Consider the following 56656-nt stretch of genomic DNA (forward strand, 5'->3'; position numbering starts at 1 on the left):
TCGCCTGGCCGACGCGAAGATCGCGTTGGAGTTCGCGCGGCCGGTTCTCCTCGGCGCAGCGTCGACCCTCGCACCCGCCGACATCGCCGCCGCCAAGGTCACCGCGTGCGAGGCGGCGTACGCCACGGCCCGTGCCGCGCTGCAGCTGCACGGCGCGATCGGGTACACCGCCGAGTACGACCTGTCCCTGTGGCTGACCAAGGCCCGCGCTCTGCGCAGCGCCTGGGGCGCGCCCCAGGAGTGCCGGGACGTCGTGGTCAGTGGTGGTGATCGCCGCTGGTGAGCTCGCGGTACTCCTCCGCCGTCGGCTTCGGGATGCGCGAGTCCGAGCCGAACATGGCCCGGGCCAGCTGCGCCCGCACCCGCTGGGAGATCGCGACCGGCCGCCGCACGCCGTTGGCATCGACCCGCGGACCGATCTCGTACGGCGGATTCTGCTCGTGCTGGGTGAGCGTGAACAGCTCGTCCTGCGCGAGGGGTTCGTGGACCTCGACGAACTCGCCGTGCGGCAGCCGCCTGATCGTGCCGCTCTCCCTGCCGTGCAGCACCTTGTCCCGGTCCCGGCGCTGAAGACCCATGCAGACCCGCTTGGTGATCACGAACGCGGCCACCGGCCCCAGGAAGAACGCGATCCGCACGAACCAGGTGATCGCGTTGATGGACAGATGCAGCTGCGTGGCCACGATGTCGTTGCCGCCGCCGATCAGCAGCACCGCGTACAGGGTCAGCCAGGCCACGCCCAGGCCGGTGCGGACGGGCACGTTGCGCGGCCGGTCCAGGATGTGCTGCTCACGCCTGTCGCCGGTGATCCACGCCTCGACGAAGGGATACAGCCCGAGGGCGAGCAGGATCAGCGGGAAGAGGGAGAACGGGATGAGGACGCCGGGCACCAGCGTGTGGCCCCAGATGTTGATCTCCCATCCCGGCATCACCCGGATCAGGCCCTCGGAGAAGCCGAGGTACCAGTCGGGCTGGGCTCCGGTGGTGACCAGGTCGGGCCGGTACGGCCCGAAGGCCCACACCGGGTTGATGCTCGCGATGCCACCCATGATCGCCAGTACGCCGAAGACGAGGAAGAAGAAGCCGCCCGCCTTCGCCATGTACACCGGCAGGAAGGGCATGCCGACCACGGTCTTCTGGTCCCGTCCGGGCCCCGGGTACTGCGTGTGCTTGTGGTAGAAGACCAGGATCAGATGGGCGACCACCAGGCCCAGCATGATCCCGGGAAGCAGCAGGACGTGGACCGGGAACAGCCGCGAGATGATGTCGTGCCCGGGGAACTCGCCGCCGAACATGAACATCGACAGATACGTCCCGACGATCGGGATCGACAGGATCGCGCCGTCGGCGAAGCGGATGCCCGTGCCGGACAGCAGGTCGTCGGGGAGCGAGTAGCCGGTCAGGCCGGTGATGATGCCGAGCATCAGCAGGGTCCAGCCGAAGAGCCAGTTGATCTCGCGCGGCTTGCGGAACGCGCCGGTGAAGAACACCCGCATCATGTGCACCAGCATGCCGGTGACGAAGACCAGCGCCGCCCAGTGGTGGATCTGCCGGATCAGCAGCCCGCCGCGCACGTCGAAGCTGATGTCGAGCGTGGACTCGTAGGCCCGCGTCATCGAGATGCCGTTGAGCGGGGTGTACGAGCCGTGGTAGATCACCTCGACGCCGCTCGGCTCGAAGAACAGGGTGAGATAGATGCCGGTGAGGATCAGGATGATGAAGCTGTAGAGGCAGATCTCCCCGAGCATGAAGGACCAGTGGTCCGGGAAGACCTTGCGCATGTTGGCCCTGGCCAGCCCGTAGAGCCCCAGCCGCCCGTCGGCCCAGTCGGCGACCCGCTCACCCGCGCCGGCCGGCTCCCTCCGTGCGGAGCTCGCCGTTTCGTTCCCCGATCGTGCGCCGTCCATACGTTCGTCGCCTCCCCGTCGGATCATCCTCAGGGTGGCACGAGGGACTGGCCCAGGCCAACGGTGCGGTCAGGACGGCGGCAGGATCCCCTGTGCCCGCGCCGCCACCAGCCATTTCGGGAACTCCCCGACCAGCCGGTCGTACAGCTCCCCGTCGGGCACCCCGGCGAGGTCCGGACCGGCGTGGAAGAACCCGGCGTTGTCCACCACCCGCCGGTCCGGCACCGCCAGTTCGTCGAGCCTGCGCAGGAAGTCGAACTGCTTGCTGCCCGGGTCCCCGAAGCCCACGAACTGCCAGAACAACGGCAGCTTCGCGGCCTTGCACAGATACCGTTCGGCGGCGGGCTTGTTGATCGGTCCGCCGTCGGTCTGGAAGACGACGAGGGCGGGGGCCGTGGAGCCGCTGTCGAGGTAGTGGTCGATCACGGCGTCCATCGCCAGGTGGTAGCTGGTCCTGCCCATGTGCCCGAGCCCGGCCACGATCCGCTCGATACGGCCCTCGTGGCCGGCCAGCGCGATGTCGGTCTCGGCGTCGACGTCCGTCGAGAAGAAGACCACCGGCACGCGTCCGTCGTCGTCGAGATGCGCGGACAGCCCGAGCACCCGGTCGGCGAGCGCCTGCACACTGCCGTCGTCGTAGTACGGCTTCATGGAGCCGGAGTAGTCGACCACGAGGTAGACCGCGGCCCGCACGCCCTCCATGCCGTTCCGGTGCAGTGAGACCCCCGCGCTCTTGTACAGGCTGACCAGCGCGGGCGCGGTCTCCTCGACCTTCTTGAGACTGATCGCAACCATGGCCCCTACTCTCCCATCCGTCACCGGTGTTCGTTATTTTGTTCGCCGCCGTCCCCACCGGCTCACCGTCCGTCCCACACCTTCCGAGGAGCCGGCTGTGGAACCCGAGTCCGCCGTCACCACCTGCTACCGCCATCCCAAGGTCGAGTCCCACGTACGCTGCACCCGCTGCGACCGCTTCATCTGCCCGGACTGCATGCGTGAGGCGGCCGTCGGCCACCAGTGCGTGGAGTGCGTGCAGGAGGGCGCGCGGTCGGTGCGCCAGGCGCGCACGGTCTTCGGCGGCCGGATCTCGGCCGTGCCCGTGGTGACGTACATCCTGATCGGGCTCAACGTGCTCGCGTACCTGGGCGAGTTGGTGCGTCCGGCGATCGTGGACCGCTTCGAGATGCTGGGCCGCGGTCTCGCCGGGCCGGACGGCGGACACTACGTGTGGCAGGCCAACTACCCCTCGGACTACCACGCGGAAGGTCTCGTCGACGGCGAGTGGTACCGGCTGCTGACCGGCGCCTTCCTCCATCTCCCGGTCGCCGAGGGGACGTTCGGGATCCTGCACATCGTGATGAACATGGTGTCGCTGTGGAACATCGGCCGGGTGGTGGAGAGCCAGCTGGGCCGGGTCCGCTACGTCACGCTGTATCTGCTGTCCGCCCTCGGCGGCTCGGTCCTGGTCCTGCTGATCGCGCCCGACACCCCCACGCTCGGCGCCTCCGGCGCGATCTTCGGGCTCGGGGCGGCGTACTACGTGATGGCCCGCCGTCTCGGCGCCGACATGAGCACCGTCAACCGCTTCATGGCGGGCCTGCTGCTGTGGCTGCTGATCTCCGCCGGCCTCACCTCCTGGCAGGGCCACCTCGGCGGCCTGCTGGCGGGCGGCGTGGTGACACTGGCGTACGCCTACGCGCCCCGGGACCAGCGCCGCAACCTCGTCCAGGCCGGTACCTGCGTCGCCCTGCTGGCGCTGCTGGTGGTGCTGAGCATGGCGAAGGTCGCGGAGCTGACCGTGTGATCGAATCATGAAAGATGTGCACGTAATGTGTGCTTCATGAAACGTGCCGGCTGTCTGCTGCTCGCGGCCCTCCCCGTGGTCATCACGGCGGGCGTCTACGTCCTCACACCCGCGCACTCCGACGACGGCACCCCGAAGACGTCCGTGTCCGCGGCGCAGCACGGCGCCGCGGACGCCAAGAGCCGGGCCGAGAAGGAGCGGGCGCAGGACGACGAGGTGATCGCCGACCTGCCGCCCGGCCTCGCCGCCCCGGCCAAGAAGGAGCTGGCCCAGAAGCTGGTCGCGAGCGCCGAGAACTCGACGCTGAACTGGCGCAGCGCGTACGGCTACATCGAGGACATCGGCGACGGCCAGGGCTACACGGCCGGCATCATCGGCTTCTGCACCGGCACGCACGACCTGCGCACCCTGGTCGAGCGCTACACCAGGGCCCACCCCGGCAACGGCCTCGCCAGGTACCTCCCCGCCCTGCGCGAGGTCGACGGCACCGACTCCCACAAGGGCCTCGACCCGGGCTTCACGGCCGCGTGGAAGGCGGAGGCCGGGCTGCCGGCCTTCCGCGAGGCGCAGGACGAGGAACGCGACCGCGTCTACTTCGACCCGGCCGTCCGCCTCGCCAAGCTCGACGGCCTCGGCACACTCGGCCAGTTCATCTACTACGACGCCATGGTCTTCCACGGCCCCGGCACCGGCCCCACCAGCTTCTACGGCCTGCGCGAGCGCGCCATGCGCGAGGCGGACACCCCGTCCCAGGGCGGCTCCGAGAAGAACTACCTCGACATCTTCCTGGACATCCGCGTCAAGGCCATGAAGGCCAAGAAGGCCGGCATCGACACCTCCCGCGTCGACACGGCCCAGCGGCAGTTCCTCTACGACGGGAACCTGAGCCTGCGCACGCCGCTGACGTGGCGGGTGTACGGGGAGACGTACAAGGTGCCGTAGCCGTCCGCGCATATGCGACGGCGCCCGCCCATAGTCCGGTCGGGGACTTGTGGGGCGGGCGCCGTCGGTGTTCCGTACGCCGTTGTACGGGACGTCTGTTGGTGCTTCCTGAGAGGCCGTCAGGCCATCAGGGAGCGGTCCGTCGGGCGGATCGGGGCCGGCAGGTCGCTGGTGCCGGTCAGGAAGCGGTCGGCTCCCTTGGCGGCCGAGCGGCCCTCGGCGATCGCCCACACGATGAGCGACTGGCCGCGGCCCGCGTCACCGGCGACGAAGACACCGGGGACGTTGGTCCCGAAGTCGGCGTCGCGGGCGATGTTGCCGCGCTCGTCGAGCTCCAGGCCGAACTGCTCGACCAGGCCGTTCTCCCGGTCGGTACCGGTGAAGCCCATGGCGAGGGTGACCAGCTGGGCGGGGATCTTGCGCTCCGTGCCCGGCTTCGGGGTCAGCCTGCCGTCGACGAACTCGACCTCGGTGAGGTGCAGCCACTGGACGTTGCCGTCCTCGTCGCCCTCGAAGTGGGTGGTGGAGACGGAGTAGACCCGCTCGCCGCCCTCCTCGTGCGCCGAGGTGACCTTGTAGAGCATCGGGAAGGTCGGCCAGGGCTGGCCCGGGTTCCGCTCCTCGCCCGGGCGGGGCATGATCTCCAGCTGCGTGACGGAGGCCGCGCCCTGGCGGTGGGCGGTGCCCACGCAGTCCGCGCCGGTGTCGCCGCCGCCGATGACCACGACGTGCTTGCCCTCGGCCGAGATCGGCGAGGTGACGTAGTCGCCCTCCTGGACCTTGTTGGACAGGGGCAGGTACTCCATGGCCTGGTAGATGCCCTTGAGCTCGCGGCCGGGGACCGGGAGGTCACGGGCGGTCGTCGCACCGGCGGCGATGACGACCGCGTCGTAGCGCTTCTTCAGGTCGGTCGCCTTGAGGTCGCGGCCGATCTCGATGCCCGTACGGAAGCGGGTGCCCTCCGCGCGCATCTGCTCGATACGGCGGTTGATGTGCCGCTTCTCCATCTTGAACTCGGGGATGCCGTAGCGCAGCAGGCCGCCGATGCGGTCGGCGCGCTCGTAGACGGCGACGGTGTGGCCGGCCCGGGTCAGCTGCTGGGCGGCGGCCAGGCCCGCCGGGCCCGAGCCGATGACGGCGACGGTCTTGCCGGACAGGCGCTCGGGGATCTGCGGGGCGACGTCCCCGGTCTCCCACGCCTTGTCGATGATCGAGACCTCGACGTTCTTGATGGTGACCGGCGGCTGGTTGATGCCGAGCACGCACGCCGACTCGCAGGGGGCCGGGCAGAGGCGACCGGTGAACTCCGGGAAGTTGTTGGTCGCGTGCAGGCGCTCGGAGGCGGCCGCCCAGTCCTCGCGGTAGGCGTAGTCGTTCCACTCGGGGATCAGGTTCCCCAGCGGACAGCCGTTGTGGCAGAACGGGATGCCGCAGTCCATGCAGCGGCTGGCCTGCTTGCTGATGATCGGCAGCAGGGAGCCGGGGACGTAGACCTCGTTCCAGTCCTTGACGCGCTCGGTGACGGGGCGGGTCTTGGCGACCTCACGGCCGTGGTTCAGGAAGCCCTTCGGGTCAGCCATTGATCGCCGCCTCCATCATCTTCTCGGTGATCTCGGTCTCGGTGAGACCGGCTCGCTCGGCGGCGTCCTTGGCGGCGAGCACTGCCTTGTACGTGCTGGGGATGATCTTGCTGAAGCGCTCCACGGCGGTGTCCCACTCGGCGAGCAGCTTCTCCGCGACCGTGGACCCCGTCTCCTCCTGGTGCCGGCGCACGACGTCGTGCAGCCACTGCTTGTCGGAGTCGTCGAGGGCCTCGACGGCGCCCACGTTGCCGGCGTTGACGTTGTCGGCGTCCAGGTCGATCACGTACGCGATGCCACCGGACATGCCGGCCGCGAAGTTGCGGCCCGTCTCGCCGAGCACCACCGCGTGACCGCCGGTCATGTACTCGCAGCCGTGGTCGCCCACGCCCTCGGAGACGACCAGCGCACCGGAGTTGCGGACGCAGAACCGCTCGCCCGTACGACCGCGCAGGAACAGCTCGCCGCCGGTCGCGCCGTAGGCGATGGTGTTGCCCGCGATCGTCGAGAACTCGGCGAGGTGGTCGGCGCCCCGGTCCGGGCGGACGATCACGCGGCCGCCGGACAGGCCCTTGCCGACGTAGTCGTTGGCGTCGCCCTCCAGGCGCAGCGTGACACCGCGCGGCAGGAAGGCGCCGAAGGACTGGCCCGCCGAGCCGGTGAAGGTGATGTCGACGGTGTCGTCGGGCAGGCCCGCGCCGCCGAACTTCTTCGTCACCTCGTGGCCGAGCATGGTGCCGACCGTGCGGTTGATGTTGCGGATCTGGACCTGGGCGCGCACCGGCTGGGCGTCGGTCGCGGAGTCCGCGGCCAGGGCGTCGGCGGCGAGCTTGATCAGCTCGTTGTCGAGCGCCTTCGTGAGGCCGTGGTCCTGCTCGATCAGCTGGTGGCGCACCGCGCCCTCGGGCAGCTCGGGCACGTGGAACAGCGGCTCGAGGTTCAGGCCCTGGGCCTTCCAGTGGTCGACCGCGCGGGTCACGTCGAGCGTCTCGGCGTGTCCGACGGCCTCCTCGATGGTGCGGAAGCCCAGCTCGGCGAGGATCTCGCGGACCTCTTCGGCGATGTACTGGAAGAAGTTGACGATGTACTCGGCCTTGCCGGTGAAGCGGTCGCGCAGGGTCGGGTTCTGCGTGGCGATGCCGACCGGGCAGGTGTCCAGGTGGCAGACGCGCATCATGACGCAGCCGGAGACGACGAGCGGCGCGGTCGCGAAACCGAACTCCTCGGCGCCGAGCAGCGCGGCGATGACGACGTCACGGCCGGTCTTGAGCTGGCCGTCCGTCTGGACCACGATGCGGTCGCGCAGGCCGTTGAGCAGCAGGGTCTGCTGGGTCTCGGCGAGGCCCAGCTCCCACGGGCCGCCGGCGTGCTTGAGCGACGTCAGCGGGGACGCGCCCGTACCGCCGTCGTGACCCGAGATCAGCACGACGTCCGCGTGCGCCTTCGACACACCCGCGGCGACCGTGCCGACGCCGACCTCCGAGACCAGCTTGACGTGAATCCGCGCCTGCGGGTTCGCGTTCTTCAGGTCGTGGATCAGCTGGGCCAGGTCCTCGATGGAGTAGATGTCGTGGTGCGGCGGCGGGGAGATCAGACCGACACCCGGCGTCGAGTGACGGGTCTTCGCGACCCACGGGTAGACCTTGTGGCCGGGCAGCTGGCCGCCCTCGCCGGGCTTGGCGCCCTGGGCCATCTTGATCTGGATGTCGTCCGCGTTGACCAGGTACTCGGAGGTCACGCCGAAGCGGCCGGAGGCGACCTGCTTGATGGCGGACCGGCGGGCCGGGTCGTACAGCCGGTCCGGGTCCTCGCCGCCCTCACCGGTGTTGGACTTGCCGCCCAGCTGGTTCATGGCGATGGCGAGCGTCTCGTGCGCCTCGCGCGAGATGGAGCCGTAGGACATGGCGCCGGTGGAGAACCGCTTGACGATCTCGGTGACCGGCTCGACCTCGTCGATGGAGATCGGCTCGCGGTCCGACTTGAAGCCGAACAGGCCGCGCAGCGTCATCAGGCGCTCGGACTGCTCGTTGACGCGCTCGGTGTACTTCTTGAAGACGTCGTAGCGGCCGGTGCGCGTGGAGTGCTGGAGGCGGAAGACCGTCTCCGGGTCGAACAGGTGCGGCTCGCCCTCGCGGCGCCACTGGTACTCGCCGCCGATGTCGAGGGCGCGGTGGGCCGGCGCGATGCCGGAGGCCGGGTACGCCTTCGCGTGGCGGGCGGCGACCTCCTTGGCGATGACGTCGAGGCCGACACCGCCGATCTTGGTGGCCGTGCCGTTGAAGTACTTCTCGACGAAGGTCTCGTCGAGACCGACGGCCTCGAAGACCTGGGCGCCGCGGTAGGAGGCGACGGTCGAGATGCCCATCTTGGACATGACCTTCAGCACGCCCTTGCCGAGGGCGTAGATCAGGTTGCGGATCGCCTGCTCGGCCTCTATGTCCGTCAGGAAGGTGCCGGCGCGGACCAGGTCCTCGACGGACTCCATGGCCAGGTACGGGTTGACCGCCGCGGCGCCGAAGCCGATGAGCAGGGCGACGTGGTGGACCTCGCGGACGTCACCGGCCTCGACCAGCAGGCCCACCTGCGTGCGCTGCTTGGTGCGGATGAGGTGGTGGTGGACGGCCGCGGTGAGCAGCAGCGACGGGATCGGCGCGTGCTCGGCGTCCGAGTGGCGGTCCGACAGCACGATCAGCCGGGCGCCGTTCTCGATGGCGGCGTCGGCCTCGGCGCAGATCTCGTCGATGCGCGCGGCGAGGGAGTCACCGCCGCCGGAGACCCGGAACAGGCCGGAGAGGGTCGCGGCCTTGAAGCCGGGCATGTCGCCGTCGGCGTTGATGTGGATGAGCTTGGCCAGCTCGTCGTTGTCGATCACCGGGAAGGGCAGCAGGACCGAGCGGCAGGAGGCGGCCGACGGGTCGAGCAGGTTGCCCGAGGGACCCAGCGACGAACGCAGCGAGGTGACGAGCTCCTCGCGGATGGCGTCCAGCGGCGGGTTGGTGACCTGCGCGAACAGCTGGGTGAAGTAGTCGAAGAGCAGCCGCGGACGGTCGCTCAGCGCGGCGATCGGCGAGTCCGTGCCCATCGAGCCGATCGGCTCGGCCCCGGCCTTGGCCATCGGCGCGAGGATGACGCGCAGCTCCTCCTCGGTGTAACCGAAGGTCTGCTGGCGGCGGGTGACCGAGGCGTGGGTGTGGACGATGTGCTCGCGCTCGGGCAGGTCGCCCAGCTCGATCTCGCCGGCCTCGATCCACTCGGCGTACGGCTGCTCGTCGGCGAGGGTCGCCTTGATCTCGTCGTCCTCGATGATGCGGTGCTCGACCGTGTCGACGAGGAACATGCGGCCGGGCTGCAGCCGGCCCTTGCGCACGACCTTGGCGGGGTCGATGTCGAGGACGCCGACCTCGGAGCCGAGGACGACCAGGCCGTCGTCGGTGACCCAGTAGCGGCCGGGGCGCAGACCGTTGCGGTCGAGGACCGCGCCGACCTGCTTGCCGTCGGTGAAGGTGACACAGGCCGGGCCGTCCCAGGGCTCCATCATCGTGGAGTGGAACTGGTAGAAGGCGCGCCGGGCCGGGTCCATGGAGTCGTGGTTCTCCCACGCCTCCGGGATCATCATCAGCACGGAGTGCGGCAGCGAACGGCCGCCCAGGTGCAGCAGTTCGAGCACCTCGTCGAAGGACGCCGAGTCGGAGGCGTCCGGCGTGCAGATCGGGAAGAGGCGGTCCATGCCCTTGTCCCCGAACAGCTCGGAGACGAGCTGCGACTCGCGGGCGACCATCCAGTTGCGGTTGCCCTTGACGGTGTTGATCTCACCGTTGTGCGCGACGAAGCGGTAGGGGTGCGCGAGCGGCCACGACGGGAAGGTGTTCGTGGAGAAGCGCGAGTGGACCAGCGCGATGGCCGAGGCGAAGCGCCGGTCGGACAGGTCCGGGAAGAACGGCTCCAGCTGGCCGGTCGTCAGCATGCCCTTGTAGACGATCGTGCGGGCCGAGAGCGACGGGAAGTAGACACCGGCCTCGCGCTCGGCGCGCTTGCGCAGCGCGAAGGCCTTGCGGTCGAGGGCGATGCCCTCGCTCGCGCCGTCCGCCACGAAGATCTGCCGGAAGGCGGGCATCGTCGAACGGGCGGTGGCGCCGAGCAGTTCCGGGGCGACCGGAACCTCGCGCCAGCCGAGCACCGTGAGGCCCTCCTCGGCGGCGATCGTCTCGATGCGTGAGACGGAGGCCTCGGTGCCCTCCTCGGGCAGGAAGGCGATACCGACGGCGTACGCACCGGCCTCGGGCAGCTCGAAATCAGCCACCTCACGGAAGAAGGCGTCGGGCACCTGCGAGAGCAGGCCGGCGCCGTCGCCGGAGTCGGGCTCGGAGCCCGTGGCGCCGCGGTGCTCGAGGTTGCGCAGCACCGTCAGGGCCTGTTCGACCAGGGTGTGGGACGCCTCGCCGGTGAGGGTGGCCACGAAGCCGACGCCGCACGCGTCTCGTTCGTTGCGGGGGTCGTACATACCCTGCGCAGCAGGGCGAGCATCCATGAAGGACCAGTTCTGGCCATTCGCGGAATGCTGGGACGGCTGGCGCGGCGTACGCATCGGCTCTCCCGTCGTCGTCTCAAGTGGCATGTTCAAGGTGCCGAGGGACGACGTTGGCCCTTAGCTCAGTGCAAAATTTCGTGCAGGTTACATGATGGAGCGGTTCTCGAGAAGCGGATGCCTCGTTCCAACATGCGGACACCACGGGGCGGCGGGGGTACCACGCCTGCGGTGGAAACTATGGGGACCGAACGGGACAGATCGATGTCCGTCAGTCCGAGGCGGGAGGAGCGGCGTCGCCCGCCCCGCGGATGCGCGACAGGCGTCATTGCCCACAGCGCTTACGGCTCATGCCCCGTGGTCATGCATCCGAAACCAGCGAGTAACGGCTACCTATGCGGCCCAACGCATAATGTGCAACCGGCCTTATCCTACGGCCGTTCCGAACAGGATGCCCAGGGCGTACGTCACACCGGCCGCCGCACCACCGAGGGCGAGCTGCCGGAGTCCGCTGTACCACCAGCTGCGCGCCGTCACCCGGGCCACCACCGCACCGCAGCCGAACAGCCCGAAGAGCGCGAGCAGCACGGCCGGCCAGAGCACGGTCGCACCGAGCAGATACGGCAGCAGGGGCAGCAGGGCGCCCAGCGCGAAGGACCCGAACGACGACACGGCCGCGACCAGGGGGGACGGCAGGTCGCCGGGGTCGATGCCGAGCTCCTCGCGGGCGTGGATCTCCAGGGCCTGCTCGGGGTCCTGCGACAGCTGCCGGGCCACTTCCCGCGCCAGCTCGGGCTCGACCCCGCGGGCCTCGTAGAGCGCCGCGAGCTCGGCCTCCTCGTCCTTCGGGTGCTTGCGCAGCTCCCTGCGCTCCACGTCCAGCTCGGCCTCGACGAGCTCGCGCTGCGAGGCGACGGAGGTGTACTCGCCGGCGGCCATCGAGAAGGCACCGGCCGCGAGACCCGCGAGCCCGGTCAGCACGATGGTCTGCTGACCGACGGAACCACCGGCGACACCGGTCATCAGGGCGAGGTTGGAGACGAGGCCGTCCATCGCGCCGAAGACGGCGGGGCGCAGCCAGCCGCCGTTCACATCCCGGTGCGTGTGGTTGTCGCGATGCGCCACATGCAGCGCGGCTTCGGTCTCGATGATGGCCACGGGTCTCCCCCAGGAAAGCTAAGCCAAAGCTAACTTTGGACACGTTCTATGTTTCGACAACGCAGAACGTACGCCTCACATTCCATCCCCGCCAGCAAGGAAAGGCTGAGCTAACCTGCGGCTTTGCGCGCAACCGCTCATCCGCTGCGACCTCTGCACACATGTCGACCGGGTGACGATGACGCCCGGCGGGCTCGGCGAAACCGCTCCGGTGGGACACATCGGCATATGGCTCCCCGGAGCCCCGCAGGAGAGGCCGCGCGCGTATGACATCGATCGCCTGCATTCCCTCGGTCCCGTCGCACGGCAACGCCGCCGAACTCCGTGAACGGGCACGCGGCTCGCTGCTCGGCCTCGCCGTCGGTGACGCCCTCGGGGCCCCGGCGGAGAACATGAAGCCCTCGGAGATCCGCGCCCGTTGGGGCCGTATCACCGGCTACGTCGCCGACCGCCCCTGCGGCACCGACGACACCGAGTACGCGATCTTCTCGGGCCTGCTCCTCGCCCGGCACGGCTCGGAGCTCACTCCGGTCCATGTGGAGGCGGCCTGGCACGAGTGGATCGCGGACCGGGAGGAGGGACCGTTCCGGGGCGCGGGCTTCAGCGAGCGCGGCACCCTGGAGAACCTCCGCCGGGGTCTCGCCGCCCCCATCTCGGCCCAGCACCGGCACGCCTGGAGCGACGGCCTGGCCATGCGCGCGGCCCCCTTCGGCGTCTTCGCCGCGGGTCGCCCCGCCGAGGCGGCCCGGCTGGCCGCGATCGACGGCTCGGTGAGCCACGACGGCGAGGGCATCTACGGCGGCCAGGCGGTGGCGGCGGGCGTCGCGGCGGCGATGGCGGGCGCGCCGGCCATCGCGGTCGTGGCCTCCGCCCTGGCCGTCGTCCCCGACGACTCCTGGACGGCCCGTTCCCTGCGCCGTGCCGCGGCGGTCGCCCATCGCGGCGAACGAGCGGTCCGCTCGGCAGTCGTCGTCGGCGGCTACCCCTGGACCGACCTGGCCCCGGAGGCGGTGGCCCTGGCCTTCGGCGCCTACGCCGCAGCCGACGGCGACTTCCGCGACGCGGTCCTGACGGCGGTCAACATGGGCCGCGACGCGGACACGACCGCGGCGGTGGCGGGAGCGCTGGCGGGCGCGGCACAGGGTGCTTCCGCGATCCCGGAGGAGTGGGCGTCGGCGATCGGCCCGGCACGGGGCAGTTGCCTGCCGGCGATGGCGGGGCACCATGTGCTGGAGGTCGCGGACCTTCTGGTACCGGAAGCGACACGGTGACCCCGCCCGCCCCCTGGACGGCGGCAGCCGCCCAGACGCATGAACTGGCGGCCGCGGACGGCGAATTCGCCCCACAGGGGCCACCCGCACCTGACGACGAAAGGGAAACGGGTGGTGCGGCTGGGCACGAATCGGCCGAGGGCGAAGCCGAGGCGTTCCACGGCGCCCGCCACCCCCGCCGCACCGAAGGCCTCCTGCTGGGCCTGGCCGCAGGCGACGCCGCCGGCTGGCCCGCCGCCCGCCACAGAGCAGCCCGGATGCCCGAGTGGACCCGCCGCCTCACCCGCGAACTCGACACCTTCGCCGAGCACAACGCCACCACCACCCTCCCCGTCCCGATCGCCCTCAACCAGCCTCCCGAGCCCCTGCGCCTCGGCCCCTCCGACGACGCCGAATGGGCAGCCTTCGCCGCGGAGGCGCTCCTGCGCGCCGGCGACAGCCACGCCCTCGGCGACCTCGGCCAGGAACGCCGTACCAGAGCCGCCATCGACCTGACCTGGAACGCCGTGGCCGCCGAGGTCGCCGCGGCGGCGGATCGCGCCCCGGAGGTCGAGTCCGCCGTCCTCCCCCTGCGCGCCCGTATCTCCGTGCGGGCCGGACTCGGCAACCTCGCCGCCGGCCTCCGCCCGCCCGCCACCGGCCACGACAACCCCCACTACTTCGACGACGCGGCCTGCGTACGCGCCTGCGTCCTGGCCGTGGCCCACCCGGGCGACCCCCGGCCGGCCGCGGACCTCGCCGAGTTCGACGCCCGCTACACCCAGGACGGCGACGGTGTGCGCGGCGCCCGTGCCATGGCGGCGGCCGTGTCGCTCGCCCTCATCGGCGCGGACGTACACACCTGTGTGACGGCCGCCCTGGCCGAACTCCCCGAGGCCACCGAGATCGGCCGCAACGCCCGCCACGCCCTGGAACTGGCCGCGCGGGCCGAGTCAGCCTTCGCCCTGATCCCCCTCCTGGAACACCGGATCGTCGACCACGTCTACAGCTACGGCATCGCCGCCGCCGAGACGGTCCCGGTGGCCCTCGCCCTGACCACCGCCGCCCAGGGCCGTATCGCGGAGGCGGTACCCGCCGCGGCCTGTCTGTCCCGGGTGGCCGACTCGGCCCCGGCCCTCGCGGGCGCCCTCACCGGCGCGCTCGGCGGCGGCGAGGCGATCCCGGCGTCCTGGCGCGAGGCGTGCCGCACCCTCTCCGGCTGCGCACTCCCCCGCCTCACCGGCACCGACCTGGTGGAACTCGCCGAACTCCTGGAAGCCACGCAACCGGCCTCACCAGGAGGATGATTCCGACCATGACGCCCAAAGAGTCAGAAACCAGCCTGGAGGACCGGATCGCCGGAGCCCTCGTGGGCGCGGCGGTGGGCGACGCCCTCGGCGGCCCCGTCGAGGGCTACTCACCCGACCAGATCCTCGAGCGCCACGGCGGCCGCGTCCACGGCATCGTCGGCCCCTGGAACGGCGACGCCTGGCGCACGGCCCGCCCCCTCGCGCCGTACCACAAGGGCGACGGGCACGTCACCGACGACACCTTGATGACGCACGCGCTGATCCGGGTGTACGCGCGGGTCCGCGACCACTTGGACGCGTACGCGATCGCGGACCACCTGGTGCCGGACCTGATGACCAGCCCGCGCTGGATCCCGGAGCTGGAGACGGAGGCCGTCCCGCTGCACCGGATCTTCCTCGCGGAGAAGTGGCTGGTGGCCCGCCTCCACTACGGCCATGTCGACCCGCGTGAGGCCGGCGTCGGCAACATCGTCAACTGCGGTGCCGCGATGTACATGGCGCCGGTCGGCCTGGTCAACGCGGCCAACCCGGCAGGCGCGTACGCCGAGGCGCTCGACGTCGCGGGCTCCCACCAGTCGTCGTACGGCCGTGAGGCGGCGGGCGTCTTCGCGGCGGCGGTGGCCGCGGCAGCCACCCCCGGGGCGACGCCGGACTCGGTCGTCGCCGCCGCGCTCCGGCTGGCCAGGGACGGCACGCGCACCGCGATCGAGCAGGTCTGCGAAGTGGCCTCCCGGCACACGGACTTCGAGTCCGCGCTGGTCCCGCTGCGGGAGGCGGTGACCCCGTACGACACGGTCGGCCCCGACTACCGCGTTCCCTCCCTCGGCGCCCGCCGCCCGTCCCGCCTGCACGCGATCGAGGAACTCCCCGTCGCCCTCGGCATGTTGCTGGTGGCGCGCGGCGACTACCGCCATGCCGTGCTGGGTTCGGTGAACTACGGTCGCGACTGCGACTCGATCGCCACGATGGCGGGCGCGCTGGCCGGGGCTCTCGGCCGCGAGGTCCCGGAGGACTGGTCGAAGCGGATCGCGGAGGCGAGCCGCCTGGACCTGTGGGAGCCCGCGGCGACGCTCACCCAGGTGACGCGGGAGATCTTCGAGCGGGACGTCCACCGGCGCAGGGCCCACGAGGCGGCGTTCACCCGGATGGGAGGCCCGAGTTGCTCCGAGTGACCTGGGTCCAGCCGGAGGACCTGATCGGCCACGAGCTGCGGCAGGCGGCACTGGACGGCCGCGAACCCTCGGCGATCGCCGCGCGGTGGCGTGCCGCGGGCGGCCCCGAGGCACCGCTGCGGGCGGGCGCGTCACCCGAACCGGCCTCGCGCTATCTGCGGCAGCTGGCCAAGGACCTGCTGGACGAACTGGCCGACCTGCCCAGCGCGTTGAGCGACCGCGAGCCGACGGACCTGCGGCGGATCAGGGCCCTGTGCCCGGACCGGCCCGCGCCCGCCCCCGCCTCGTCCGTCACGCAGGACCGCCTCGAAGCCGCCTGGCTGGGCCGCGCCGTCGGCTGCCTGCTCGGCAAACCCGTGGAGAAACTTCCCCTCGACGGCATCCGCCAACTGGCGCGGGCCACCGGCAACTGGCCGCTGAACACCTACTTCACCGCCCGCGGCGTCCCCGGGGAACTGCTGTCGCAGCACCCCTGGAACCGCCGCTCGGCGGCCACCTCCCTCGCCGAGAACATCGACGGCATGCCCGAGGACGACGACCTCAATTGCCCTCTCCTCAACCTTCTGCTGCTGCAGCGCCACGGCAGAGGGTTCACCACCACCGACCTCGCGGGCCTGTGGCTGTCCGAACTCCCGGCGGGCCGCACCTTCACCGCCGAGCGGGTCGCCTACCGCAATCTCCTCCTCGGCCTCGAACCGCCGCACACGGCCCGCCACCGCAACCCCTTCCGCGAGTGGATCGGCGCCGTCATCCGCGCCGACGTCCACGGCTGGACCAACCCCGGCGACCCGGCCGCCGCGGCCGAGCAGGCGCACCGCGACGCGACGCTCACCCACACCGCGAACGGCGTCTACGCCGCGATGTTCACGGCCGCGGTCATCGCCACCGCCGCGACCGGCACCCACGACGTCCACGCCTGCCTCCGCACCGGCCTGACGGTCGTCCCGCCCCACTCCAGGCTGGCCCATGCCGTCCGCCACGCAGTCGAACTCGCCACGGAACACAGCGACTTCGACACCGTCGTCGACCGGCTCCACGCCACCCACGCCGCCACCCACCACTGGGTGCACGCCGTCCCCAACACCGCCCTCGTCGCCGCCGCCCTCACCCACGCGGACGGCGACTTCACCGGCTCCATCTGCCGTGCGGTGTCCGGGGGTTGGGACACCGACTCCAACGGCGCCACCGCGGGCGGCATCGCCGGCCTGCTCGCCGGCTCCCCCACCGCCCTGCCGGACCGCTGGACGGCACCCCTGAAGAACCGGCTCGCCACCTCCGTGGGCGACTTCAACGGCATCGGCTTCGACACCCTGGCCCAGCTCACCCACCGGGAGGCATCCCGCCCATGACCGACACCGCCGTGGACGCCCCGCTCTCCGGTCTGCGCGTCCTCGACCTCGCCACCCTCTTCGCCGGCCCGCTCGCCGCCACCCTGCTCGGCGACTTCGGCGCGGAGGTCATCAAGGTGGAACATCCCGCCAAGCCGGACCCCTCCCGCGGCCACGGCCCGTCGAAGAACGGCGTCGGCCTGTGGTGGAAGCTCCTCGGCCGCAACAAGCGGACCATCACCCTCGACCTGTCGAAGCCGGGCGGCCGCTCCACCCTCCTGCGCCTCGCCGCCACCGCGGACGTCGTCGTCGAGAACTTCCGCCCCGGCACCCTGGAGAAGTGGGACCTCGGCTGGGCGGAGCTGTCCGCCGCCAACCCCCGCCTGATCCTCACCAGGGTCACCGCCTTCGGCCAGTTCGGCCCCTACGCGCACCGCCCCGGCTTCGGCACCCTCGCCGAGGCGATGAGCGGCTTCGCCGCGATCACCGGCGAACCGCACGCGCCCCCGACGCTTCCGCCCTTCGGCCTCGCCGACTCCATCGCGGGCCTGGCCACGGCCTACGCCGTCATGGCCGCACTCACCGCCCGCGAGCGCACCGGCGAGGGCCAGGTCGTCGACATGGCGATCATCGAGCCGATCCTGACCGTCCTCGGCCCCCAGCCCATCTGGTACGACCAGCTCGGCCACGTCCAGCCGCGCACCGGCAACCGCTCCCAGAACAACGCCCCGCGTGGCACCTATCTCACCGCCGACGGCGCCTGGGTCGCCGTCTCCACCTCCGCGCAGTCCGTCGCGGAACGCGTGATGCACCTGGTGGGCCGCCCGGAGCTGATCGACGAGCCGTGGTTCGCGACGGGCGCCGAGCGCGCCCGGCACGCCGACGTCCTGGACGAGGCGGTCGCCGGCTGGATCGCCGGGCGCAGCCGCACCGACGTCCTGGCGGCCTTCGAGAAGGCGGAGGCGGCGGTCGCCCCGGTGCAGGACGTACGCGAGGTGATGACGGACCCGCAGTACGCGGCCCTCGACACGATCACCACCCTCGACGACCCCGAACTGGGCCCCCTGCGGATGCAGAACGTCCTGTTCCGCCTCTCCGCCACGCCCGGCGCGATCCGCTGGGCGGGCCGCCCGCACGGCGCGGACACGGAGGCGGTGCTGACCGCGCTCGGTCTCACCCCGGCCGAGCTGACCGCCCTGCGCGAGGAGGGCGCCGTATGACAGCGCCCCCGCTGACCTGGCTCTACGTCCCCGGCGACCGCCCGCACGTCGTCGCCAAGGCGCTGGCGGCCGGCGCCGACGTGGTCGTCGTGGACCTGGAGGACGCGGTCGCCCCGGACCGCAAGGACTACGCCCGCTCGGCCACCGCCGAACTGCTCTCCTCGCCGCAGCCGGTCCCGGTCCACGTCCGCGTGAACGCCCTGGACGGCCCGCTGGCCGCCGGCGACCTCGCGGCGGTGGCCGCACTGCCCGGCCTCTCGGGCCTGCGGCTGGCGAAGGTGACGTCTCCCGAGCAGATCGTCCGCACCGCGGAAAGCTCCGTCCCCTGTGCCCGTGACGCCCCCGGCGTGTACGCGCTCCTGGAGTCGGCGCTGGCCGTCGAGCGCGCCCATGCCATCGCCTCGGCCCATCCCGCGCTGCGGGGCATCGCCCTCGGCGAGGCCGATCTACGGGCCGACCTGGGCGTACGCGAGGACGCGGGCCTGGACTGGTGCCGCTCCCGCGTCGTCGTCGCCGCGCGGGCGGCGGGGCTGCCCCCGCCCCCGCAGTCGGTCCACCCGGACATCCGCGACCTGGAGGGGCTGGCGGCCTCGTGCGCTCGCGGCCGCACCCTGGGCTTCCTCGGCCGGGCGGCCATCCACCCGCGCCAACTGCCCATCATCGAACGGGCCTACCTGCCCACGGCACGGGAGATCGAGGAGGCCGAGACGATCGTCAAGGCGGCGACGACCCAGCAGGGCGCGCAGGCCCTGCCGAGCGGACGGTTCATCGACGCGGCGGTGGTGGCGACAGCGCACCGCACGCTGTCGCTCGCCCACCGCCGCTAGGCGTTTCTGCGATCAGCCCTTCTTGGCCGACTCGGCGCCGTCCGTCGCCTCATCCTTGACGCCGGCGTCGTCATCGACGGCGTCGGCGTCCTTCACCTCGGCGTCCTCGACGGTGCCGTCCTTCTCGGCCGGGCCGTCACCGTCGGCCTCACCGTCGGCGGCACCCGGTTCGACCACGGCCTCACGGCCCGGCCGGATCCTCGACGAGAAGATCATGTAGGCCACCGCGAGCAGGAACACGAGCAGCGCGGTCCAGTCGTTCAGCCGCAGGCCCAGGAAGTGGTGGGCGTCGTCGACGCGCATGTACTCGATCCACGCCCGGCCCACGCAGTAGGCGGCGACGTAGAGCGCGAACGCCCGTCCGTGCCCGAGCTTGAAGCGGCGGTCGGCCCACATGACCAGGACGGCGACGCCGATGCACCACAGGGACTCGTAGAGGAACGTCGGGTGGTAGTACCCGGGCACGCGGCCGTCCGTCGAGGACGTGATGTGCAGCGCCCAGGGGACGTGGGTCTGTCTGCCGTACAGCTCCTGGTTGAACCAGTTGCCCCAGCGGCCGATCGCCTGGGCGAAGGCGATGCCGGGCGCGACGGCGTCGGCGTACGCGGGCAGCGGGATGCCCCGGCGGCGGCAGCCGATCCAGGCGCCCAGGGCGCCGAGAGCGATCGCGCCCCAGATGCCGAGCCCGCCCTCCCACACCTTGAAGGCGTCCACCCAGTCACGGCCCTGGCTGAAGTACAGCTCGTAGTCCGTGATGACGTGGTACAGCCGGCCGCCGACGAGGCCGAAGGGCACCGCCCAGACAGCGATGTCGGCCACCGTGCCGGTCCGTCCGCCACGGGCGACCCAGCGTTTGTTGCCGAGCCAGACCGCGATGAAGACGCCGATGATGATGCAGAACGCGTAGCCGCGCAGCGGGATGGGGCCGAGGTACAGCACCCCACGCGACGGGCTCGGAATGTAGGCAAGTTCTTCCATGGCAAGGTCGACGCTACCGTGCCGGGCGGGCCGGACGGCAGGCGGACCGGCTACGGCTCCATAACGGGCGGGCGTGAATCTCTTACCGCTTGTTCGCCTGCTGCACCAGTTGCTTCAGCTTCGCCGGGGTCATCGTCTGGTCCTGGTAGATGTTCTTGCCGTTGAGCAGGACCGTCGGCGTACCGCCGAAACCGCCCGCCTTGAAGGCGTCGTTGGACTTGTTCACCCAGCTGTCGTGCTTGCCGTCGTTGACGCACGCGCGGAAGGCGGCCGTGTCGAGGCCCTTCACCTTGCCCGCCAGAGCGATCAGCTTGCCGTTGTCACCGAAGGCGTCGACGGTCTCCTTCGGCTGGTTCCCGTACAGGACGTCGTGGTAGTCGCGGAACTTCCCGGCGTCCTGGGCGCACGCGGCGGCGTTGCCCGCGCGCAGCGAGCCGGTGCCGCCGAGGTTGCCGTCGATCAGCCTGACCAGGTGGTACTCGATCCGCATCTGCCCGGAGTCGGTCAGCTCGTGGAGCGTGGGGCGGTACGCCGTCTCGAAGGCCATGCAGGCCGGGCAGCGGAAGTCCTCCCAGATCGTGAGCGTCGACTTGGCGCCGTCCTTGCCCACCGGGATCGCGAGGCTGTCCTTGCCCTGCGCCCCGGAGGGCGCCACGGCCGGGCCGGACGCCTTGGCCTTGTCCTTGCCCGAGTTCGCGGCGACCACGCCGATCACCGCGGCAAGGCCCAGGACACAGACGACGCTCGCGCCCACGATCAGCGTCCGCCGTCGCTTGTCAGCGGCCTTCTGCTTGTCGCGCTCGTCCGCCAGCCGCTCCCGGGCGGTGCGCTTTCCCTCACGGTTCTTCTCGCTCACACCCCCAGAACGAACCGGGGAGGCGCTATGCGCCTCCCCGGTCCCAGATCCACTCGTAAGGGGGATCTCCATGACATGAGATGCCCGGCTACGCCTGTCCGCGCACGCCCTTCGCGAGGTCGGCGGCGAGTGAGCGGACGCCTTCGATGCCGGCCGCGTGGTCCGGCGCGTCCAGCATCCGCTTGACGAAGGCCGAGCCGACGATCACGCCGTCGGCGAAGCCGGCCACCTCGGCGGCCTGCTCGGCGTTGGAGACGCCGAGCCCGACGCAGACGGGCAGGCCCGTGCCGGTGGCCCGGGTGCGCTCGACCAGGTCGTGCGCCTGCGCGCCGACCGACGCGCGGGTGCCCGTGACGCCCATCAGCGAGGCGGCGTAGACGAAGCCGCTGCCCGCGCCGGTGATCTGGGCGAGCCGCTCGTCCTTGCTGCTGGGCGCAACCACGAAGACCGTGGCCAGCCCGTGCTTCTCGGCGTGCTCCCGCCACAGCGCCGACTCCTGCACCGGCAGGTCGGGCAGGATGCAGCCCGCGCCGCCCGCCTCGGCGAGTTCGGCGGTGAAGCGCTCGACGCCATAGCGGTCGATGGGGTTCCAGTACGTCATGACCAGGATCGGCTTCCCGGTGGCCGCGTACGTCTCCTTGACCGTGAGCATGACATGCGCGATCTTGACACCGCCGCGCAGGGCGATGTCGTCGGCGGTCTGGATGACGGGACCGTCGAGGACGGGGTCGCTGTGCGGCAGGCCGACCTCGACGACGTCCGCGCCGCCGTCCAGGGCCGCCTTGATCGCCTCGATGCCGCCGTCCACGGTCGGGAAGCCGGCCGGGAGGTAGGCGATGAGCGCGGAGCGGCCCTCGGCCTTGGCGCCGGCGAGGGTGTCCGTCAACAGCTGGATGTTGCCGCTCACTTGGCGTCCCCCTCGATCTCGGCGGTGTCGGCCTCGTTGGCGGCGACCTCCGCGTCGGTGTCGTACAGGCCGAAGTAGCGGGCGGCCGTGTCCATGTCCTTGTCGCCGCGGCCGGACAGGTTGATGACGATCAGGCCGTCCCTGCCCAGCTCCTTGCCGACCTCGAGGGCGCCCGCGAGGGCGTGCGCGCTCTCGATCGCCGGGATGATGCCCTCGGTGCGCGACAGCAGGCGCAGGGCCTGCATCGCCGCGTCGTCGGTGACCGCGCGGTACTCGCCGCGGCCGCTGTCCTTCAGATAGGAGTGCTCCGGGCCGATGCCCGGGTAGTCCAGACCGGCCGAGATGGAGTACGGCTCGGTGATCTGGCCCTCGTCGTCCTGGAGGACGTAGGAGCGGGAGCCGTGCAGGATGCCGGGCTCGCCCGCGGTCAGCGTGGCCGCGTGCTCGCCCGTCTCCACGCCGTGCCCGGCCGGCTCGCAGCCGATCAGGCGGACGGAGGCGTCCGGGATGAAGGCGTGGAAGAGGCCGATGGCGTTGGAGCCGCCACCGACGCAGGCGACGGCGGCGTCCGGGAGACGGCCGGCGCGCTCCAGGAGCTGGCGCCTGGCCTCCACGCCGATGACGCGGTGGAAGTCGCGGACCATGGCCGGGAAGGGGTGCGGGCCGGCGACCGTACCGAAGAGGTAGTGGGTGTGGTCGACGTTGGCGACCCAGTCGCGGAAGGCCTCGTTGATGGCGTCCTTGAGCGTACGGCTGCCGGACTTCACCGCGACGACCTCGGCGCCGAGCATGCGCATACGGGCCACGTTCAGGGCCTGGCGCTCGGTGTCGATCTCGCCCATGTAGATGGTGCACTCGAGGCCGAACAGCGCGCAGGCCGTGGCGGTCGCGACGCCGTGCTGGCCGGCTCCGGTCTCGGCGATGACGCGGGTCTTGCCCATGCGCCTGGTGAGCAGGGCCTGGCCGAGGACGTTGTTGATCTTGTGGGAGCCGGTGTGGTTGAGGTCTTCCCGCTTCAGGAAGATCCGGGCGCCGCCGGCGTGCTCGGCGAACCGGGGCACCTCGGTGAGGGCGCTGGGCCGGCCGGTGTAGTTGACCAGCAGGTCGTCGAGTTCGCGGGCGAACTCGGGGTCGTGCTTGGCCTTGTCGTACTCGACGGCCACCTCGTCCACGGCGGCGACGAGGGCCTCCGGGATGAACTTGCCGCCGAATGCCCCGAAGTAGCCTTCGGGGGTGGGGACTTGACCCTCGGGGTCGGGAATGAAGAACTCGCTGGGCATGCGGATACCTCACGGTGAGTTGGCAGTGAAACGCACTGGTCGCCGTGGGGCGGGGGGGTGTTCGTCGACTGCGGGCCGTCAGTGGCTTGTCGTGCCCGCGCGGCGGTAGCCGCAGATCAATGGCGCCCCGCGCCCCTGGAGGGGCGCTGCCATCGCCGGCCGTTCACCTGGCCCGGTTCGTCTCCGATGACGTACCTGACCCTGCGGCCGTGCACGCGGCGTGCCGGGGCGCGGCAGCCGCGAGGGCGGCAGCCGCGCGCGAGGCGGGCGTGCCGGTCCATGGTGGTCACGGTGAGGGTCATCGGGACAAGCCTAGCCGGGAATCAGCCCCGGCCGTGCCGCAGTGCGGGGTGTTCGCCCGCCGCGACCAGGTCGGAGACCGCGGACTTCGGGTCCTTGCCGGTGACCAGGGACTCGCCGACCAGGACCGCGTCGGCGCCGGCGTTGGCGTACGCGATGAGGTCGTGCGGACCGCGGACGCCGGACTCGGCCACCCGGACGACGTGGGCGGGGATCTCGGGGGCGACGCGCTCGAACGTGCCCCGGTCGACCTCGAGCGTCCTGAGGTTGCGCGCGTTGACGCCGATCACCTTCGCGCCCGCGTCGACGGCCCGCTCGACCTCGTCCTCGTCGTGGACCTCGACGAGCGGGGTGAGCCCGATGGACTCGGCGCGCTCGATCAGCGACTCCAGGGCCGACTGCTCCAGGGCGGCGACGATGAGCAGCGCGAGGTCGGCGCCGTAGGCGCGGGCCTCCCACAGCTGGTACGAGGTGACGATGAAGTCCTTGCGCAGCACCGGGATGTCGACCCGGGCCCGCACGGCCTCCAGGTCGGCCAGCGAGCCGCCGAAGCGGCGCTGCTCGGTCAGGACGGAGATGACGGCGGCGCCGCCCGCCTCGTAGTCGGCGGCGAGTCCCGCCGGGTCGGCGATCGCCGCCAGCGCGCCCTTGGAGGGGCTGGAGCGCTTGACCTCACAGATGACCTTGACACCCTCGCCGCGCAGCGCGGCCAGCCCGTCCTTGGCCGCGGGAGCCTTCGCCGCGCGCTCCTTGAGCTCGTCGAGGCTGACGCGCGCCTGCCGCTCCGCGAGGTCGGCACGGACTCCGTCGATGATCTCGTCGAGCACACTCACGCGAGCGGCCCCCTTTCAGACGGTTGACTGTTCAGAGGTTGACCCGAGGGGAAAACCGGTGGTCACTGCGATGGTATCCGGAGGAAGGCGTAGGCCTCGCATCCGGTTGACGCCGGTCCCACTACCTGGACGTTCCCCAGTTGATCAAGGGTGGAGCCAGCCACCGACCGGCAGGTTCCGGACAACCGTGAAGACCAGCAGCAACGTCCCCAGGGTCCACAGGTGGACCGGCCCGAGGTCGAGGCGCGGCGGCCGGCCGCGGGCCGCGCGCACCACCCATACGGTCCACAGCACGGCGAAGCCCAGATAGCCGACGACCGCGAGGGCGTTGTCCTGGAGGGCCGCCAGGAAGTCGCCGTGGATGAAGGAGTACGCGCTGCGCAGACCGCCGCAGCCCGGGCAGTAGACGCCGGTGAACCGGTAGAGCGGGCAGACGGGGTAGTGGCCGGGCTGGTTCGGGTCCACGGTGCCGACGTAGGCGAAGGCCCCGGCGACGGCCGCGAGCAGTCCGGCGGGCACGGCGAGCCGGGACACCACCGTGGGTGCGGGGGCCGCCGGCGTCGGGAGCGGGCTCTCGGCGTTCACGTCCAGCATTGTCCCCCCGGTGGGGCCGCCACGCGCGCGTGAGGGGCGATCCGGTACCGGATCGCCCCTCAGCTGTACGCGCGGAAGTCGTACGGGGTCAGCTCTTCGTCGCGCTCGCGGCGGCCTGGCTCTGCGCCAGCGCGTCCTGGAAGTCCTTGTGCGCGTCCTTCGGCTGGCCCATGCCCATCGCGCTCATGACCCAGCCGACGACACCGCCGACCACCACGATGCCCATGCCGGCCCAGAAGCCCACGGGCTGAGCCATCACCATGAAGGCACCCGCGACGCAGAAACCGACGAAGGCGATCATGACACCGGTCCAGGCGGCCGGAGTGTGACCGTGGCTGCTGCCCGCCATTGCTTGCTCCTCATTGCTGTTTTCGTGTCTGAGCCGGACGCTCAGGGGTCATTGTCCCGCACGCGCGCGGGCGCGCCGCTCGGGGGTGGCCCATCGCGCGTCGGCTCCGGTGGCGGACCGGACTCGGTCCGCCCCGCGGAGAGGCTACGCGCCGGTGGGGTCCTCGCCCCGGTCCAGCGCCTTCCAGATGTCCTCGGGGCGGTCAGGGTCGACGACGGCGGGCTTCCGGCGGGGCTTGGGCGCGCCGGTGCGTTCGTAGCGGCCGGACATCGCGGGCCACTGACGGCCGTAGCGCAGGGCGAGCAGACCGGCCACGAGGAGCAGGGCGCCGCCCACGGCCGCGACGTACGGCCAGGCGGTGTGGGAGAGGGCGCCCACCGTGGCCGAGGTGTCGCCGGCGGCCTTCGCCGCCTCCTCGTCGAGCGCGGAGCTGTCGGAGACGCCGAGCAGGGCCGCGGCGATGATGCCGGCGCCGGAGAGCGCGAGCAGGGCCGAGACCAGCAGGCGGCCGGCCCTGCGGACGGCGAAGACGGCGACGAGCGCGGCGAGGCCCACTATGGCGAGTGCCGCGGGGACTCCCGTGACGTCGCTGCCCTTGGCGGTCAGGGAGAAGGCGCCGCCGGCCACCGTCGTGGTGCCCTCCGACCAGCGCTGCCGGGTGGACAGCAGCGCGACGGCCGCGCCGAGCGCACCGCACAGCAGGGCAATGGCGAGACTCCGGCGGCCGGCCCGTGCGGGTCCATCGGCTTCGGAACGGGGGTGAGGAACAGCAGTCACGTACTCCACTATCACCCGAACCCCCCGCGAACCGTCACCCGGGGTTCACGTGAGAAGCGCCCCACTGCCCGCAAACGCCCTACAGGCCGAGCCTGTTCGCCGTGTGCACGGCGCGCAGGACCGCCGCCGCCTTGTTGCGGCACTCCTGGTCCTCGGCGACCGGGTCGGAGTCGGCGACGATGCCGGCGCCCGCCTGGACGTACGCCGTGCCGCCGCGCAGCAGGGCCGTGCGGATGGCGATGGCGGTGTCGGAGTCGCCCGCGAAGTCGAGGTAGCCCACGCAGCCGCCGTACAACCCCCGGCGGGACGGCTCGAGTTCGTCGATGATCTGCATCGCGCGGGGCTTGGGGGCGCCGGAGAGGGTGCCGGCCGGGAAGCAGGCCGTGAGGACGTCGAAGGCGGTGCGGCCCCCGGCGACCTTGCCGGTGACGGTCGAGACGATGTGCATCACGTGCGAGTACCGCTCGACGGACATGAAGTCGACCACCTCGACCGAGCCCGGCTCGCAGACCCGTCCCAGGTCGTTGCGGCCGAGGTCGACGAGCATCAGGTGCTCGGCGCGCTCCTTGGGGTCGGCCATCAGCTCGTCGGCGAGGGCCTGGTCCTCCTGCGGGGTCGCCCCGCGCGGCCGGGTGCCGGCGATGGGGTGCACCATGGCCTGCCCGTCCTCGACCTTCACCAGGGCTTCCGGGCTGGATCCCACGACGTCGAAGCCGTCGAAGCGGAACAGGTACATGTACGGCGACGGGTTCGTGGCCCGCAGCACCCGGTAGACGTCCAGCGCGCTTGCCGTGCACGGCGTTTCGAAGCGCTGCGAGGGGACGACCTGGAAGGCCTCGCCCGCGCGGATGCGCTCCTTGATGTCCTCGACGGCCACCCGGAAGTCGGGGCCGCCCCACAGGGCCGTGTACTCGGGGAGCTCGGACGGCGGGAGCACGGCGGGCGGCTGGGCGACCGCGCGCGTGAGGTCCGCCTCCATGGCGTCGAGACGGGCGACGGCGTCGGCGTAGGCCTCGTCGACGCCCGTGTCGAGGTCGTTGTGGTTGATCGCGTTGGCGATCAGCAGGACCGAGCCCTCCCAGTGGTCCATCACGGCGAGGTCGCTGGTCAGGAGCATGGTCAGTTCGGGCAGCCGCAGGTCGTCCCGCTCGCCGGGGCCGATCTTCTCCAGGCGGCGCACGATGTCGTAGCCGAGATAGCCGACCATGCCGCCGGTGAAGGGCGGCAGGCCCTCCTGGTGCGGGGTGTGCAGGGCCTCGATGGTGGCGCGCAGGGCGGCGAGCGGGTCGCCGTCCGTGGGGACGCCGACGGGCGGGACGCCGAGCCAGTGCGCCTGGCCGTCGCGCGCGGTCAGGGTCGCTGCCGACCGCACGCCCACGAAGGAGTACCGGGACCAGGAGCGGCCGTTCTCCGCGGACTCCAGCAGGAAGGTCCCCGGGCGCTCGGCGGCGAGCTTGCGGTAGAGCGCGACCGGGGTGTCGCCGTCGGCGAGGAGCTTGCGGGTGACCGGGATGACACGGCGGTCGGTGGCCAGCTTGCGGAACGTCTCGAGGTCCATGGCGGCTGACCTTACTGATCCGCGCCGGACGGGCCGGAATCGGCGTCCTTGAGGAGCACGTCGGCGTCGAAGCAGGTGCGCGCGCCGGTGTGGCAGGCGGCGCCGACCTGGTCGACCTTGACCAGCACGGTGTCCGCGTCGCAGTCCAGCGCGACGGACTTGACCCACTGGAAGTGGCCGGAGGTGTCGCCCTTGACCCAGTACTCCTGGCGGCTGCGCGACCAGTAGGTGCAGCGGCCGGTGGTCAGGGTGCGGTGCAGCGCCTCGTCGTCCATCCAGCCGAGCATGAGCACCTCACCGGTGTCGTACTGCTGGGCGATGGCGGGGACGAGCCCGTCGGCACTGCGCTTCAGGCGCGATGCGATCTCCGGGTCGAGGCTGCTGACTGGGGGCTTGCTGGTCATGGGTGCCATTGTGCCGCGCGACACCGACAGTCACGGGACCGCGTCCACTGGGCGGACCCCCGACACGGTCGTAGGCTGACTGCATGTCGACTTTCGCCAAGCGTGAACGACTTCTTCTGGCCGACCTGTTGGAGGCCGCGGGCCCGGATGCCGCGACCCTCTGCGAGGGCTGGCAGACCCGCGACCTCGCCGCGCACGTGGTGGTGCGCGAGCGCCGCCCCGATGCCGCCGGCGGCATCCTGATCAAGCAGCTCGCGTCCCGCCTGGAGCGGGTGATGGCGGAGTTCGCCGCGAAGCCGTACGAGGAGCTGATCCAGCTCATCCGCACCGGCCCGCCGCGCTTCTCGCCGTTCCAGCTCAAGCAGGTCGACGAGATGTCGAACACGGTGGAGTTCTACGTCCACGCCGAGGACGTCCGCCGCGCGCAGTCCGACTGGACGCCGCGCGAACTCGACGCGGTCTTCCAGGACGCCCTGTGGTCCCGTCTCGAGCGCACGGCCCGCCTGATGGGCCGCGGCGCCCCCACAGGACTCGTCCTGCGCCGCCCGGACGGCCAGACGGCGGTCGCCCACCGCGGCGCCCCCGTGGTCACGGTCACCGGCGAGCCCTCGGAACTCCTCCTGTTCTCCTACGGCCGCCAGAACGCGGCCCACGTGGAGCTGGAGGGCGACAAGGAAGCGGTGGCCAGGCTCCACGAGGCGAAGCAGCTGGGGATCTAGGGCCCGGGCTCAGCGGGGCAGCTCGGCGCGGCGCAGTGCGGGCACGCACAGGGCGGCCACGCCGCCGAGCCCGCACACGGCGGCGCTGACCACGAAGACCGGGCCGGTGCCCCAGGCGCCGATCGCGGCGGCGGACAGCGGCATGCTGAGCGGGGTGAGACCGAGGCTGACCAGGCTGGAGACGGCGGTCACCCGGCCGAGGCAGGCCGGGTCGGCCTGGGTCTGCAGCAAGGCCCCGCACATGGCGCCGCTGAGCCCGGTCAGCAGGCCGATCAGCAGGGCCGTACCGACGGCGAGGGCGACGGTCGGCGCGAACGCGAGCGCGCCGACCGCCACCGAACCCGCCAGGATCGACCAGCCGGCGACCCGCCCGGCGTGCGGCAGCCGGCCCCGCACGGTCAGCAGCAGGGAGGCGGCACCCGCGCCGACGCCGAAGCCCGCGAGCACCCAGCCCATGCCGGCCGCGCCCCAGCCGCGCTCGTCGCAGAGCAGGGTCAGGCCGACGTTGAGCGGTCCGACGAAGCCGAGGTCGCCGAGGGCTATGACCAGCATCAGCGGTGCGAGCACGCGGTGCCGGCGGATGTGACGCAGGCCGGCCACGAGGTCCTCCCGGGCGCTCGCCCTCCGCGCGCCGGCCGTGTCGTCGGGCGGCAGCTCGCGCATCCGCACGCAGACCAGCAGCGGCACCGACACGGCGATCAGCAGCCCCGCGAACCCGAACGCGGCCGTCGCCCCGCCCAGCGCCACACCGAGCCCGCCGAGCGGGCCGCCGACCACGCTCGCGAACCGGATCGCGAGCCCCCGCATCCCCTGCACGCGCGCGAGTTGGCCGCGGTGCGTCACGCGCGCGGGCAGGGCGCCCACGGCCGGCAGGAACACGGCGTCGACGGTGCCGAAGACCAGGGCGAGCAGCGCCAGCGGCCACAGACCGGGACCGGTGAGGAACAGCAGCGCGGCCATCGCGAGCACTGCCGCGCAGCGCACCGCGTCGCTGCCGATCACCACCCGCCGCGGCCCCAGCCGGTCGGCGATCACTCCGCCGCCCAGCATCAGCACCGCCCGCGGCAGCGCGCTCGCCGTCATCACCAGCCCCGCCTGCGCGGCCGTGCCGGCCTGTACGGCGGCCCAGGACAGCGCGATGTAGCAGACGCTGTCGCCGACCATCGAGAACGTGAAGGCGGCGAGCCAGCGCAGGACGTTGGCGTCGCGGTGGGCGGGGAGCCCGGCGGCTGTCGCGGGGGCGCCGTCGAGCGCGGCCTCAGACACGGAACGGGAAGCCGTAGGTGTGCACCGCGACGTGCTCGCGGCCCTCGGTGTCGCCCGCCGCGACGGCAGCGCGGCCGCGCTCCTCGTAGCGGCGCACGACGTCGTACATCTCCCTGGACAGCGCGGCCAGTTCGTCCGGAGTGAGGCGCAGCAGCCACTCGGCGGATTCGGAGGCCGTCGTCCACGCGTCGCTCCAGTGCGCGCGCTCGTCGAGGTAGCGCCGGAACATGTCGGCGCGCTGCTCGAAGAAGAGCCGGCTGGCCGCGGTGTGCGCGGCGGCCTTCTCCGGGGCGTCCCTGAAGTCCTCGTCGCGGATGCTCACCCCCTCGGAGGCGGGCTGCCACCACCGCTCCCGGCCGTCCTCGCTCCGCGCCTCGGCCTCCTCGATCAGCCCGTGCTCGGCCAGCTTGCGCAGGTGGTAACTGACCAGCGAGACGGCCTCGTCGACCTGCTCGGCGAGCTGGGAGGCGGTCGCCGTCCGCGCGATGGTCAGTAGCCGGTACAACTGCGCGCGCAACGGGTGGGCGAGGGCCTTGAGGGTGCCCACGTCCTTGATGCGGCGGTCTCGCTCCGTCTCGGACATGACCTTGACGCTAGATGCGAAAGAATAATTGCACAATATTTTTTGCGAAACTTCTCTTGCGTATCTGCGCGTGCGTAAGCCCCGGCCTCCAGGAGACCGGGGCTCACAACGCCTCTAGGGGGACGTCACCGCGCGGGGTGCCCGGCTTCTCGCAGTGCCTCCTTCACCTCGCCGATCCGCAGGTCGCCGAAGTGGAAGACGGACGCTGCCAGGACCGCGTCCGCGCCTGCCGCGATGGCCGGGGAGAAGTCGGCGAGCTTTCCGGCGCCGCCCGAGGCGATCACCGGGACCGTGACGTGCTTGCGCACGGCCGCGATCATCTCCAGGTCGTAGCCGTCCTTCGTGCCGTCCGCGTCCATCGAGTTCAGGAGGATCTCGCCGGCTCCGAGTTCGGCGGCCCGGTGCGCCCACTCCACCGCGTCGATGCCCGTGCCCTGGCGGCCGCCGTGGGTGGTCACCTCGAAGGTGCCCTCAGGGGTGCGGCGCGCGTCCACCGAGAGGACCAGCACCTGCCGGCCGAAGCGCTCGGCGATCTCGCGGATCAGGTCGGGCCGGGCGATGGCCGCCGTGTTGACGCCGACCTTGTCGGCGCCGGCCCGCAGCAGCTTGTCGACGTCCTCGGCCGTGCGGACGCCGCCGCCGACGGTGAGCGGGATGAACACCTGCTCCGCGGTGCGGCGCACCACGTCGTACGTCGTCTCACGGTTGCCCGAGGACGCGGTGATGTCCAGGAACGTCAGCTCGTCGGCGCCCTCGGCGTCGTACACCTTGGCCATCTCGACGGGGTCGCCCGCGTCGCGCAGGTTCTGGAAGTTGACGCCCTTGACGACCCGGCCGTTGTCCACGTCCAGGCAGGGGATGACTCGGACCGCCAGGGTCATGAATCCACGGCTCCTCGATAAACGGTTGCTCTAGCCCCGGAAGGCTTCCAGTTCCACTTCGACCAGGATGCGCGGGTCGACGAAGCCCTCCACGACCAGCAGGGTCGAGACGGGCCGCACGGAGTCGAAGAACTCCTTGTGGGCCCGCCCCGCCTCGTCGACGTCCCTGCTGTGGGTCAGATACATCCTCGTACGGATCACGGACTCGACGCCGAGCCCGAACTCGCCGATCGCCTCCAGCGCGCCGGTGAAGGCCACCTTGGCCTGCTCGTACGGGTCGCCCTCGCCGTACAGCACGCTGCCCTTGAAGGACGTCGTGCCCGCCACCAGCACGCGGTCGCCCGCCGCCACGGCGCGTGCGAAACCGAAGGACTCTTCCCAGGGACTTCCGCTCTGCACACGCCGTACGGCTTCGGACGTCATGACGACACAGCCTCCAAGGCTTCTTCCAGGGTGAACGCCTTCGCGTACAGGGCCTTCCCGACGATGGCCCCCTCGACACCGAGCGGTACCAGCTCGGCGATGGCCCGCAGGTCGTCCAGGGACGACACGCCGCCGGAGGCGACCACCGGGCGGTCGGTCGCCGCGCACACATTGCGCAGCAGCTCCAGGTTGGGGCCCTGCAGGGTGCCGTCCTTGGCGATGTCGGTGACCACGTACCGGGCGCAGCCCTCCTTGTCGAGGCGCTCCAGCGTCTCGTAGAGGTCGCCGCCGTCGCGGGTCCAGCCGCGGCCGCGCAGCGTCGTGCCGCGCACGTCCAGGCCCACCGCGATCTTGTCGCCGTGCTCGGTGATGACCTTGGCGACCCACTCCGGGGACTCCAGGGCGGCCGTGCCCAGGTTCACCCGGGTGCAGCCGGTGGCGAGGGCGGCCGCCAGCGAGGCGTCGTCGCGGATGCCGCCGGACAGCTCCACCTTGATGTCCATGGCCCGGGCGACCTCGGCGATCAGCTCGCGGTTGTCACCCGTGCCGAACGCGGCGTCCAGGTCGACCAGGTGCAGCCACTCGGCGCCCGAGCGCTGCCAGGCGAGGGCCGCCTCCAGCGGCGAGCCGTACGAGGTCTCCGTGCCGGACTCGCCGTGCACGAGCCGCACGGCCTGGCCGTCGCGGACGTCGACGGCGGGGAGGAGTTCGAGCTTGCTCACAGTGTTCCGATCCAGTTGGTGAGGAGCTGGGCTCCGGCGTCGCCGGACTTCTCGGGGTGGAACTGCGTGGCCCACAGCGCGCCGTTCTCGACGGCCGCCACGAAGGGCTTGCCGTGCGTCGACCAGGTCACCTTGGGGGCGCGCATCGTCGCGTTGCGCGTCTCCAGGGACCAGTCGTGGACGGCGTAGGAGTGCACGAAGTAGAAGCGCGCGTCCGCGTCCAGGCCGGCGAACAGTTCGGTGTCGGCCGGTGCCTCGACGGTGTTCCAGCCCATGTGGGGCACGACCTCGGCCTGCAGCGGCTCGACCGTGCCGGGCCACTCGTCGAGGCCCTCGGTCTCCACGCCGTGCTCGATGCCGCGCGCGAAGAGGATCTGCATGCCGACGCAGATGCCCATGACCGGGCGCCCACCGGACAGCCGGCGGTCCACGACCCAGTCGCCGCGCGCCTCCTTCAGGCCCCGCATGCAGGCGGCGAAGGCGCCGACGCCCGGCACCAGCAGACCGTCGGCGTTCATGGCCGCGTCGTAGTCACGCGTCGTCTCGACGTCCGCGCCCGCGCGCACCAGGGCACGCTCCGCCGAGCGGATGTTCCCGAAGCCGTAGTCGAAGACGACGACCTTCTTGCGGGCGCTCAATTCCACACCTCCAGCCGCAGCACACCGGCGACCAGGCACATCGCGGCACCGATCGACAGCAGCACGATCAGCTGCTTCGGCATCTGCTGCTTGGCGAAGGAGATGATGCCGCCGACCAGGAAGAGGCCGACGACGATCAGGAGGGTCGACAGGCCGTTCACAGCGCGCCCTTCGTGGACGGGAGGATGCCGGCCGCGCGCGGGTCGCGCTCGGAGGCGTAGCGAAGGGCCCGCGCCAGCGCCTTGAACTGGCACTCCACGATGTGGTGCGCGTTGCGCCCGTAGGGCACGTGCACGTGCAGCGCGATCTGGGCCTGGGCGACGAAGGACTCCAGGATGTGCCGGGTCATCGTGGTGTCGTACTCGCCGATCATCGGCGCCATGTTCTCGGGCTCGGTGTGCACGAGGTAGGGGCGGCCGGAGAGGTCGACGGTGACCTGGGCGAGGGACTCGTCCAGCGGGACCGTGCAGTTGCCGAAGCGGTAGATGCCGACCTTGTCGCCGAGCGCCTGCTTGAAGGCGGCGCCCAGCGCGAGGGCGGTGTCCTCGATGGTGTGGTGGGAGTCGATGTGCAGGTCGCCCTCGGTCTTCACGGTGAGGTCGAACAGGCCGTGCCGGCCGAGCTGGTCGAGCATGTGGTCGTAGAAGCCGACACCCGTCGACACCTCGACCTTGCCGCTGCCGTCGAGGTCGATCTCGACGAGCACCGACGTCTCCTTGGTCACCCGCTCCACGCGTCCTACGCGGCTCATGCGCTCTGCTCCTTCTTCAGTTCACGTACCGCGTCGAGGAACGCGTCGTTCTCTTCGGGGGTTCCGGCGGACACCCGCAGCCAGCCGGGGATGCCGTTGTCCCGGACCAGCACGCCGCGGTCGAGGATCTGCTGCCAGACCCTGTGCGAGCCGCCCTCGCCGTCGAACCGGCCGAACTGCACGAAGTTCGCGTCGGACTCGACCACGTCGTAGCCGGCCGCGCGCAGCTCGCCCACCAGCCGGTCCCGTTCCGACTTCAGCTGCTCGACGTACTTCAGCAGGGTGTCGGTGTGCTCCAGGGCGGCCAGCGCGGTCGCCTGGGTGACCGCCGAGAGGTGGTACGGCAGCCGTACCAGCTGGACGGCGTCCACGACCGCCGGGTGCGCCGCGAGATAGCCGAGGCGCAGGCCCGCGGCGCCGAACGCCTTGGACATCGTCCGGGAGACCACGAGGTTCGGCCGGCCCTCGATCAGCGGCAGCAGCGAGTCGCCGTGGCTGAACTCGATGTACGCCTCGTCCACGATCACCATCGACGGCTTGGCCGCCTGTGCGGCCTCGTACAGTGCGAGGACCGTCTCGCGCGGGACCGCGTTGCCCGTGGGGTTGTTGGGGGTCGTGATGAACACGACGTCGGGCTTGTTCTCGGCGATCCACTTCTCGGCCGCCGGGAGGTCGATGGTGAAGTCCTCGTCCCGCGGGCCGGAGATCCAGCCCGTGCCGGTACCGCGCGCGATGAGCGCGTGCATCGAGTACGACGGCTCGAAGCCGATCGCGGTACGGCCCGGTCCGCCGAAGGTCTGCAGCAGCTGCTGGATGACCTCGTTGGAGCCGTTGGCCGCCCAGACGTTGGCGAGGCCGACCTGGTGACCGGAGGTGTCCGTCAGGTACTTCGCGAGCTGCGTGCGCAGCTCCACCGCGTCCCGGTCCGGGTAGCGGTTGAGGTCGCGGGCGGCCTCGCGCACGCGCTCGGCGATCCGCTCGACCAGCGGCCCGGGCAGCGGGTAGGGGTTCTCGTTCGTGTTCAGCCGTACGGGCACGTCCAACTGGGGCGCGCCGTAGGGCGACTTGCCGCGCAGCTCGTCCCGTACGGGGAGATCGTCGATGCCTGTCACTTGCCTTCCGGAACCTTCCACCCGAACCGTGCCTTGATCGCCGCGCCGTGCGCCGGCAGGTCCTCCGCCTCCGCCAGCGTGACCACGTGGTGCGCGACCTCGGCCAGCGCGTCCTTCGTGTAGTCGACGATGTGGATGCCGCGCAGGAAGGACTGCACGGACAGGCCCGAGGAGTGGCAGGCGCAACCGCCGGTCGGGAGCACGTGGTTGGAGCCGGCCGCGTAGTCGCCGAGCGAGACGGGCGCCCACGGGCCGATGAAGATCGCGCCCGCGTTCTGCACGCGGTCGGCGACCGCCGTGGCGTCGGCGGTCTGGATCTCCAGGTGCTCGGCGCCGTAGGCGTCGACCACCCGCAGGCCCTCGTCGACGCCGTCGACCAGGACGATCGCGGACTGCCGGCCCGCGAGCGCCGGACGGATCCGGTCCTCGATGTGCTTGGTGGCCGCGACCTGGGGCTCCAGCTCCTTCTCGACCGCGTCCGCGAGCGCCACGGAGTCGGTGACCAGGACGGCGGCGGCGAGCGGGTCGTGCTCGGCCTGGCTGATCAGGTCGGAGGCGACGTGCACCGGGTCGGCCGTGTCGTCCGCGAGGATCGCGATCTCGGTCGGGCCGGCCTCGGCGTCGATGCCGATCTTGCCGGTGAAGTAGCGCTTGGCCGCGGCGACCCAGATGTTGCCGGGGCCGGTGACCATGTTGGCGGGCGGGCAGGACTCCGTGCCGTGCGCGAACATCGCGACCGCGGTCGCGCCACCGGCGGCGTACACCTCGTCGACGCCGAGCAGCGCGCAGGCGGCGAGGATGGTCGGGTGCGGGAGGCCGCCGGCTGGATCATTTTCAAAAGCGGGGGCCTGCGCGGGCGAGGCCAGGGCGATCGACCGGACCCCGGCCTCCTGGGCGGGCACCACGTTCATGATCACGGAGGACGGGTAGACCGACCGGCCGCCGGGAGCGTACAGCCCGACCCGCTCGACCGGCACCCACTTCTCGGTGACGGAGCCGCCGGGCACGACCTGGGTCGTGCGGGTCGTACGGCGCTGCTCGCGGTGGACGAGCCGGGCGCGCCGGATGGACTCCTCCAGGGCCGCGCGCACGGCCGGGTCGAGCTCGTCGAGTGCCTTCGTCAGTGCCTCGGCGGGCACCCGCACCCGTTCGAGCCGGACGCCGTCGAACTTCTCGGCGAAGTCGATCAGCGCCGCGTCGCCCCGATGATGCACGGCCTCGCAGATCGGGCGCACCTTCTCCAGGGCGGCCTGAACGTCGAAGTCGGCTCGGGGCAGCAGGTCGCGCAGGGCGGGTCCCTCGGGAAGGGCGTCGCCGCGCAGATCGATTCGGGAGATCACGTACCCAATTCTCTCAGACCCGGGTCAGGCGTCGTTCGCGCGTATCAATGACTGATACAGAACGCGCGCGGAACCCGGAAGATCGCCTTCACGTCCTGTGCTTCGGAGGTTACTCAGCGGGCATGAACGGTTGTGCGAAGACACGACTGGAGGAGCGAGGAGCGGTGACTGAGGGGGCCGGCCTGCGCGCCGGAGACCTGCCGGACGACCTGACCCCGGCGGAGGCCGGCATGTGGCAGGCGTTCCGCAACGGCAGCGTGTACGACCTGAGCAGCGGGGACGCGGCCGTCGACGATCCGCACGGCGGGCATCCCTGGGGGCCCGAGCGGGCCGTGCGGGCGCGCATCGTGTGCTGGCTGCTGCTCGACGGCCCGCCCGCGCTGGCCGGCCGGGTCTCCTCCCTGAAGCTGCGCGGGGTGCGGATCAGCGGCAGCCTCGACCTGGCCGGCGGCATCGTGGTGCCGTACGTCGAGATGCGCGGCTGCCGCTTCGAGCGGGACGTCCTGCTGCCGGAGGCCCGCTTCACGACCCTGCGCCTGGTGAACTGCTCGGTGCCCCGTCTGGAGGCCGCCCGGGTCCACACGGAGGGCGATCTGCACCTGCCGCGCTGCCGCTTCCCGGGCGGCATCCGGCTGACCGACGCGCACATCGGCACGGACCTGATGCTCAACCAGGCGATCGTCCAGAGGGACCGCAGCGACCGCTCCATCGCCGGCGACGGCATGACCGTGGGCCAGGACCTCCAGGCCGAGCTGCTGGAGTCGCACGGCGAATTCAGCCTGCGCAGCGCCAAGATCGGCGTTTCGCTCAGTCTGCGCGGCGCCCTGCTGACCAACCCCTACACCCGCCTGGCGCTGAACGCGCCCCAGCTGACCGTGGGGCGCACGCTGTACCTCACCCCGGCGGGCGTCGGCGCCTCCGTGTCGAGCGGCGCGACACCCGCGCACGGGACACGGATCCGGCGGTTCGAGTGCCAGGGCGGGGTGCGTCTGGACGACGGGCGGTTCGGGGACGCGGTGGACTTCGAGCGGGCCCGGTTCGCCTTCACCGACGACCAGGAGCTGTCGATGCGCCGGGTGCAGACGCCCGAGCTGCGCTTCCTCGGCGAGCGGCCGCAGCGCGGCAAGGTCACCCTGTCGGGCGCGCGGGTCGGCAACCTGGTCGACCGGGCGAGCGCCTGGCCGGGCCCGGGCAACCTGCACATGGGCGGCTTCACCTACGAGAACCTGGTGCCGCAGGGCCCCTTCCCGCTGACCGAGCGGCTGGACTGGGTGGCCGCGGCGACCGCCGAGTACAACCCGGAGCCGTACGAGCGCCTCGCCTCGGTGCTGCGCAACGGCGGCGCGGACGAGGACGCCCGCGAGGTGCTGCTGGCCAAGCAGCGCCGGCGCCGCGAGAGCCTGCCGCCGGCCGCCAAGCTCTGGGGCTACGCGCAGGACTGGACGGTGGCCTACGGCTACCGGCCGGGGCGGGCCGCGGTGTGGATGGCCGTGCTGTGGGCGGCGGGCTCGCTGGCCTTCGCGCACGCCAGCCATCCGCCCGTGCAGCCGGGGCAGCATCCGCCGTGGAACCCGGCCCTGTTCGCCCTGGACCTGCTGCTCCCGGTCATCGACCTGGGCCAGGCCGGCCAGTGGCAGCTGCACGGCGGCTGGCAGTGGCTGGCGGCGGCCCTGGTCCTGCTGGGCTGGATCCTGGCCACCACCGTGACGGCGGGGGCCACGCGTCTGCTGCGCCGGAATTGAGCCGGCCTGTCCGCCGAGGCCACAGATGCGGAACAGTAGTTGAACAGTTTACCTTTACTCTGTCTTGACCGGTTCGCGTACAACTTTCCGCGGATTACGCTTTGCCGCTGGCGCATGCGTGACCTGCGGTCTTTCAATGGTCGTCACCATGGCTCTGCTGCACCCCTTCAACCGCACGGCCCGCACCGCCCGGGCCCTGCAGCCCCTCGACGGCGCCTCGCTGCCCGCCGACGACGAGGTGCTGCTCGACGCCCCCGACGACCGCCTCGGCCATGCGCTGGTCGCGGCCGCGCGCGGCGAGCACGGTCCCGCGGCCGCCCTGCTGGCCGGCACCCGCGGGTCCGCCGACTGGGAGATGCGCGACCGGAACGCGAGACGTCTGGCGGCCTTCGCCCGCTCGCGCCCCGAATGGCTGCAGCGCTGGTCGGCCGCCGACCCGCACGACCCGGACCTGCTCCTCGTCCGTGCCCAGCTCGAAGTGGACCGCGCCTGGGACTCGCCGGCCCGCGCGGAACTGCTGCGCGAGGTCAGCCCCCTGATCACGGCGGCCGCGCGCGGCGACGACCGCGATCCGGTGCCCTGGCGGATCGCTCTGGACCACGCGCGCGGCACCCGGGCCGGCCACAAGTACTTCGGCGAGCTCTGGGAGGCGGCGCTGCGGCGCGCCCCGCACCACTACGGCTGCCATGTGGCGGCCCTGCGCTATCTGGCCGAGTCCTGGCAGGGCTCGCACCGCGAGTGCTTCGACTTCGCCGACCTGGCCGCGCAGGACGCCCTGCCCGACTCCCTGGTCCAGGCCCTGCCCTCGCGGGCGGCCCTGGCCTGCCTCACCGACGGCGACGGCACCTCCGGCACGGTGCCGCGCGCCCGGCTGGACGCGGCGGCCGACCGGGCGATCGCGCTCTCGGCCCGCTTCCCGGCGGCCGATCCCTGGCCGTCCCCGATCCGCAACAAGCTGATGTACGTCCTCTTCCGGCTGGAGCGCTGGCAGGAGGCCCTCACCGAGGCTCACCGGATCGGCCCCTACGCCACGTCCTTCCCCTGGGACCGCTGGTCGGACGACCCGCTGGCGCTCTTCCTCCGTGTGCGTGGCGAGATCCGCGCCCGTGCGGCGGGCCTTCTGCCGCCCTCCGGACAGCCCCGAAGCGAACGTGCCGGACGCGCCCGCTCCGGCGACCACTAGGCTTTTGCGCCGTGACCACCGTCCGTCTCCCGCTCTTCCCCCTGAACTCGGTGTTGTTCCCGGGGCTGGTGCTGCCGTTGAACATCTTCGAGGAGCGCTATCGCGCCATGATGCGCGAGCTGCTCAAGGCTCCCGAGGACGAGCCACGCCGGTTCGCCGTCGTGGCGATCCGCGACGGCCACGAGGTGGCACCGAGCGCGCCAGGCATGCCCGATCCCACCGCACTGCCCGACCGCGGACCCGCGGCCGGCTTCGGGCCCGACCCGGAGAAGTCGTTCCACGCGACGGGCTGCGTGGCCGACGCGGCGACCATCCGCGAACGCGCGGACGGCACCTTCGAGGTCCTGGCCACCGGCACCACCCGGGTGCGCCTGCTGTCCGTGGACAGCTCGGGCCCCTTCCTGACGGCGGAGCTGGAGGAGCTCACCGAGGAGCCCGGCGACGAGGCGGGCGCGCTGGCCGAGGGCGTACTGCGCGCCTTCCGCCAGTACCAGAAGCGCCTGGCGGGCGCGCGCGAGCGCTCCCTGTCGACCGGCGCCGAACTGCCGGACGAACCGTCGGTGGTCTCCTACCTGGTCGCCGCGGCCATGATGCTCGACACCCCCACCAAGCAGCGCCTGCTCCAGGCCCCGGACACCTCGTCCCGGCTGCGCGACGAGCTGAAACTCCTTCGCACCGAGACCGCGATCATCCGTAGCCTGCCGTCACTGCCGGCGTCGGAGCTGACGCGCGGCCGGACGAGTCTCAACTAGGGGAACCGCGGCATGGCGAAGAAGCAGAAGAAGCAGCAGCCGGGCGGCACGCCCGCCACGGTGGCTCTCACGGCGGCCGGCACCGCGTACACGGTCCACTCCTACGACCACGACCCCTCCCATCCCTCCTACGGCGAGGAGGCCGCGGAGGCGATGGGCGTCTCGCCGGACCGTGTCTTCAAGACCCTGGTGGCGGACGTGGACGGCACCCTGACGGTCGCCGTCGTCCCGGTGGCGGGCCAGCTCGACCTGAAGGCCCTGGCCGCGGCGGTGGGCGGCAAACGCGCCGCCATGGCGGACCCGTCCCTCGCCGAACGCACCACGGGCTACGTCCGCGGCGGCATCTCCCCCCTGGGCCAGCGCAAGAAGCTCCCCACGGTCCTGGACGCCTCGGCCGGCGCCCACGCCACCATCTGCGTCTCGGCGGGCCGCCGCGGCCTGGAGGTGGAACTCGCCCCCGAGGACCTCACCAAGCTCACCGAAGCGGTCGTGGCTCCCATCGGTCGTGCGTGACCCCTCGACGGCAGCGGCTCCCTCGGTTAATTACGAGGGACATGTCGAAGAAAACCAGGAAACGCAAGTGGCGCACCAAGAAGGGCCGCTCGAACCACGGCCATCGCCCGGCGTGATGCCCTGACCCCTCAAACGCCGGTCCGCACCTGTCGGTCCGTCCGGCGTTTGAGGACGAGGCCGTCCGGGCCGAAACGGGGTCGCTAACCCAGCGGCGCCCCGTAGGGATCCTTCGCGCCCGGCTCCGGGTACGACTCCGGATCCCGCGGCCCGAACAGCGCCATCAGCCCCAGATGCACCACCAGCGCGGCCAGCGGCCACGCCAGCAACGCCCCCTTCGCCCTCATCTTCAGCGGCGCGGAGAACACGACACCCTTGCCCACGGCCTTCGCGTGGGCGATCACGTCGTGCGCGGGCCCGAGCCACATCCCGACCTTCCAGGCCAGCAACGACCCGAGCAGCCCGCCGACGCCCAGCGCCACCACCAGCGGCACGCCCCCGCGCCGCCGCCACAGGAAGACGGCCAGCGCGCTCACCACACCGAACCCCAGAGCGAGCAGCGTGAACGTTCCGTCCACTCCGATCGCCTGCTCCCCCTCGCTGTCCGAGAAATACACGATCCAGCTCTTGTCGACCACGTCCGCGACCAGCGGCACATGCGGCGCCAGCCACGACCACAGGGCACCCAGCAACGCCCCGGCGAGCGCCACGACCACCGTGACCACGGCGGCCTCACGCACTTCGGTCTTCATTCCGGGCCCGTCCTGTCCGTACGTGCCGTGCCAGACGGCGTCATGGGGCGCGGGCGCCACATGCCCGGCAGCCGGCGGCTGCCACGAATTCTGCGAGGACTGTTCATGCGGCGGTGGAGGCGGAGTCAACGGTGCGGTCACACTGCCATCGTGCCAGGCCCGCCTGTGCGGCGCGTCACCGGACGGCCGCCCGGCGGTAGGCCCAGGTGGCGACGGCGAGCGAGACGACACCGACCGCCCCGCAGACCGCGAGGTCACCGAGGACGAAGGCCCAGTCCGGGTGCTCCCCGAAGGTCCGCGCGAAGGCCTCGACGCCGTACGTCGACGGCAGCAGGTCCCGCGCGAACCGCACCACCTCGGGCATCCGGTCGGCGGGCAGCACCCCGAGCAGCAGCGCCGCGGACATGCCCAACTGGCCGAGCAGCGTGGCGAGCTCGGGCCGCGGCGCCAGCAGCCCCAGCGCCGCCCCCAGCCCGGACAGCGCCGCCCCGGCCAGCGGGATCACCGCGACGAGCACCCACAGATGCGCCATCGGCAGCCCGAACAGCACGCACCCGAACACCGCCGTGATCACGGTCCCGGGCACCGTGAACGAGGCGTACGCGCCCGCCGCCCCCAGCACCACGGCCGCGGGCGGCACCGGCAGCGTCGCGTAGTGGTCGAGCCCGCCGCTGGCCCGCAGCTGCCCGAAGTACTGGGCGAGCAGGTTCAGGGCGACGAACGCCACCACCAGCACCGCGGAGCCGGCCACCACCGACTCGGCCTCGCCGCCGCCGGTCACGACCCCGCGCATCAGGACCATGATCCCGATCGACTGGAAGGTCGCCACGAACAGCAGCGGGATCCGGGCCACCCGGGCGCGGGACAGCTGCGCCCGGTACACGGCGGCGAGGGCGGGCCACATCCGCGCCCGCGGCCCGAGCTCGGCCGCGCCGCGGCCGGCCTCCTCCACGGCCAGGGCACCGCCCGGCAGGACATCGGCGGGTACGACACTCACGTCGTGCTGCTCCCCTTCCGGCTCGGGCTCACTGAGGCGGTTCTGCGCCGGCTGCGTCGGCTGTGTAGAGACCATACGAACATGACAGCCCGCCCGCTCATGATGTGACTCACGCCTTCACCAGCCCCTGCTGCGCGGCGCCGCCCAGCGCCAGGTACACGTCCTCGAGACTGGGCGTGGCCAGTGTGAAGTCGTCGAGCGCCGCGAAGGCGCTGCCGCCGGTGACGGTGGCCACGACCGCACGGGCCTCCTCCGGGACGAGCCGCAGCGTCCAGCGGCGCCCGGACTCCACGGCCCGCTCGCGCAGCGCCGCGACCTCGGGCACGTGCAACGGCGCCGTCTCGCGCCACACCAGCTCCACCCGCACCTCGCCGGCGACCTGCTCCTTGAGCCCGGCGGGGGTGTCGCAGGCGATCACCCGCCCCTGGTCGAGCACGGCGACCCGGTCGAGGACCGTCTCGGCCTCGATCACGTTGTGGGTGACCAGCAGCACCGTCGTCCCGCGCTCGGCCCGCCGCCGGTCCACGGCCGCCCACACGGCCCGCCGGGCCACCGGATCCATCCCGGTGGTCGGCTCGTCGAGCACCAGCAGCGGCCGCTCCCCGACCAGTGCTGCGGCGAGGCACGCGAGCCGCCGCTGCCCGCCGGACAGCTTCTTCAGCGGGCGCCCGGCGATCGCGGTGAGCCCCAGTTCCTCCAGTACGGCGTCCCGCTCGGCCCGCGCCTGCCGCGCCTCGAGGCCGCGCAGCCGCCCGGTCGTCTCGGCGGCCAGGGACACGGTCAGCTCGTCCAGCGCGCTCGACTCCTGCCCCAGGTAGGCGAGGATCCGCGCGGCCCGCTCGGGGTGCCGCACGATGTCGTGCCCGAGGATCTCCACGCGCCCGGCGTCGGGCCGCATCAGCCCGGTCAGCTGCCGTACGAGGGTGGACTTGCCCGCGCCGTTCGGCCCGAGGAGCCCGAAGATCTCGCCGCGGCGGATGTCGAGGTGCACGTCGTCGGTGGCCCGCACCGCGGGAGTGGCCGGCGTGCCCCGCCGCCCTCGTACCGCCGGATAGGTCTTGGTCAGTCCGCGCACCGCGCACACGACATCACCACGGTGCCGAAGTGACTGTGTCGCGCGCGTACCCACAAACCACGAGGGTACGGGGTCCGGAACCCCTGCCCGCCCTCGGGTTGGTCCCTGACGGAAAATCCGCCGGTGAAGGGCTACTCGCCCGCGGGCGCGTGCTCCGCGGCCGTACGCACGTCGATCTCCCGCCAGAACCCGGCCCGGATCGCGTACCGGTCGTGCTCGTCGATCTGGTCGTCCTTGTGGGCGAGCAGCCCGAAGCGGGCGGCGTAGCGCAGCAGTTCCCCGTCGACGCGGTGCGGGACCCGGGGGTACATCGCGGACAGCTTCTGCAGATGGCTCGGGTCGCCCAGCCGCTCCATCCACCGCCGCGCGAAGACCTGCCCGACCTCGTACGGATCGCCGCCGACCGTGGTGATGTCCTCCTCGCGGTCGGCCCAGCGCTGCTCCGCCGAGGTCAGCTGCGCGAGCGTCGGCATCGAGGCGGCGTCGGCCGGCTCCGCGGGCGGCCGGTCCACCCAGCCCTTGTCGGAGGACCAGCGCAGGGTCGCGGTCGGCGGATGCGGGGCGGGCTGCACCCCGGGGGCGCGCAGCGCGGCCAGGTCCTTGGGGGTGGGCACGCCCTTGGCGGTGGGCACCCGCTCCTGCGTGCCGTTCCCGGTGGCGGCAGCGGCCGGGGCGTGCTCGGTCTCCTCGGCGGTCCGCTCGGGCGCCTGGGTGAGCGGGCTGTCCGGCAGCGGGGCGGAGAGGATCGCGGCGATCTCGGGCCGTGGCACGGGCGGCGGCGCGCAGACCCCGCCGAGCTCCTTGGCCCGTACGGCCTTGGTGATCCAGGTGCGGTCCAGCACGCGCCGCTCGTCGGCCTCGGCGACCAGGTCCTCGGACTGGTTGTAGTCGCCGTCGGCGGCCTGCACGGCCCACAGGTGTACGGCGACGCCGTGCTCCTTGGCGGCCATCATGCCCGGCAGCAGGTCGCCGTCGCCGGTGACGAGCACGATGTCGGAGCAGGCGCGGTTGCGGGCCAGCTCGGTGAGCTCGGCGTGCATGGCGGCGTCCACGCCCTTCTGGGCCCAGCGTCCGTCGCTGCGGGTCAGGGCGCCGAGCCGGACGGTGACCCGGGGCATCACGCGCAGCCTGCGGTGCTCGGGCTGGGGGACGCGGTCGGGGGCGCCGTCGAACCAGTAGATGCGCAGCAGCGGCCGTTCCGTGTCGGACTCGGCGCGTTCGCGCAGGGCCTGGATGAGGGCGGTGTGGTCGACGGTGATCCGCGAACGCGAGGGCTCCCCCGCGAGGAGACTGGCAGCGGCCCCCAGCAGATACCCGGCGTCGACAAGGACGATGCAGCGGTCCACGCGATCCACCCTCTTTCCGGGAGGTTTGCTTCGGGCTTCCTTCGAGTCTGCCCGACAGCGCGGGGCTTAACGGCCCGAACTCGATCTTCGGCGTGGCGTTTCGCGTCACGAGCTGCGCTCTCGCGCACCGACAAGCCCTGTCACGGACGGTAATTATCCGAAATGCGCTCCCTGTCAGCGTATGTGAATCTGATCCCGGTCCTGGCCCCCAGATCCCCCACAGGAGGTAGATCACCATGGCCAAGAACAAGAAACAGAACCGTAAGCAGCCGCAGTCCGAGCGTGGGCAGCAGCAGGCCCAGCAGCCCTCGATGGAGACGCAGGCCGAGCAGCGTCCCCTGCAGGTCACCCCGAGCGACATGCCGCGCAAGGGCCGGCAGAAGAGCTTCGGTCACAACTGACATCCGGATAACGGGTTGTTGAGACCCAGGCACGGCCGAGGGGCGTACTCCCGTGAAAGGGTGCGCCCCTCGCGCGTGCACGTGCTCAGCCCGCCAGGCAGGAGGGGCCGAGCAGCACCTTCAGATCGCCGAACAGCGCCGGGTCGGGCTTGACCCGGTGCCGGTCCAGGCGCAGGACGGTCGTCCTGGTCGGGCCCTGGAGCTTGATCCGGACCTCGCTGTCGCCCTTGTGGTGACTGAGGATCTCGCCGAGGCGGCTGACCATCGGCGGGGTGACCCGGGTGGCCGGGATGGTGAGGATCACGGGCGCGTTGGTTCCCGCGTTGGACAGGTCGGGGACCTGGAGTTCCATCGCCACCAGCCGGGGGATGTCCTCGCGCTTGTCGAGGCGTCCCTTGACGAACACCACGGCGTCCTCGACGAGTTGGGTCGACACCAGCTGGTAGGTCGCCGGGAAGAACATGCACTCGATGGAGCCGGCGAGGTCCTCGACGGTGGCGATCGCCCAGGCGTTGCCCTGCTTGGTCATCTTGCGCTGGAGGCCCGAGATGATGCCGCCGATGGTGACGACCGCGCCGTCCGAGTGCTCACCTCCGGTGAGCTGGGCGATGCCCGCGTCGGCCTTGTCCGACAGCACGTGCTCCAGGCCGAAGAGCGGGTGGTCGGAGACGTAGAGACCGAGCATCTCCCGCTCCTGCGCGAGCAGATAGGTCTTGTCCCACTCCTCGTCGGTGAACTGCACGTCGAGGCCGAAGCCGGGCTCGCTGGACTCCTCCTCGCCCATCCCGCCGAAGAGGTCGAACTGCCCCTCGGCCTCCTTGCGCTTGACCGCGACCACGTTGTCGATCATCGGCTCGTAGTGCGCGGTGAGGCCCTTGCGGGTGTGGCCCATGGTGTCGAACGCGCCCGCCTTGATCAGCGATTCCGTGGTGCGCTTGTTGCAGGCGGCCGCGTCGATCTTGTCGAGGTAGTCGGGGAAGGAGGCGTACTTGCCCTTGGCCTTGCGGCTCTTGATGATCGACTCGACCACGTTCGTACCGACGTTGCGCACGGCCTCCAGGCCGAAGAGGATCACGTCGTCGCCCTGGGCGGCGAAGTTGTGCACCGACTCGTTGACGTTCGGCGGGAGCACCTTGATGCCCATGCGGCGGCACTCGTTGAGGTAGACGGCCGACTTGTCCTTGTCGTCCTTCACCGAGGTCAGCAGCGCCGCCATGTACTCGGCGGGGTGGTTGGCCTTGAGATACGCCGTCCAGTACGACACCAGTCCGTACGCGGCGGAGTGCGCCTTGTTGAAGGCGTAGCCGGCGAAGGGGACCAGCACGTCCCACAGGGCCTGGATCGCCTCGTCGCTGTAGCCGTTCCTGCGGGCGCCGGCCTGGAAGATGGTGAAGTTCTTCGCCAGCTCGTCGGGCTTCTTCTTGCCCATCACGCGGCGGAGGATGTCGGCCTCGCCGAGCGAGTAGCCGGCGATGATCTGGGCGGCCTTCTGCACCTGCTCCTGGTAGACGATCAGGCCGTAGGTGACCGCCAGGACCTCTTCGAGGGGCTCCTCCAGCTCCTTGTGGATCGGGGTGATCTCCTGGAGCTTGTTCTTGCGCAGCGCGTAGTTCGTGTGCGAGTCCATGCCCATCGGGCCCGGACGGTAGAGCGCCGACACGGCGGAGATGTCTTCGAAGTTGTCGGGCTTCATCAGGCGCAGCAGGGAGCGCATGGGGCCGCCGTCGAACTGGAAGACACCGAGGGTGTCGCCGCGCTGGAGCAGTTCGAAGGTCGTCGGGTCGTCCAGCGGGAGGCTCAGCAGCTCCAGGTCGATGCCCTTGTTGGACTTCACCATCTTGACGGCGTCGTCCATGATCGTCAGGTTGCGCAGGCCGAGGAAGTCCATCTTCAGCAGGCCGAGCGACTCGCAGCTCGGGTAGTCCCACTGCGTGATGGTGACGCCGTCGGTGTGCCGGACCCAGACGGGCACGTGCTCGGTGATGGTCTCGCTGGACATGATCACGCCGGCGGCGTGCACGCCCATCTGCCGGACCAGGCCCTCGACGCCCTTGGCGGTGTCGATGACCTTCTTCACGTCCGGCTCGTTCTCGTACATCCCCCGGATCTCGCCCGCCTCGTTGTAGCGCGGGTGCGAGGGGTTGGTGATGCCGTCCAGGTCGATGCCCTTGCCGAGGACGTCGGCGGGCATGGCCTTCGTCAGACGGTCGCCCATCGCGTACGGGTAGCCCAGCACGCGCGCGGAGTCCTTGATCGCGTTCTTGGCCTTGATCTTGCCGTAGGTGCCGATCATGGCGACCTTGTCGGCGCCGTACTTCTCGGTGACGTACCTGATCACCTCGACGCGCCTGCGCTCGTCGAAGTCGATGTCGACGTCGGGCATCGAGATGCGCTCGGGGTTGAGGAACCGCTCGAAGATCAGGCCGTGCGGGATCGGGTCGAGGTCGGTGATGCCCATGGCGTAGGCAACGATCGAGCCGGCCGCGGAGCCTCGGCCGGGGCCGACCGCGATGCCGTTGTTCTTGGCCCACATGATGAAGTCGGCGACCACGAGGAAGTAGCCGGGGAAGCCCATCGAGATGATGACGTCCATCTCGTACTCGGCCTGCTTCTGGCGGTCGTCGGGGATGCCGCCGGGGAAGCGGCGCTCCATGCCGCGGCGGACCTCCTCCTTGAACCAGGTGACCTCGGTGTAGCCCTCGGGGATGTCGAACTTGGGCATCAGGTCGCGCTTCTCGAACATGCCGGAGGTGTCGATCATCTCGGCGACGAGCAGCGTGTTCCGGCAGCCCTCCTGCCAGGCGTCCGAGGAGTCGATGGCGTACATCTCGTCCGTGGACTTCAGGTAGTAGCCGGTGCCGTCGAACTTGAAGCGTCCCGGGTCGGAGAGGTTCTTGCCGGTCTGGATGCACAGCAGGGCGTCGTGGGCGCCCGCCTCGTGCGCGTACGTGTAGTGCGAGTCGTTGGTGACCAGGGGCGGGATGCCGAGCTTCTTCCCGATCTCCAGCAGACCGTCGCGGACCCGGTGCTCGATGTCGATGCCGTGGTCCATCAGCTCCAGGAAGTAGCGGTCCTTGCCGAAGATGTCCTGGTAGTCGGCGGCCGACTTGAGGGCCTCGTCGAACTGGCCGAGGCGCAGCCGGGTCTGGACCTCGCCGGAGGGGCAGCCGGTGGAGGCGACGATCCCCTCGGACCACTGGGAGATCGTCTCCTTGTCCATCCGGGGCCACTTCTGGAGCCAGCCCTCGGCATACGCGTCGGAGGAGAGGCGGAAGATGTTGTGCAGACCCGTCCTGTTCACGGCCCACATCGTCTTGTGGGTGTAACCACCGGAACCGGAGACGTCGTCGCGCTTCTGGTGCGGCTGGCCCCACTGGATCTTGCGCTTGTTGCGCCGCGACTCGGGTGCGACATACGCCTCGATCCCGATGATCGGGGTGATTCCGGCCTTCTGCGCGGAATGGAAGAAGTCGTACGCCCCATGGAGGTTGCCGTGGTCGGACATGGCGATGTGCGTCATGCCCATCTCGTTGCAGGCGTTGAACATGTCCTTGAGCCGCGCGGCACCGTCCAGCAGCGAGTACTGGGTGTGGACGTGCAGGTGCGTGAACGGCGGCTTTGACACGGTGCGGCCTCCATGGAAAACAGTCGGTGACAGGTGGTCGGACGGTTCTGGGGTCAGCGTCGAAGTCTATGCCTCGGCACTGACACTCCGAGGGCTCCCCCGCGTACCTTCACAGCGAGGCTCGCGGGCACTTCCGCGGGTCCTCACCCGTTCGAATCGACGGAACGCCGTCGTACACATCCAGGCACCAGGAGGCACCCCTCGATGTCGGTACCCCAGCTCAACGAGGAGCAGCGCGGCGAGGAGATCCTCGCCGTCTTCGACACCGCCTTCGGCGAGCTCCTGGCCGCCGACCCGGCCGCGTTCCGGGTGAAGTTCCGGAAGATGGCGGCCTCGGCGTTCGCGTTCTACCGGGGCACGGCGTGCCTCTTCTACCACGACCTGGGCGCCGAGAAGCGGGGCGGCCCGTACCTGGACGACCGCACCTCGCGCGTATGGATCCACGGCGACCTGCACGCGGAGAACTTCGGCACGTACATGGACTCCAACGGCCGGCTGGTCTTCAACGTCAACGACTTCGACGAGGCCTACGTCGGCCCCTTCACCTGGGACCTGCGGCGCTTCTCCGCCTCCATCGCCCTGATCGGGTACGCCAAGGCGCTCAGCGACGAGCAGATCACCGAGCTGGTGCGGGTGTACGCGGGCGCGTACCGCGAGCGGATCCACGCCCTGGCGACCGGCGCGAAGAGCGACGAGGTGCCGCCGTTCACGCTGGACACCGCCGAGGGCCCGCTGCTCGGCGCCCTGCGCGCCGCCCGCTCGCTGACCCGCTTCGAGCTGCTCGACTCGATGACGGAGATCCGCGACTTCGAGCGCCGCTTCGCCCCCGGCGGCGGCTCGATCGAGCTGGACGCCGCGACCCGGTACAAGGTCCTCGCGGCCTTCGACGGCTATCTGGAGACGCTGCCGGACGCCTCGCTCGCCCGCCCGGACTCGTACCGCGTGAAGGACGTGGTGGGACGCCGCGGCATCGGCATCGGCTCGGCCGGCCTGCCGTCGTACAACATCCTTCTCGAGGGCCACAGCGACGCCCTGGAGAACGACGTGGTGATCTACATCAAGCAGGCCCAGACCCCGGCCGTCTCCCGGCACATCACCGACCCGGCGATCCGCGACTACTTCCAGCACGAGGGCCACCGCACGGTGATCTCGCAGCGCGCCCTGCAGGCGCACGCCGACCCGTGGCTGGGCTGGACCGAGCTGGACGGCGCGGGGCAGCTGGTCGCCGAGGTCTCGCCGTACGCGGTCGACGTGGACTGGAGCGACATCGACGACCCGGAGGAGATCGCCGCCGTCGTCGCCGACCTCGGCCGGGCCACGGCCACCATGCACGCGGCGGCGGACGACACCTCCGGCGAGTCCCTGGTGCCGTTCTCCACCGAGCGCGCCATCGACGCGGCGATCGCCGCCGACGAGGACGGCTTCGCGGACCTGCTGACGGACTTCGCGCACAGTTACGGCGCACGCGCGCGTGCCGACCACCAGATCTTCGTCGACCTGTTCCGCAACGGCCGGATTCCGGGTCTGTGACGTTCCGTGCTCTCACAGGGACCTTTTAAGGGTCCCTTACCGGAGCACATGACAGACTCTTCCTCGCTATGGACATATCCGGGATCCGACTCAGAGCGCTTCGCGCGGCGCTGTTCACGGCACTCGTCGTGACGCTCAGCAGCGCGTCGCACGTGCTGCTGTCGCAGGTCCCGCTGCCGCTGAACACGGTGGCCGCGGTCGCCGCCGCCGTGTTCGCGGTCTCCTACGCCCTGGCCGGCCGCGAGCGCGGCTTCGGCCCGATCGCCGCCCTGCTGATCCCGCTGGAGCTGGCCGCCGACACGGTCTTCACCACCGGCCAGCACGTCTGCTACGGCCCCGCGGGCGGACCGGTGGCCGGCCCGCTGCGCTCCGTCGGCTGGGACCTGCTGTGCGGCACAGGCACCCAGGTCGGCACCCCCCTGACCCGGGTGACCGAAGGCACCGGCACCGACCGCCTCGCGGCGCTGCTCGCCCACGCGGACCCGGCCACCGCCTGGCTGCTGCTCGGCGCGCACCTCGGTGTCGGCCTGCTCGCCGCCGCCTGGCTGCGCCGCGGCGAGCGCGCCCTGACCCAGCTGGTCCGGGCGGCCGCCGCGACGACGTTCCGGCCGCTGCTGCTCGCGGTCGCCGCGGTGGCCGTGCGGCCGGTCGGTGTGGTCCGGCGCCTCGGGCGCCCCGGGCCGCCCGCCGCCGTCGTCCGCGACCGGCTCCTCGTGCACTCCCTGGGACGGCGTGGACCGCCGTGCTCACACGCCCTGATCTGAGCGGCCCTTCCGGCCGCCGGGCCGGCATACCTGAGCACGACCAGTCCCCCACACGTATTCCGCGCACGACATCTGCGCGTCCCACATGGAGAACACCAACATGAGCAAGCGAAACAGCCAGGCGTCGAAGTCGGCGGCCCGCGAGCGGCTGCGTGAGGAGCGCGAGCGCCAGGCCAAGCGGGCCAAGGCCAAGCGGCAGGCCATCGTGGCCGGTTCGGTCGTGGTCGTCCTGGCGGCGGCCGGCGGCATAGGTTACGCCGTCGTCCAGGCCAACAAGCCCAGCCACTGGGAGGCCGCGAAGAAGGACAAGGTCGTCGCGCCGGCCAACACCACCGGCAAGAACGGCACGACCGTCGTCATCGGCAAGGCGAGCGCCAAGAAGACCCTGAAGGTCTACGAGGACCCGCGCTGCCCGGTCTGCGCCCAGTTCGAGCAGACGGTCGGCCCGACCTTCAAGAAGGATCTCGACGCCGGTAAGTACAAGTTCCAGTACATCGGCGCCACGTTCATCGACAGCCACGACAACGGCGAGGGCTCCAAGAACGCCCTGAGCGCCCTGGGCGCCGCGCTGAACGTCAGCGACGACGCGTTCCTCCAGTACAAGACCGCGCTGTACTCGGCGAAGTGGCACCCGGACGAGACGCAGGACAAGTTCAAGGACGACGCCTACCTCATCAAGGTCGCGAACACCGTCCCCGCGCTGAAGAACAACACCCAGTTCCAGAACGCGGTCAAGAACGGCACCTACGACCCGTGGGCGATGGCCATGTCGAAGACCTTCGACGACAACAAGGACGGCGTGACCGGCACCCCGGGCTTCGTCATGAACGGCAAGCAGCTCAACAACGGCAGCCCGCTGCTGACCGTGGCCGATTTCAACAAGGTCGTCGGCGCGGCCCTCAAAGCCTGATCCACGGCCTGATCCACGGCCGGAATCCCGGGAAAGCCCTTACCCCACCTGGGAATTCGGCCCTCGCGTGAAGAGCGGGCGAACTTTCCGCGTTCGCCCGCTCTGGCGCATACCAGTCAGTAACCTGGTCGCCCGTGACCAGTCGATACAGATCATCCGAGGCGAACCAGAGCCTCAACTCGCGTATGCCGCGCCGCCGTACGGTCGTCAAGGCCGCGGCGGCGACTGCTGTCCTGGCAGGCCCGCTCGCCGCCGCGCTCCCGGCCCGCGCCGCCGCGGACACGCCCGCCTTCCTGCACGGCGTCGCCTCCGGCGATCCGCTGCCCGACGGCGTCCTGCTGTGGACCCGGGTGACCCCCACGTCCGAGGCGGTCCCCGGTTCCGGAGCCGGTCCGGACACCCAGGTCAGCTGGATCGTCGCCCGGGACAAGGCGCTGACCGACATCGTGGCCAAGGGGTCCACCACCGCGACCGCCGCCTCCGACCACACCGTCAAGGCGGACATACGCGGCCTCACGCCCGCCACCGACTACTGGTTCCGCTTCTCGGCCGGCGGTACCGACTCCCCCGTCGCCCGCACCCGCACCGCGCCCGCCGCCGACGCCGCCGTGCCCGGCCTGCGCTTCGGCGTGGTCTCCTGCGCCAACTGGGAGGGCGGCTACTTCGCCTCGTACCGCCATCTCGCGGCCCGCGGCGACCTCGACGCCTGGCTGCACCTCGGCGACTACATCTACGAGTACAAGTCCGGCGAGTACGCGGCCCGCGGCGCGGTCGTCCGTCCGCACGCGCCCACGAACGAGATCATCACGCTCGCCGACTACCGCACCCGGCACGGCAAGTACAAGACCGACCCGGACCTGCAGGCCCTGCACCACAAGGCGCCGGTCGTCGCGATCTGGGACGACCACGAGTTCGCGGACAACGCCTGGTCCGGCGGCGCGGTCAACCACACCGAGGGCGCCGAGGGCACCTGGACGGACCGCAAGGCGGCCGCCAAGCAGGCCTACTTCGAGTGGATGCCGGTCCGCCCGGCCATCGCGGGCACGACGTACCGCCGGCTGCGCTTCGGAAAGCTCGCCGACCTGTCCCTGCTGGACCTGCGCTCCTTCCGCTCCCAGCAGGCGTCCACGGCCAGCGGCTCGGTCGACGACCCGGACCGTACGATCACCGGGCGAGCCCAACTGGACTGGCTGAAGGCCGGGTTGAAGGCCTCCGACACCACGTGGCGGCTGGTCGGCAACTCGGTGATGATCTCGCCCTTCGCCATCGGCTCCCTCTCCGCCGACCTGCTCAAGCCGCTCGCCAAGCTGCTCGGGCTGCCGCAGGAGGGCCTCGCCCTCAACACCGACCAGTGGGACGGCTACACGGACGACCGCCGCGAGCTGCTGGCGCACCTGCGCTCCAACGCGATCCGCAACACCGTCTTCCTGACCGGCGACATCCACATGGCGTGGGCCAACGACGTGCCGGTGGACGCCGGTACGTACCCGCTCTCCGCCTCCGCCGCCACGGAGTTCGTCATCACCTCGGTGACCTCCGACAACCTCGACGACATCGTGAAGGTGCCCGAGGGCACCGTCTCCGCGGTCGCCTCGCCGATCATCCGCGCCGCCAACCGGCACGTCCACTGGGTCGACACCGACCGCCACGGCTACGGCGTCCTGGACATCACCGCCGACCGCGCGCAGATGGACTACTACGTCCTGTCCGACCGCACGGACAAGAACGCGACCTCCAGCTGGGTCCGCTCGTACCGCACCCGCACCGGCACGCAGAAGGTCGAGCGCACCTACGACCCGGTGTAGAGCGGCGTCGCCCTAAAGGGACTCGAGGAAGCCGAGCGCCACCCGCCAGGTGGCCTCGGCCGCCTCCTCGTCGTAGTCCGGCAGGCCGGGGTCGGTGTAGAGGTGGCCGGCGCCCGCGTATCTGTACACCTCGACGTCCGCGCCCGCTCTGCCCATCTGCAGATACCAGGCGCTCAGCCAGTCGTCCGTCTCGAACGGGTCGGGCTCGGCCACGTGCAGCTGGACCGGCAGGTCGTCCACGGCGGCGTTCGGCGCGATGTCCGACGTGCCGTGCAGGAGCAGCAGTCCGCGGGCTCTCTCGTCGCCGAGCGCGAGGGTCTGCGCGACGGAGGCGCCGAGCGAGAACCCGGCGTACACGAGGCCCCGCTCCGAGTAGGGCGCGGCGGCCAGGACGGCCCGCTTGAGCAGCTCGTCCTTGCCGATCTCGTCGTTGAAGGCCATGCCCTCCTCGACCGTCTCGAACGTACGCCCGTCGAAGAGGTCCGGGGTCCACACTTCGTGCCCGGCGCCGCGCAGCCGGTCCGCGGCCTCGCGCACCGCGGGCCTGAGGCCGTAGGTCGAGTGAAAGAGCATGATGTTCATGAGGCCATGGTGCCAGCCGGGTCCGACAGCGCCCTCCCGCGGCCGTACCCTCATCGAGCTCCAAGTCACATGTTCATGACCCCCCGGAGACGGTTACGTTCGGAGGCATGGAGAACGTACTGCGTCCGCTGATCGTGATCGGCGGCTCGGTCGTGCTCACGCTGGTCATCGGCTGGGCCACCGATCTGTTGCTGCGCAAGGCCGACGAACGGCACCGGGAGACACAGCTGTGGGGGCTGCTGCGCCGTGCCCGGGTGCCCTATCAGATGGTGATCTGCGCCGCGCTGCTGAGAGGCTCCTACGACCAGGCACAACGGTTTCGGGACTACCGCGTCGGCATCGGCCAGGCGCTGACACTGGTCCTGATCGGTGCCACCGCGTGGCTGGTCGTGCGGATCGCGGCCGCCATCGTCGAGACGTCCTACAGCCGCTACGCCCGCGCCCACCACGACGCCGCCCGGGTGCGCCGGGTGCGGACCCAGGTGTCGCTGATCATGCGGGTGGTGACGGCGATCGTCGGCGTGGTGGCCGTGGCCTCGATGCTCCTGACGTTCCCGGCGATGCGCGCGGCCGGTGCCTCGCTGCTGGCCTCGGCCGGCGTCGTCGGCATCGTCGCCGGTGTCGCCGCCCAGTCGACGCTCAGCAACATGTTCGCCGGGTTCCAGATCGCCTTCGGCGACATGGTGCGGATCGGCGACACGGTCGTGGTCGACGGCGAGTGGGGCACGGTCGAGGAGATCACCCTGACCTTCCTGACCGTACGCACCTGGGACGAGCGCCGGATCACGATGCCGGTGTCGTACTTCACCTCGAAGCCGTTCGAGAACTGGTCGCGCGGCGGAAACCAGATGACGGGCATCGTCTACTGGCACCTCGACCACACCGCGCCGATCGAGGAGATGCGCGAGAGGCTGCGGGACATCCTGCGCGAGTGCCCGGCCTGGGACGGCCGTGCCTGCGGTCTGGTGGTCACCGACTCGACGCCGAACACCATCCAGGTGCGCGCCCTGGTGACGGCCAAGGACGCGGACGACATCTGGACGGTCCGGGTCACGGTGCGCGAGCAGATGCTCGACTGGCTGTGCAGGAAGCACCCGTACGCCCTGCCCCGCGTCAACACGGCGGAGGCGGCGCTGCCCACGGGCTGGCCCACCGCGGACGGGCAGCACGACGGCCACCGGGACTGGCACCGCGACAGCCACTCCGACGGCGGCGCCACCGCGCACCGCGTCCCCGAGCCGCCGCGCACGGGGCGCGGCTGAGACAACGGGAGCGGCTCAGACAACGGCCGCGGCTGAGACAGTGAGGTGCCGCCGAGGCCGTGCGGGTCCGCCCGTACGGCCTCAGTGCCCGCGCTCCGCGCCCCCGTTGACCTGCACGACCTGCGAGGTGACGTGGCCCGCGCCCGGGGAGGCGAGCCAGTGCAGGGTCGAGGCGACGTCACCGGGCGTACCGGCGCGCCCGGTCGAGGTGTCGGCGATCAGCCGCTCGCGCCGCGCCGGGTCGATCCGCGGCCCGAAGAACTCGGTGTCCTCGATGTAGCCCGGCGCGACCACGTTCGCGGTGATCCCGCGCGGCCCCAACTCCCGTGCCAGATCATGGGCGTACGGGTGCAGCGCGGCCTTGGCGCCGCCGTACGCGCCGGTCCCGGACCCCCGGTACGCCGCGATGGAGCTGACGAACAGCACCCGTCCGCCCGGTGAGGCGAGCCGGTCCTTGAGCGCCTCCGTGAGCAGTGCCGCGGTCAGGGTGTTGATCCGGAAGTTGACGGTCCAGTCGTGCGCGACCCGGTCGAGCGGGTCCTCGCTCGCGGACCCGGGCTCCAGCTGCCCGGTGCCCCCGGCGCCGTGGATGAGCACGTCCACTGTCCCGAACTCCTGCGCCACGAAGCCGGCGACACCGCGCACGGCGGCCGTGTCGCTCAGGTCGGCCGCGTAGGTCGACGCCCCCGGCACCCCGGCCTTGCGGAGCACGTCCTCCCGGCGCCCGAGCAGCAGGACCCGATCCCCGTCCGCTGCGAAGACATGGGCCGCGGCGAGCCCGATTCCCGTACCGCCGCCACTGATCACGACATTGCGAGCCATGAGGCGACTCTACGAAGCCCGGCCGCCGTCCGCGATCGGTATGGACGCGGCGTTTCAGGCCACGGCTGAAGCGACGAGGCGGCGCGGGTCACCGCAGGCTGCGCACGTCGAGATGGCGCAGCACCCGGTCCACGATCTCCGGATCGGCTCCCGGCTCGCTGCGTGCCGCCAGCACCTCGTGCCGCGCGGCGCTGAGCAGCTCGCCCTGGATCCGGCGCATCCGCTTGAGCCGGCGCATCCGCATCTCGTGCGCCTCCCGCCGCTCCTCCTCGCCCATCTCGGGGCTGATCCGCACCCCGATCTC

54 protein-coding genes (2 of these 54 only partly in view) are annotated in these 56656 nt (G+C 71.4%); 20 read left to right on the forward strand and 34 right to left on the reverse strand.

Going from position 1 to position 56656, the window contains the following annotated elements; all coding sequences use genetic code 11:
- Positions 1-283, forward strand: the final stretch of a protein-coding gene (locus ACIBN2_RS35900) for an acyl-CoA dehydrogenase family protein (protein ID WP_399140820.1). Its footprint begins 680 nt before the window's first position; the window shows 283 of its 963 coding nt (coding positions 681-963); the start codon falls outside the window, past its left edge; it ends in the stop codon at positions 281-283.
- Here the strand turns inward: ACIBN2_RS35900 and ACIBN2_RS35905 are convergent.
- Positions 258-1907: a cytochrome bc complex cytochrome b subunit gene (locus ACIBN2_RS35905; RefSeq protein WP_399140822.1), complete on the reverse strand. Its 1650-nt coding sequence runs from the start codon at positions 1905-1907 to the stop codon at positions 258-260. The two genes, ACIBN2_RS35900 and ACIBN2_RS35905, sit on opposite strands and share 26 nt — an antisense overlap.
- Positions 1908-1976: 69 nt before the next feature.
- The gene (locus tag ACIBN2_RS35910; RefSeq protein ID WP_399140824.1) at positions 1977-2702 is read right to left on the reverse strand and encodes a vWA domain-containing protein; all 726 of its coding nucleotides are present in this window, start codon (positions 2700-2702) and stop codon (positions 1977-1979) included.
- Positions 2703-2799: 97 nt separating this feature from the next.
- Here ACIBN2_RS35910 and ACIBN2_RS35915 point away from each other — a divergent pair, with 97 nt between their 5' ends.
- Positions 2800-3711 carry a rhomboid family intramembrane serine protease gene (locus tag ACIBN2_RS35915; RefSeq protein ID WP_399140826.1) on the forward strand — a complete coding sequence of 304 codons (912 nt, stop codon included), beginning with the start codon at positions 2800-2802 and terminating at the stop codon, positions 3709-3711.
- Positions 3712-3747: 36 nt separating this feature from the next.
- Complete coding sequence (locus tag ACIBN2_RS35920) at positions 3748-4653, forward strand: chitosanase (RefSeq protein ID WP_399140828.1); 906 nt, start codon at positions 3748-3750, stop codon at positions 4651-4653.
- 119 nt (positions 4654-4772) lie between these two features.
- Here ACIBN2_RS35920 and ACIBN2_RS35925 read toward each other — a convergent pair whose 3' ends face one another.
- The 3 genes from ACIBN2_RS35925 to ACIBN2_RS35935 form a co-directional block, all read right to left on the reverse strand.
- Positions 4773-6233 (reverse strand): glutamate synthase subunit beta, encoded by a 1461-nt coding sequence (locus ACIBN2_RS35925; RefSeq protein WP_399140829.1) that lies wholly within the window; start codon positions 6231-6233, stop codon positions 4773-4775.
- Positions 6226-10818 carry a glutamate synthase large subunit gene (gene gltB / locus ACIBN2_RS35930; RefSeq protein ID WP_399140831.1) on the reverse strand — a complete coding sequence of 1531 codons (4593 nt, stop codon included), beginning with the start codon at positions 10816-10818 and terminating at the stop codon, positions 6226-6228. The genes ACIBN2_RS35925 and gltB overlap by 8 nt, the downstream gene beginning before the upstream one ends.
- 366 nt (positions 10819-11184) lie before the next feature.
- Positions 11185-11916, reverse strand: a complete 732-nt coding sequence (locus tag ACIBN2_RS35935; protein ID WP_399140832.1) for a VIT1/CCC1 transporter family protein — start codon at positions 11914-11916, stop codon at positions 11185-11187.
- A 266-nt stretch (positions 11917-12182) separates the two neighbouring features.
- Here ACIBN2_RS35935 and ACIBN2_RS35940 point away from each other — a divergent pair, with 266 nt between their 5' ends.
- Genes ACIBN2_RS35940 through ACIBN2_RS35965 form a run of 6 tightly spaced genes read left to right on the forward strand, consistent with a single transcriptional unit; the run spans position 12183 to position 19023 of the window.
- Positions 12183-13187, forward strand: a complete 1005-nt coding sequence (locus ACIBN2_RS35940; protein ID WP_399140834.1) for an ADP-ribosylglycohydrolase family protein — start codon at positions 12183-12185, stop codon at positions 13185-13187.
- Entirely contained in the window at positions 13184-14473 is a 1290-nt protein-coding gene (locus ACIBN2_RS35945; protein ID WP_399140835.1) for an ADP-ribosylglycohydrolase family protein, read from the forward strand. The genes ACIBN2_RS35940 and ACIBN2_RS35945 overlap by 4 nt, the downstream gene beginning before the upstream one ends.
- Before the next feature lie 8 nt (positions 14474-14481).
- Positions 14482-15648: an ADP-ribosylglycohydrolase family protein gene (locus ACIBN2_RS35950; protein WP_399140837.1), complete on the forward strand. Its 1167-nt coding sequence runs from the start codon at positions 14482-14484 to the stop codon at positions 15646-15648.
- A complete protein-coding gene (locus ACIBN2_RS35955; RefSeq protein WP_399140839.1) occupies positions 15636-16997 on the forward strand; it encodes an ADP-ribosylglycohydrolase family protein in 1362 nt (453 codons plus the stop codon). The genes ACIBN2_RS35950 and ACIBN2_RS35955 overlap by 13 nt, the downstream gene beginning before the upstream one ends.
- A complete protein-coding gene (locus ACIBN2_RS35960; RefSeq protein WP_399140841.1) occupies positions 16994-18196 on the forward strand; it encodes a CaiB/BaiF CoA transferase family protein in 1203 nt (400 codons plus the stop codon). The genes ACIBN2_RS35955 and ACIBN2_RS35960 overlap by 4 nt, the downstream gene beginning before the upstream one ends.
- Positions 18193-19023, forward strand: a complete 831-nt coding sequence (locus tag ACIBN2_RS35965) for an HpcH/HpaI aldolase/citrate lyase family protein (protein ID WP_399140843.1) — start codon at positions 18193-18195, stop codon at positions 19021-19023. The genes ACIBN2_RS35960 and ACIBN2_RS35965 overlap by 4 nt, the downstream gene beginning before the upstream one ends.
- Positions 19024-19035: 12 nt before the next feature.
- On the opposite strand, the gene lgt is transcribed toward ACIBN2_RS35965, so the two are convergent.
- The 11 genes from lgt to hisI form a co-directional block, all read right to left on the reverse strand.
- Complete coding sequence (gene lgt / locus ACIBN2_RS35970) at positions 19036-20001, reverse strand: prolipoprotein diacylglyceryl transferase (protein ID WP_399140845.1); 966 nt, start codon at positions 19999-20001, stop codon at positions 19036-19038.
- A gap of 82 nt (positions 20002-20083) precedes the next feature.
- Positions 20084-20857: a DsbA family protein gene (locus ACIBN2_RS35975; RefSeq protein ID WP_399140846.1), complete on the reverse strand. Its 774-nt coding sequence runs from the start codon at positions 20855-20857 to the stop codon at positions 20084-20086.
- Positions 20858-20945: 88 nt separating this feature from the next.
- Positions 20946-21764, reverse strand: a complete 819-nt coding sequence (gene trpA, locus ACIBN2_RS35980) for a tryptophan synthase subunit alpha (RefSeq protein ID WP_399140847.1) — start codon at positions 21762-21764, stop codon at positions 20946-20948.
- Positions 21761-23044, reverse strand: a complete 1284-nt coding sequence (trpB, locus tag ACIBN2_RS35985) for a tryptophan synthase subunit beta (RefSeq protein ID WP_399140849.1) — start codon at positions 23042-23044, stop codon at positions 21761-21763. Before trpB ends, trpA begins: the two co-directional genes overlap by 4 nt.
- Positions 23045-23160: 116 nt before the next feature.
- Positions 23161-23346 (reverse strand): tryptophan biosynthesis modulator TrpM, encoded by a 186-nt coding sequence (gene trpM, locus ACIBN2_RS35990; RefSeq protein ID WP_399140851.1) that lies wholly within the window; start codon positions 23344-23346, stop codon positions 23161-23163.
- Positions 23347-23367: 21 nt separating this feature from the next.
- Positions 23368-24177: an indole-3-glycerol phosphate synthase TrpC gene (trpC, locus tag ACIBN2_RS35995; protein WP_399140853.1), complete on the reverse strand. Its 810-nt coding sequence runs from the start codon at positions 24175-24177 to the stop codon at positions 23368-23370.
- 144 nt (positions 24178-24321) lie between these two features.
- A complete protein-coding gene (locus ACIBN2_RS36000) occupies positions 24322-24771 on the reverse strand; it encodes a DUF2752 domain-containing protein (RefSeq protein ID WP_399140854.1) in 450 nt (149 codons plus the stop codon).
- Between the two features lie 88 nt (positions 24772-24859).
- A complete protein-coding gene (locus ACIBN2_RS36005; protein WP_399140855.1) occupies positions 24860-25120 on the reverse strand; it encodes an HGxxPAAW family protein in 261 nt (86 codons plus the stop codon).
- Positions 25121-25264: 144 nt separating this feature from the next.
- Positions 25265-25906 (reverse strand): TIGR02234 family membrane protein, encoded by a 642-nt coding sequence (locus ACIBN2_RS36010; protein WP_399140856.1) that lies wholly within the window; start codon positions 25904-25906, stop codon positions 25265-25267.
- A gap of 70 nt (positions 25907-25976) precedes the next feature.
- The gene (locus tag ACIBN2_RS36015; RefSeq protein WP_399140858.1) at positions 25977-27455 is read right to left on the reverse strand and encodes an anthranilate synthase component I; all 1479 of its coding nucleotides are present in this window, start codon (positions 27453-27455) and stop codon (positions 25977-25979) included.
- Positions 27456-27466: 11 nt separating this feature from the next.
- The gene (gene hisI / locus ACIBN2_RS36020; protein WP_399140859.1) at positions 27467-27859 is read right to left on the reverse strand and encodes a phosphoribosyl-AMP cyclohydrolase; all 393 of its coding nucleotides are present in this window, start codon (positions 27857-27859) and stop codon (positions 27467-27469) included.
- An 83-nt stretch (positions 27860-27942) separates the two neighbouring features.
- On the opposite strand from hisI, the gene ACIBN2_RS36025 reads away from it, so the two are divergent.
- Positions 27943-28578 carry a TIGR03085 family metal-binding protein gene (locus ACIBN2_RS36025; protein ID WP_399140861.1) on the forward strand — a complete coding sequence of 212 codons (636 nt, stop codon included), beginning with the start codon at positions 27943-27945 and terminating at the stop codon, positions 28576-28578.
- 9 nt (positions 28579-28587) lie between these two features.
- Here ACIBN2_RS36025 and ACIBN2_RS36030 read toward each other — a convergent pair whose 3' ends face one another.
- The 10 genes from ACIBN2_RS36030 to hisD form a co-directional block, all read right to left on the reverse strand.
- A complete protein-coding gene (locus tag ACIBN2_RS36030) occupies positions 28588-29844 on the reverse strand; it encodes an MFS transporter (RefSeq protein WP_399140862.1) in 1257 nt (418 codons plus the stop codon).
- Complete coding sequence (locus ACIBN2_RS36035; RefSeq protein WP_399140864.1) at positions 29837-30427, reverse strand: ArsR/SmtB family transcription factor; 591 nt, start codon at positions 30425-30427, stop codon at positions 29837-29839. The genes ACIBN2_RS36030 and ACIBN2_RS36035 overlap by 8 nt, the downstream gene beginning before the upstream one ends.
- A gap of 125 nt (positions 30428-30552) precedes the next feature.
- Positions 30553-31308 carry an imidazole glycerol phosphate synthase subunit HisF gene (gene hisF, locus ACIBN2_RS36040; RefSeq protein WP_399140866.1) on the reverse strand — a complete coding sequence of 252 codons (756 nt, stop codon included), beginning with the start codon at positions 31306-31308 and terminating at the stop codon, positions 30553-30555.
- A gap of 30 nt (positions 31309-31338) precedes the next feature.
- Positions 31339-31731, reverse strand: coding sequence for a RidA family protein (locus tag ACIBN2_RS36045; RefSeq protein WP_399140868.1), 393 nt, complete (start codon positions 31729-31731; stop codon positions 31339-31341).
- Complete coding sequence (priA, locus tag ACIBN2_RS36050; RefSeq protein ID WP_399140869.1) at positions 31728-32453, reverse strand: bifunctional 1-(5-phosphoribosyl)-5-((5-phosphoribosylamino)methylideneamino)imidazole-4-carboxamide isomerase/phosphoribosylanthranilate isomerase PriA; 726 nt, start codon at positions 32451-32453, stop codon at positions 31728-31730. Before priA ends, ACIBN2_RS36045 begins: the two co-directional genes overlap by 4 nt.
- On the reverse strand, positions 32450-33097 hold the full coding sequence (gene hisH / locus ACIBN2_RS36055; RefSeq protein WP_399140870.1) for an imidazole glycerol phosphate synthase subunit HisH: 648 nt from the start codon (positions 33095-33097) through the stop codon (positions 32450-32452). The genes priA and hisH overlap by 4 nt, the downstream gene beginning before the upstream one ends.
- Positions 33088-33252, reverse strand: a complete 165-nt coding sequence (locus ACIBN2_RS36060) for a hypothetical protein (protein WP_399140871.1) — start codon at positions 33250-33252, stop codon at positions 33088-33090. The genes hisH and ACIBN2_RS36060 overlap by 10 nt, the downstream gene beginning before the upstream one ends.
- Positions 33249-33842, reverse strand: a complete 594-nt coding sequence (hisB, locus tag ACIBN2_RS36065; protein ID WP_007381383.1) for an imidazoleglycerol-phosphate dehydratase HisB — start codon at positions 33840-33842, stop codon at positions 33249-33251. The genes ACIBN2_RS36060 and hisB overlap by 4 nt, the downstream gene beginning before the upstream one ends.
- Complete coding sequence (locus tag ACIBN2_RS36070) at positions 33839-34954, reverse strand: histidinol-phosphate transaminase (RefSeq protein ID WP_399140872.1); 1116 nt, start codon at positions 34952-34954, stop codon at positions 33839-33841. The genes hisB and ACIBN2_RS36070 overlap by 4 nt, the downstream gene beginning before the upstream one ends.
- Entirely contained in the window at positions 34951-36294 is a 1344-nt protein-coding gene (gene hisD / locus ACIBN2_RS36075) for a histidinol dehydrogenase (protein ID WP_399140874.1), read from the reverse strand. Before hisD ends, ACIBN2_RS36070 begins: the two co-directional genes overlap by 4 nt.
- A 164-nt stretch (positions 36295-36458) precedes the next feature.
- Between hisD and ACIBN2_RS36080 the strand changes: the two genes are divergently transcribed.
- The 4 genes from ACIBN2_RS36080 to ybaK all read left to right on the forward strand — a co-directional run bounded on the left by ACIBN2_RS36080 (position 36459) and on the right by ybaK (position 40484).
- Positions 36459-38036: an oxidoreductase gene (locus ACIBN2_RS36080; RefSeq protein ID WP_399140876.1), complete on the forward strand. Its 1578-nt coding sequence runs from the start codon at positions 36459-36461 to the stop codon at positions 38034-38036.
- 136 nt (positions 38037-38172) lie between these two features.
- Positions 38173-39219 carry a hypothetical protein gene (locus ACIBN2_RS36085; RefSeq protein ID WP_399140877.1) on the forward strand — a complete coding sequence of 349 codons (1047 nt, stop codon included), beginning with the start codon at positions 38173-38175 and terminating at the stop codon, positions 39217-39219.
- A gap of 11 nt (positions 39220-39230) precedes the next feature.
- On the forward strand, positions 39231-39971 hold the full coding sequence (locus ACIBN2_RS36090) for an LON peptidase substrate-binding domain-containing protein (RefSeq protein ID WP_399140879.1): 741 nt from the start codon (positions 39231-39233) through the stop codon (positions 39969-39971).
- A 12-nt stretch (positions 39972-39983) separates the two neighbouring features.
- Entirely contained in the window at positions 39984-40484 is a 501-nt protein-coding gene (gene ybaK, locus ACIBN2_RS36095) for a Cys-tRNA(Pro) deacylase (protein ID WP_399140881.1), read from the forward strand.
- Positions 40485-40684: 200 nt separating this feature from the next.
- Here the strand turns inward: ybaK and ACIBN2_RS36100 are convergent, their stop codons facing one another.
- The 4 genes from ACIBN2_RS36100 to ACIBN2_RS36115 form a co-directional block, all read right to left on the reverse strand.
- Complete coding sequence (locus tag ACIBN2_RS36100) at positions 40685-41374, reverse strand: DUF2567 domain-containing protein (protein WP_399140883.1); 690 nt, start codon at positions 41372-41374, stop codon at positions 40685-40687.
- Between the two features lie 34 nt (positions 41375-41408).
- Positions 41409-42230, reverse strand: a complete 822-nt coding sequence (locus ACIBN2_RS36105) for an ABC transporter permease (protein ID WP_399140885.1) — start codon at positions 42228-42230, stop codon at positions 41409-41411.
- 109 nt (positions 42231-42339) lie between these two features.
- The gene (locus tag ACIBN2_RS36110) at positions 42340-43314 is read right to left on the reverse strand and encodes an ABC transporter ATP-binding protein (RefSeq protein WP_399140886.1); all 975 of its coding nucleotides are present in this window, start codon (positions 43312-43314) and stop codon (positions 42340-42342) included.
- A gap of 122 nt (positions 43315-43436) precedes the next feature.
- Entirely contained in the window at positions 43437-44651 is a 1215-nt protein-coding gene (locus tag ACIBN2_RS36115; RefSeq protein ID WP_399140888.1) for an NYN domain-containing protein, read from the reverse strand.
- A 236-nt stretch (positions 44652-44887) separates the two neighbouring features.
- On the opposite strand from ACIBN2_RS36115, the gene ACIBN2_RS36120 reads away from it, so the two are divergent.
- Entirely contained in the window at positions 44888-45052 is a 165-nt protein-coding gene (locus ACIBN2_RS36120; protein ID WP_399140890.1) for a hypothetical protein, read from the forward strand.
- Positions 45053-45137: 85 nt separating this feature from the next.
- On the opposite strand, the gene dnaE is transcribed toward ACIBN2_RS36120, so the two are convergent.
- On the reverse strand, positions 45138-48677 hold the full coding sequence (dnaE, locus tag ACIBN2_RS36125; protein ID WP_399140892.1) for a DNA polymerase III subunit alpha: 3540 nt from the start codon (positions 48675-48677) through the stop codon (positions 45138-45140).
- 204 nt (positions 48678-48881) lie between these two features.
- On the opposite strand from dnaE, the gene ACIBN2_RS36130 reads away from it, so the two are divergent.
- The 4 genes from ACIBN2_RS36130 to ACIBN2_RS36145 all read left to right on the forward strand — a co-directional run bounded on the left by ACIBN2_RS36130 (position 48882) and on the right by ACIBN2_RS36145 (position 53686).
- The gene (locus ACIBN2_RS36130; RefSeq protein WP_399140893.1) at positions 48882-50207 is read left to right on the forward strand and encodes a DUF2252 domain-containing protein; all 1326 of its coding nucleotides are present in this window, start codon (positions 48882-48884) and stop codon (positions 50205-50207) included.
- A gap of 68 nt (positions 50208-50275) precedes the next feature.
- Entirely contained in the window at positions 50276-50971 is a 696-nt protein-coding gene (locus tag ACIBN2_RS36135) for a hypothetical protein (RefSeq protein ID WP_399140895.1), read from the forward strand.
- A gap of 100 nt (positions 50972-51071) precedes the next feature.
- Positions 51072-51881, forward strand: coding sequence for a thioredoxin domain-containing protein (locus tag ACIBN2_RS36140; protein ID WP_399140896.1), 810 nt, complete (start codon positions 51072-51074; stop codon positions 51879-51881).
- A gap of 134 nt (positions 51882-52015) precedes the next feature.
- On the forward strand, positions 52016-53686 hold the full coding sequence (locus tag ACIBN2_RS36145) for an alkaline phosphatase D family protein (protein WP_399140898.1): 1671 nt from the start codon (positions 52016-52018) through the stop codon (positions 53684-53686).
- A 12-nt stretch (positions 53687-53698) separates the two neighbouring features.
- Here ACIBN2_RS36145 and ACIBN2_RS36150 read toward each other — a convergent pair whose 3' ends face one another.
- Complete coding sequence (locus tag ACIBN2_RS36150; RefSeq protein ID WP_399140900.1) at positions 53699-54268, reverse strand: dienelactone hydrolase family protein; 570 nt, start codon at positions 54266-54268, stop codon at positions 53699-53701.
- A gap of 107 nt (positions 54269-54375) precedes the next feature.
- On the opposite strand from ACIBN2_RS36150, the gene ACIBN2_RS36155 reads away from it, so the two are divergent.
- Positions 54376-55530, forward strand: coding sequence for a mechanosensitive ion channel family protein (locus ACIBN2_RS36155; RefSeq protein ID WP_399140902.1), 1155 nt, complete (start codon positions 54376-54378; stop codon positions 55528-55530).
- A gap of 81 nt (positions 55531-55611) precedes the next feature.
- On the opposite strand, the gene ACIBN2_RS36160 is transcribed toward ACIBN2_RS36155, so the two are convergent.
- Both ACIBN2_RS36160 and ACIBN2_RS36165 read right to left on the reverse strand, forming a co-directional pair.
- Complete coding sequence (locus ACIBN2_RS36160; RefSeq protein ID WP_399140903.1) at positions 55612-56352, reverse strand: SDR family NAD(P)-dependent oxidoreductase; 741 nt, start codon at positions 56350-56352, stop codon at positions 55612-55614.
- An 88-nt stretch (positions 56353-56440) separates the two neighbouring features.
- A protein-coding gene (locus tag ACIBN2_RS36165; RefSeq protein ID WP_399140905.1) for a Na+/H+ antiporter crosses the window boundary here: on the reverse strand, positions 56441-56656 show its final stretch. The gene runs 1371 nt beyond the window's last position; only the last 216 of its 1587 coding nucleotides appear in the window; its start codon lies beyond the right edge, outside the window — the gene reads right to left on this strand; its stop codon occupies positions 56441-56443.

It is taken from the genome of Streptomyces sp. NPDC050534 (assembly GCF_044457745.1).
Taxonomy (GTDB): domain Bacteria; phylum Actinomycetota; class Actinomycetes; order Streptomycetales; family Streptomycetaceae; genus Streptomyces.

Coding starts and splice junctions, on each gene's coding strand:
- ACIBN2_RS35905 (WP_399140822.1), bottom strand. CDS start 1,907: ATGGACGGCGCACGATCGGGGAACGAAACGGCGAGCTCCGCACGGAGG.
- ACIBN2_RS35910 (WP_399140824.1), bottom strand. CDS start 2,702: ATGGTTGCGATCAGTCTCAAGAAGGTCGAGGAGACCGCGCCCGCGCTG.
- ACIBN2_RS35920 (WP_399140828.1), top strand. CDS start 3,748: ATGAAACGTGCCGGCTGTCTGCTGCTCGCGGCCCTCCCCGTGGTCATC.
- ACIBN2_RS35925 (WP_399140829.1), bottom strand. CDS start 6,233: ATGGCTGACCCGAAGGGCTTCCTGAACCACGGCCGTGAGGTCGCCAAG.
- gltB (WP_399140831.1), bottom strand. CDS start 10,818: ATGCGTACGCCGCGCCAGCCGTCCCAGCATTCCGCGAATGGCCAGAAC.
- ACIBN2_RS35940 (WP_399140834.1), top strand. CDS start 12,183: ATGACATCGATCGCCTGCATTCCCTCGGTCCCGTCGCACGGCAACGCC.
- ACIBN2_RS35950 (WP_399140837.1), top strand. CDS start 14,482: ATGACGCCCAAAGAGTCAGAAACCAGCCTGGAGGACCGGATCGCCGGA.
- ACIBN2_RS35960 (WP_399140841.1), top strand. CDS start 16,994: ATGACCGACACCGCCGTGGACGCCCCGCTCTCCGGTCTGCGCGTCCTC.
- ACIBN2_RS35965 (WP_399140843.1), top strand. CDS start 18,193: ATGACAGCGCCCCCGCTGACCTGGCTCTACGTCCCCGGCGACCGCCCG.
- lgt (WP_399140845.1), bottom strand. CDS start 20,001: ATGGAAGAACTTGCCTACATTCCGAGCCCGTCGCGTGGGGTGCTGTAC.
- trpB (WP_399140849.1), bottom strand. CDS start 23,044: ATGCCCAGCGAGTTCTTCATTCCCGACCCCGAGGGTCAAGTCCCCACC.
- trpM (WP_399140851.1), bottom strand. CDS start 23,346: ATGACCCTCACCGTGACCACCATGGACCGGCACGCCCGCCTCGCGCGC.
- ACIBN2_RS36000 (WP_399140854.1), bottom strand. CDS start 24,771: ATGCTGGACGTGAACGCCGAGAGCCCGCTCCCGACGCCGGCGGCCCCC.
- ACIBN2_RS36005 (WP_399140855.1), bottom strand. CDS start 25,120: ATGGCGGGCAGCAGCCACGGTCACACTCCGGCCGCCTGGACCGGTGTC.
- ACIBN2_RS36015 (WP_399140858.1), bottom strand. CDS start 27,455: ATGGACCTCGAGACGTTCCGCAAGCTGGCCACCGACCGCCGTGTCATC.
- hisI (WP_399140859.1), bottom strand. CDS start 27,859: ATGACCAGCAAGCCCCCAGTCAGCAGCCTCGACCCGGAGATCGCATCG.
- ACIBN2_RS36025 (WP_399140861.1), top strand. CDS start 27,943: ATGTCGACTTTCGCCAAGCGTGAACGACTTCTTCTGGCCGACCTGTTG.
- ACIBN2_RS36035 (WP_399140864.1), bottom strand. CDS start 30,427: ATGTCCGAGACGGAGCGAGACCGCCGCATCAAGGACGTGGGCACCCTC.
- hisF (WP_399140866.1), bottom strand. CDS start 31,308: ATGACCCTGGCGGTCCGAGTCATCCCCTGCCTGGACGTGGACAACGGC.
- ACIBN2_RS36045 (WP_399140868.1), bottom strand. CDS start 31,731: ATGACGTCCGAAGCCGTACGGCGTGTGCAGAGCGGAAGTCCCTGGGAA.
- hisB (WP_007381383.1), bottom strand. CDS start 33,842: ATGAGCCGCGTAGGACGCGTGGAGCGGGTGACCAAGGAGACGTCGGTG.
- ACIBN2_RS36085 (WP_399140877.1), top strand. CDS start 38,173: ATGGTCGTCACCATGGCTCTGCTGCACCCCTTCAACCGCACGGCCCGC.
- ybaK (WP_399140881.1), top strand. CDS start 39,984: ATGGCGAAGAAGCAGAAGAAGCAGCAGCCGGGCGGCACGCCCGCCACG.
- ACIBN2_RS36120 (WP_399140890.1), top strand. CDS start 44,888: ATGGCCAAGAACAAGAAACAGAACCGTAAGCAGCCGCAGTCCGAGCGT.
- ACIBN2_RS36130 (WP_399140893.1), top strand. CDS start 48,882: ATGTCGGTACCCCAGCTCAACGAGGAGCAGCGCGGCGAGGAGATCCTC.
- ACIBN2_RS36135 (WP_399140895.1), top strand. CDS start 50,276: ATGGACATATCCGGGATCCGACTCAGAGCGCTTCGCGCGGCGCTGTTC.
- ACIBN2_RS36140 (WP_399140896.1), top strand. CDS start 51,072: ATGAGCAAGCGAAACAGCCAGGCGTCGAAGTCGGCGGCCCGCGAGCGG.
- ACIBN2_RS36150 (WP_399140900.1), bottom strand. CDS start 54,268: ATGAACATCATGCTCTTTCACTCGACCTACGGCCTCAGGCCCGCGGTG.
- ACIBN2_RS36155 (WP_399140902.1), top strand. CDS start 54,376: ATGGAGAACGTACTGCGTCCGCTGATCGTGATCGGCGGCTCGGTCGTG.
- ACIBN2_RS36160 (WP_399140903.1), bottom strand. CDS start 56,352: ATGGCTCGCAATGTCGTGATCAGTGGCGGCGGTACGGGAATCGGGCTC.